General features: G+C 69.9%; 49 protein-coding genes, 1 tRNA gene and 1 riboswitch (1 of these 51 only partly in view). Of the genes, 13 read left to right on the forward strand and 37 right to left on the reverse strand.

Annotated features, from left to right (window positions below):
• Positions 1-441: 441 nt before the first annotated feature.
• Positions 442-2,439: a BCCT family transporter gene (locus ACEXHE_RS08325; protein WP_374785455.1), complete on the forward strand. Its 1,998-nt coding sequence runs from the start codon at positions 442-444 to the stop codon at positions 2,437-2,439.
• Here ACEXHE_RS08325 and ACEXHE_RS08330 read toward each other — a convergent pair.
• The 8 genes from ACEXHE_RS08330 to dnaK all read right to left on the reverse strand — a co-directional run bounded on the left by ACEXHE_RS08330 (position 2,344) and on the right by dnaK (position 10,252).
• On the reverse strand, positions 2,344-3,633 hold the full coding sequence (locus tag ACEXHE_RS08330) for an aminoglycoside phosphotransferase family protein (RefSeq protein WP_374785456.1): 1,290 nt from the start codon (positions 3,631-3,633) through the stop codon (positions 2,344-2,346). The genes ACEXHE_RS08325 and ACEXHE_RS08330 overlap by 96 nt on opposite strands.
• Before the next feature lie 64 nt (positions 3,634-3,697).
• On the reverse strand, positions 3,698-4,072 hold the full coding sequence (locus ACEXHE_RS08335) for a hypothetical protein (RefSeq protein WP_091695857.1): 375 nt from the start codon (positions 4,070-4,072) through the stop codon (positions 3,698-3,700).
• A gap of 140 nt (positions 4,073-4,212) precedes the next feature.
• Positions 4,213-4,596 carry an ABC transporter permease gene (locus ACEXHE_RS08340; protein WP_374785457.1) on the reverse strand — a complete coding sequence of 128 codons (384 nt, stop codon included), beginning with the start codon at positions 4,594-4,596 and terminating at the stop codon, positions 4,213-4,215.
• Between the two features lie 95 nt (positions 4,597-4,691).
• The gene (locus ACEXHE_RS08345) at positions 4,692-5,882 is read right to left on the reverse strand and encodes an alpha/beta hydrolase (protein ID WP_374785458.1); all 1,191 of its coding nucleotides are present in this window, start codon (positions 5,880-5,882) and stop codon (positions 4,692-4,694) included.
• 2 nt (positions 5,883-5,884) lie between these two features.
• Positions 5,885-6,337 (reverse strand): MerR family transcriptional regulator, encoded by a 453-nt coding sequence (locus tag ACEXHE_RS08350; protein WP_374785627.1) that lies wholly within the window; start codon positions 6,335-6,337, stop codon positions 5,885-5,887.
• Positions 6,338-6,444: 107 nt separating this feature from the next.
• The gene (locus ACEXHE_RS08355) at positions 6,445-7,449 is read right to left on the reverse strand and encodes a DnaJ C-terminal domain-containing protein (RefSeq protein ID WP_091695850.1); all 1,005 of its coding nucleotides are present in this window, start codon (positions 7,447-7,449) and stop codon (positions 6,445-6,447) included.
• Positions 7,450-7,514: 65 nt separating this feature from the next.
• On the reverse strand, positions 7,515-8,252 hold the full coding sequence (locus ACEXHE_RS08360) for a nucleotide exchange factor GrpE (protein ID WP_091695848.1): 738 nt from the start codon (positions 8,250-8,252) through the stop codon (positions 7,515-7,517).
• A gap of 128 nt (positions 8,253-8,380) precedes the next feature.
• Positions 8,381-10,252: a molecular chaperone DnaK gene (gene dnaK, locus ACEXHE_RS08365; protein WP_374785459.1), complete on the reverse strand. Its 1,872-nt coding sequence runs from the start codon at positions 10,250-10,252 to the stop codon at positions 8,381-8,383.
• 348 nt (positions 10,253-10,600) lie between these two features.
• Here dnaK and ACEXHE_RS08370 point away from each other — a divergent pair, with 348 nt between their 5' ends.
• Complete coding sequence (locus ACEXHE_RS08370; protein ID WP_374785460.1) at positions 10,601-11,230, forward strand: Dps family protein; 630 nt, start codon at positions 10,601-10,603, stop codon at positions 11,228-11,230.
• 199 nt (positions 11,231-11,429) lie between these two features.
• Here ACEXHE_RS08370 and ACEXHE_RS08375 read toward each other — a convergent pair whose 3' ends face one another.
• Positions 11,430-14,006: an MMPL family transporter gene (locus ACEXHE_RS08375; RefSeq protein ID WP_374785461.1), complete on the reverse strand. Its 2,577-nt coding sequence runs from the start codon at positions 14,004-14,006 to the stop codon at positions 11,430-11,432.
• A 121-nt stretch (positions 14,007-14,127) separates the two neighbouring features.
• On the opposite strand from ACEXHE_RS08375, the gene ACEXHE_RS08380 reads away from it, so the two are divergent.
• Both ACEXHE_RS08380 and ACEXHE_RS08385 read left to right on the forward strand, forming a co-directional pair.
• Entirely contained in the window at positions 14,128-14,703 is a 576-nt protein-coding gene (locus ACEXHE_RS08380; RefSeq protein ID WP_374785462.1) for a MarR family winged helix-turn-helix transcriptional regulator, read from the forward strand.
• On the forward strand, positions 14,700-16,856 hold the full coding sequence (locus ACEXHE_RS08385; protein ID WP_374785463.1) for a chorismate-binding protein: 2,157 nt from the start codon (positions 14,700-14,702) through the stop codon (positions 16,854-16,856). Before ACEXHE_RS08380 ends, ACEXHE_RS08385 begins: the two co-directional genes overlap by 4 nt.
• Positions 16,857-17,026: 170 nt before the next feature.
• Here ACEXHE_RS08385 and cls read toward each other — a convergent pair whose 3' ends face one another.
• Together cls and ACEXHE_RS08395 are read right to left on the reverse strand one after the other, a co-directional pair.
• A complete protein-coding gene (gene cls, locus ACEXHE_RS08390) occupies positions 17,027-18,526 on the reverse strand; it encodes a cardiolipin synthase (RefSeq protein WP_374785464.1) in 1,500 nt (499 codons plus the stop codon).
• Positions 18,526-19,146 (reverse strand): TetR/AcrR family transcriptional regulator, encoded by a 621-nt coding sequence (locus ACEXHE_RS08395; protein ID WP_374785465.1) that lies wholly within the window; start codon positions 19,144-19,146, stop codon positions 18,526-18,528. Before ACEXHE_RS08395 ends, cls begins: the two co-directional genes overlap by 1 nt.
• 185 nt (positions 19,147-19,331) lie before the next feature.
• Here ACEXHE_RS08395 and ACEXHE_RS08400 point away from each other — a divergent pair, with 185 nt between their 5' ends.
• The 3 genes from ACEXHE_RS08400 (at position 19,332) to ACEXHE_RS08410 (ending at position 25,251) form a co-directional block, all read left to right on the forward strand.
• Positions 19,332-22,199, forward strand: a complete 2,868-nt coding sequence (locus ACEXHE_RS08400; protein ID WP_374785466.1) for an MMPL family transporter — start codon at positions 19,332-19,334, stop codon at positions 22,197-22,199.
• Between the two features lie 583 nt (positions 22,200-22,782).
• Positions 22,783-24,087, forward strand: coding sequence for an MFS transporter (locus ACEXHE_RS08405; RefSeq protein ID WP_374785467.1), 1,305 nt, complete (start codon positions 22,783-22,785; stop codon positions 24,085-24,087).
• Between the two features lie 141 nt (positions 24,088-24,228).
• Positions 24,229-25,251, forward strand: coding sequence for an aminotransferase class IV (locus ACEXHE_RS08410; RefSeq protein ID WP_374785628.1), 1,023 nt, complete (start codon positions 24,229-24,231; stop codon positions 25,249-25,251).
• Between the two features lie 15 nt (positions 25,252-25,266).
• Here the strand turns inward: ACEXHE_RS08410 and ACEXHE_RS08415 are convergent, their stop codons facing one another.
• Genes ACEXHE_RS08415 through ACEXHE_RS08425 form a run of 3 tightly spaced genes read right to left on the reverse strand, consistent with a single transcriptional unit; the run spans position 25,267 to position 28,451 of the window.
• Positions 25,267-26,088, reverse strand: coding sequence for an energy-coupling factor transporter transmembrane component T family protein (locus ACEXHE_RS08415; protein WP_374785629.1), 822 nt, complete (start codon positions 26,086-26,088; stop codon positions 25,267-25,269).
• Positions 26,089-26,111: 23 nt separating this feature from the next.
• Positions 26,112-27,782 (reverse strand): ABC transporter ATP-binding protein, encoded by a 1,671-nt coding sequence (locus ACEXHE_RS08420; RefSeq protein ID WP_374785468.1) that lies wholly within the window; start codon positions 27,780-27,782, stop codon positions 26,112-26,114.
• A gap of 3 nt (positions 27,783-27,785) precedes the next feature.
• Positions 27,786-28,451: an ECF transporter S component gene (locus ACEXHE_RS08425; protein WP_091695829.1), complete on the reverse strand. Its 666-nt coding sequence runs from the start codon at positions 28,449-28,451 to the stop codon at positions 27,786-27,788.
• A 55-nt stretch (positions 28,452-28,506) separates the two neighbouring features.
• Positions 28,507-28,611, reverse strand: a riboswitch (TPP riboswitch).
• Positions 28,612-28,730: 119 nt separating this feature from the next.
• On the opposite strand from ACEXHE_RS08425, the gene ACEXHE_RS08430 reads away from it, so the two are divergent.
• On the forward strand, positions 28,731-29,018 hold the full coding sequence (locus ACEXHE_RS08430) for a DUF4235 domain-containing protein (RefSeq protein ID WP_374785469.1): 288 nt from the start codon (positions 28,731-28,733) through the stop codon (positions 29,016-29,018).
• 72 nt (positions 29,019-29,090) lie between these two features.
• Here the strand turns inward: ACEXHE_RS08430 and mnhG are convergent, their stop codons facing one another.
• From mnhG to dcd, 8 genes are all read right to left on the reverse strand, one after another.
• A complete protein-coding gene (gene mnhG / locus ACEXHE_RS08435) occupies positions 29,091-29,531 on the reverse strand; it encodes a monovalent cation/H(+) antiporter subunit G (RefSeq protein WP_091695825.1) in 441 nt (146 codons plus the stop codon).
• Positions 29,531-29,809, reverse strand: coding sequence for a monovalent cation/H+ antiporter complex subunit F (locus ACEXHE_RS08440; RefSeq protein ID WP_091695823.1), 279 nt, complete (start codon positions 29,807-29,809; stop codon positions 29,531-29,533). Before ACEXHE_RS08440 ends, mnhG begins: the two co-directional genes overlap by 1 nt.
• Positions 29,806-30,450 (reverse strand): Na+/H+ antiporter subunit E, encoded by a 645-nt coding sequence (locus ACEXHE_RS08445; RefSeq protein WP_091695821.1) that lies wholly within the window; start codon positions 30,448-30,450, stop codon positions 29,806-29,808. Before ACEXHE_RS08445 ends, ACEXHE_RS08440 begins: the two co-directional genes overlap by 4 nt.
• Positions 30,447-32,222, reverse strand: a complete 1,776-nt coding sequence (locus tag ACEXHE_RS08450) for a Na+/H+ antiporter subunit D (RefSeq protein WP_374785630.1) — start codon at positions 32,220-32,222, stop codon at positions 30,447-30,449. Before ACEXHE_RS08450 ends, ACEXHE_RS08445 begins: the two co-directional genes overlap by 4 nt.
• A gap of 2 nt (positions 32,223-32,224) precedes the next feature.
• Positions 32,225-32,896 (reverse strand): Na(+)/H(+) antiporter subunit C, encoded by a 672-nt coding sequence (locus tag ACEXHE_RS08455; RefSeq protein ID WP_091695816.1) that lies wholly within the window; start codon positions 32,894-32,896, stop codon positions 32,225-32,227.
• The gene (locus tag ACEXHE_RS08460; protein ID WP_374785470.1) at positions 32,893-36,018 is read right to left on the reverse strand and encodes a Na+/H+ antiporter subunit A; all 3,126 of its coding nucleotides are present in this window, start codon (positions 36,016-36,018) and stop codon (positions 32,893-32,895) included. The genes ACEXHE_RS08455 and ACEXHE_RS08460 overlap by 4 nt, the downstream gene beginning before the upstream one ends.
• 201 nt (positions 36,019-36,219) lie before the next feature.
• Entirely contained in the window at positions 36,220-37,653 is a 1,434-nt protein-coding gene (locus ACEXHE_RS08465) for an MFS transporter (protein WP_374785471.1), read from the reverse strand.
• 67 nt (positions 37,654-37,720) lie between these two features.
• Positions 37,721-38,302, reverse strand: coding sequence for a dCTP deaminase (dcd, locus tag ACEXHE_RS08470; protein WP_091695810.1), 582 nt, complete (start codon positions 38,300-38,302; stop codon positions 37,721-37,723).
• 132 nt (positions 38,303-38,434) lie between these two features.
• Between dcd and ACEXHE_RS08475 the strand changes: the two genes are divergently transcribed.
• From ACEXHE_RS08475 to ACEXHE_RS08495, 5 genes are all read left to right on the forward strand, one after another.
• Entirely contained in the window at positions 38,435-39,859 is a 1,425-nt protein-coding gene (locus ACEXHE_RS08475) for a D-alanyl-D-alanine carboxypeptidase family protein (RefSeq protein ID WP_374785472.1), read from the forward strand.
• Positions 39,860-39,981: 122 nt separating this feature from the next.
• Positions 39,982-40,052 (forward strand) — tRNA-Gly (locus tag ACEXHE_RS08480).
• 28 nt (positions 40,053-40,080) lie between these two features.
• Complete coding sequence (locus ACEXHE_RS08485; RefSeq protein ID WP_356967205.1) at positions 40,081-41,085, forward strand: AEC family transporter; 1,005 nt, start codon at positions 40,081-40,083, stop codon at positions 41,083-41,085.
• A gap of 35 nt (positions 41,086-41,120) precedes the next feature.
• Positions 41,121-42,899, forward strand: coding sequence for a helicase HerA-like domain-containing protein (locus ACEXHE_RS08490; RefSeq protein ID WP_374785473.1), 1,779 nt, complete (start codon positions 41,121-41,123; stop codon positions 42,897-42,899).
• A 7-nt stretch (positions 42,900-42,906) separates the two neighbouring features.
• Positions 42,907-44,022 carry a hypothetical protein gene (locus tag ACEXHE_RS08495; protein WP_374785474.1) on the forward strand — a complete coding sequence of 372 codons (1,116 nt, stop codon included), beginning with the start codon at positions 42,907-42,909 and terminating at the stop codon, positions 44,020-44,022.
• A 19-nt stretch (positions 44,023-44,041) separates the two neighbouring features.
• Here ACEXHE_RS08495 and ACEXHE_RS08500 read toward each other — a convergent pair whose 3' ends face one another.
• The 15 genes from ACEXHE_RS08500 to ACEXHE_RS08570 form a co-directional block, all read right to left on the reverse strand.
• Positions 44,042-44,518: a flavodoxin domain-containing protein gene (locus tag ACEXHE_RS08500; RefSeq protein WP_374785475.1), complete on the reverse strand. Its 477-nt coding sequence runs from the start codon at positions 44,516-44,518 to the stop codon at positions 44,042-44,044.
• Positions 44,519-44,594: 76 nt separating this feature from the next.
• On the reverse strand, positions 44,595-46,766 hold the full coding sequence (locus ACEXHE_RS08505) for an NHL domain-containing thioredoxin family protein (protein ID WP_374785476.1): 2,172 nt from the start codon (positions 46,764-46,766) through the stop codon (positions 44,595-44,597).
• A gap of 228 nt (positions 46,767-46,994) precedes the next feature.
• Positions 46,995-47,252: a DUF6480 family protein gene (locus tag ACEXHE_RS08510; RefSeq protein ID WP_091696060.1), complete on the reverse strand. Its 258-nt coding sequence runs from the start codon at positions 47,250-47,252 to the stop codon at positions 46,995-46,997.
• A gap of 60 nt (positions 47,253-47,312) precedes the next feature.
• Positions 47,313-48,215 (reverse strand): hypothetical protein, encoded by a 903-nt coding sequence (locus ACEXHE_RS08515; protein ID WP_374785477.1) that lies wholly within the window; start codon positions 48,213-48,215, stop codon positions 47,313-47,315.
• Positions 48,212-50,461 carry a cytochrome c oxidase assembly protein gene (locus tag ACEXHE_RS08520; RefSeq protein WP_374785478.1) on the reverse strand — a complete coding sequence of 750 codons (2,250 nt, stop codon included), beginning with the start codon at positions 50,459-50,461 and terminating at the stop codon, positions 48,212-48,214. Before ACEXHE_RS08520 ends, ACEXHE_RS08515 begins: the two co-directional genes overlap by 4 nt.
• Positions 50,462-50,504: 43 nt before the next feature.
• Positions 50,505-51,911 carry a Dyp-type peroxidase gene (locus ACEXHE_RS08525; protein ID WP_374785479.1) on the reverse strand — a complete coding sequence of 469 codons (1,407 nt, stop codon included), beginning with the start codon at positions 51,909-51,911 and terminating at the stop codon, positions 50,505-50,507.
• Complete coding sequence (locus ACEXHE_RS08530) at positions 51,898-52,545, reverse strand: copper chaperone PCu(A)C (RefSeq protein ID WP_374785480.1); 648 nt, start codon at positions 52,543-52,545, stop codon at positions 51,898-51,900. The genes ACEXHE_RS08525 and ACEXHE_RS08530 overlap by 14 nt, the downstream gene beginning before the upstream one ends.
• Positions 52,546-52,687: 142 nt before the next feature.
• On the reverse strand, positions 52,688-53,389 hold the full coding sequence (locus tag ACEXHE_RS08535; protein ID WP_374785481.1) for a copper resistance protein CopC: 702 nt from the start codon (positions 53,387-53,389) through the stop codon (positions 52,688-52,690).
• 60 nt (positions 53,390-53,449) lie between these two features.
• Positions 53,450-54,082 (reverse strand): hypothetical protein, encoded by a 633-nt coding sequence (locus ACEXHE_RS08540; RefSeq protein ID WP_356967223.1) that lies wholly within the window; start codon positions 54,080-54,082, stop codon positions 53,450-53,452.
• A 160-nt stretch (positions 54,083-54,242) separates the two neighbouring features.
• Positions 54,243-54,527 (reverse strand): HU family DNA-binding protein, encoded by a 285-nt coding sequence (locus ACEXHE_RS08545; RefSeq protein WP_091695787.1) that lies wholly within the window; start codon positions 54,525-54,527, stop codon positions 54,243-54,245.
• A 303-nt stretch (positions 54,528-54,830) separates the two neighbouring features.
• Positions 54,831-55,136, reverse strand: a complete 306-nt coding sequence (gene rpsN, locus ACEXHE_RS08550) for a 30S ribosomal protein S14 (protein ID WP_091695785.1) — start codon at positions 55,134-55,136, stop codon at positions 54,831-54,833.
• A 3-nt stretch (positions 55,137-55,139) separates the two neighbouring features.
• A complete protein-coding gene (gene rpmG / locus ACEXHE_RS08555) occupies positions 55,140-55,307 on the reverse strand; it encodes a 50S ribosomal protein L33 (protein ID WP_091695783.1) in 168 nt (55 codons plus the stop codon).
• Position 55,308: 1 nt separating this feature from the next.
• Entirely contained in the window at positions 55,309-55,545 is a 237-nt protein-coding gene (gene rpmB, locus ACEXHE_RS08560) for a 50S ribosomal protein L28 (protein WP_091695781.1), read from the reverse strand.
• Positions 55,546-55,927: 382 nt separating this feature from the next.
• Complete coding sequence (locus ACEXHE_RS08565) at positions 55,928-56,500, reverse strand: MarR family winged helix-turn-helix transcriptional regulator (protein WP_374785482.1); 573 nt, start codon at positions 56,498-56,500, stop codon at positions 55,928-55,930.
• Positions 56,501-56,571: 71 nt separating this feature from the next.
• Positions 56,572-57,279 carry the 3' portion of an ABC transporter permease gene (locus tag ACEXHE_RS08570; RefSeq protein ID WP_374785483.1) on the reverse strand. The gene runs 180 nt beyond the window's last position, so the window shows 708 of its 888 coding nt (coding positions 181-888); the start codon falls outside the window, past its right edge; the stop codon is at positions 56,572-56,574.

Below are 57,279 nucleotides of genomic sequence, written 5' to 3' on the forward strand. Positions count from 1 at the left end.
TCTCGTCCACGGTGACTGCCATCCGATCCACCTCCTCCCCGGTGACTCACTGCCGATCTCCCAAGAACCCCGCCGTCCTCGTACATGTATTCGACCACGCGGCACGGACACGATAAGGACCACATCACGGGAACGGGGAGAAGAACATCCAACCGGTCACCTGTGCAGGACAGGGCACCCTGCAGCCCGGCGCATCCCCAGCCGCCCCCACCCATCACCCCCACCCGCGCTGGAACCCAGCCGGCCGTCGTCGGGAATCTGTGGCCTCCCCCACCCCGCAACCCCGTGAGAATGGCCACGGAACCGGCCTCAGGCTTTGCCCTGGCCCCCGGAACTGGGAATACTGGACCGTTGAACCACCCACCACCAGCCCGTCCGGGCCGTGTGCGCGCGCCCTGAGGCGGATGAACACCGGGCCGGGACCTCACCGGAAGGGACCTCGTGTCCTCCACTCCTGCATCCCGCACCGAGTCCACCGAGAGCTCGCCGCAGGGCTCGACGGCAGCCACTCAGAGCACGCCCGAATACCCGCATGACATCCACCCCGGCCTGGTCCCGGGCATCAGCGTGGAGGAGTCCCGGCACCGCTTCGGCCTGGACAAGATCGTCTTCGGCATCACCGCCGTGCTGATCGTCGCGTTCGTGACGTGGGGCGTGTCCAACCCGGCCTCCGTCGGTGAGGTCTCCTCCACGGCGTTCGGCTGGGCGATGACCAACATGGGCTGGCTGCTCAACGCGGCGGCGATCGTGTCCCTGGGCGTGATGGTCTACATCGGCTTCAGCCGGTTCGGACGGATCCGTCTGGGCAAGGACGACGAACAGCCCGAGTTCTCCCGGTTCTCCTGGGTGGCCATGATGTTCGGTGCGGGCATCGGCGTGGGCATCTTCTTCTTCGGACCCTCCGAGCCGCTCTCGCACTACCTCTCTCCCCCGCCGCACACCGTGGAGGCCGGCTCCACGCCGGCGCTGCACATGGCGATGGCGCAGTCGCACTACCACTGGGGTCTGCACGCCTGGGCCATGTACGCCCTGGTCGGCGGCTCGATCGCGTACGCCTCCTACCGTCGTGGCCGCGTCCCGCTGCTCAGCTCGGTGTTCCGCACCCTGTTCGGCCAGCGCCAGACCGAGGGCTTCGCCGGTCGCCTGGTGGACATCTTCGCCATCATCGCCACCCTGTTCGGCACCGCCGCCTCCCTGGGCCTGGCCGCCATCCAGATCGGTCAGGGCGTGGAGATCATCTCCGACGCCGGACCGCTGGGCAACCGGGGCCTGATCATCATCCTGGCCATCCTCACCGCGGCGTTCATCATCAGCGCGGTCTCCGGTGTGGCCCGCGGCATCCGGTACCTCTCCACCACGAACATCGTGCTGACCCTGGGCCTGATCCTGTTCGTGTTCATCGCCGGACCCACCCTGTTCCTGTTGAACCTGATCCCCTCCGGCGTGATGGAGTACGCGGACGAGTTCTTCTCGATGATGGGCAAGTCCCTGTCCTGGGGTGCCGGGACCGTGGAGTTCCAGTCCTGGTGGACCGCGTTCTACTGGGCCTGGTGGATCGCCTGGACCCCGTTCGTGGGCATCTTCCTGGCCCGCATCTCCCGCGGCCGCACCCTGCGCGAGTTCGTGCTGGTGGTCATGGCCGTCCCCACCGCCATCCTGATCTTCGCCTTCACCGTGCTGGGCGGCGCCGCGATCTGGATGAACCGTCAGGGCGTGCCCGGCACCGAGGGCGAGGCCACCGCTGAGTCGCTGCTGTTCACGGTGTTCGAGAACCTGCCGCTGGCCCAGTTCACCCCGTTCGTGGTGATCGTGGTGCTCTCCATCTTCTTCATCACCTCCGCCGACTCCGCCTCCGTGGTCATGGGCACTCTGTCCTCCAAGGGCGATCCCTCCCCGAAGAAGCTCGTGGTGGTCTTCTGGGGTCTGTGCATGATGGGCATCGCCGTGGTGATGCTGCTGACCGGCGGCGAGACCGCGCTCACCGGACTGCAGAACCTGACCATCCTGATCGCCCTGCCCTTCGCCATCATCCTGCTGCTGATGGCGGTGGCGTTCCTGAAGGACCTGCGCACCGACCCGGCCGCGATCCGCAATGACTACGCCGAGTCCGCCGTGCAGAACGCGGTCCGCCGCGGCATCGAGAAGCACGGGGACGACTTCGAGCTCGCCGTCCAGCAGGCCCCTGAGGGTCGTGGCGCCGGCGCGGACTTCGACTCCACCGCGGAGGAGGTCACGGAGTGGTACCAGCGCACCGACGAGGAGGGCCAGCCGGTCGACTATGACTATGAGACCGGCACCTACGCGGACGGTTGGACCCCGGACACCGAGTCCGGCGCGGAGTCGTCAGAGACAGACCAGGCATTTCCCGACGACGGCCGGTCCGGTCCCGCAGACGTCGCACCCGGGCGTGTGCCCGGGGATCAGGCCCCGCGGGCCTGAGGTCAGGCGGCCTGGCGGGCTCGCCAGGTCCAGGATCGAGCCAGGTCCAGGCGGGCCAACGCCGTCGCCGGTTCGGCACCGGAGACCAGGCTGAGCAGGACACCGGCCACCCGGGTGCGGAAGGCACCCGGGTGCACGGTCTGTTCGAAGGCCTGTGCCCAGGTGTCGGCCACCTCGGCCCCGCGGGGGTAGTGCTGCGGGGAGAAAGTCCTGAAGCACGGCCAGGTGAGCCACCATGCATGCCAGGTCGTCCTCCCGGCGGCCGGGACCCACGGTGTCTACATCGATCAGCCGCTGGGGACGCCCGTCCGCACAGAACACATTGGCCTCGTAGAAGTCTCCGTGGGTGGGGACGAGCGGGCCCACTGGCAGCCGCTCGGCCAGGTCCTGGATCTCCTGGGCGATCGCACGGATCTCCTCGGCGCACTGGGGCAGCGTGGTGGCCGCACTCGCACCGTGCAGGTCCACCCGGTCCGTCCAGGAAGGCCGGGCGGGGAACTCGAGTGCCTCGGTGGGCAGCCGGTCCAAGAGGGCCAGGGCATCGGCCGGGTTCGGGCGGACGTCGGTCTCCCCGAGCTGCCAGGCGGCAAGCGCCACGGCCAGGGTCTCCCCGGGGACCTCGGCGGTGACCAGGACTCCCGGGACGGGGGTGGCCACCACGTCCGGGCCCAGGCCAGAGAGCAGCTCATGACGCCGGAACAGCGCCTCGGCGCGGTCAGGGCGGACCACTTTGGTGAAGAAGGTCTCGCCGGCCTGCCGGGTGCGCAGGACAGCCCGTCTCAGGGGGCGGTAGACGAGCATCTCGGTGGTCTCGGCGTGCTCCCCGGCGAGCGCCTGCGGATCGGGCGGCGTGGGCAGCCAGCTGCTGATCACCCCCGCGGTGCAGGCCTCGGCCAGCCCTGTCAGCAGGGGGTCCGACGGGTGGCGCCAGACCCGCACGGTGGTCTCTCCGGCCTGCACCTCTGCAGCTGAAGGCACCTGTGCGGTGGTGGCCACCAGGTAGTCCTGCTCTTCCTGTCCCGGCAGCCCGTAGTGGACGTCGTACCCCACGGACGTCTCGGCACCGGGGCGGTCATGCACCTGGTCCACCACGCAGCGGAACCCGGGGACAGCACCGCCGGGTAGTCCCGTCAGCGCCGTCTTCAGCAACGTCGCGGCCTCTGGTCCGGTCAGCAGTTCGAGGGGGTTGCTCATGAGTTCACTCCATCAAAGTTCGACCCCCAGCGTCACCGGGCACCGGGGGTCGATGGGGTGGGGGTCAGTCAGCCGAGGGAGCCGACGGTGCGGAGGCCGCGGACGCCGGGCTGGCCGGGCTCGTGGCTGAGACCGGCGACTTCGGGCTGATGGGGCTCTGCGTGGACACGGGAGTCACGGGAGAGACAACCGACTTGGCGGAAACCACGGACACTGCGGTGGGCGCCGAAGTGGCCGAGACGGTCTGGACTGTGCTCTGCTGAGTGGCCTTCACGGCTGCGGGACTGGCAGTCGGGCTCGCAGCGGGAGCGGAGACCGAGGCGGACAGGGTGCTCGGCTGCTGGACGCTGTCGGCCGACGCCGCGACTCCGAAACCGCCCAGGGCCAGCAGGCCCACCGCGCCGGTCACGATCCACTTGGTGCTCTTCGTCGTCGTCATTGTCCTGCTCCTCATGGCCGCTGGTGTTCTTCTGATGACCCCTACTTCACCAGTCGGAGGTGAGCTGTCCGTGAGACCAGGATGAGGGCCTTCTCATCTTCCGCTGATCCCAGCGCACCCGCCGATTCTGGCTGCCAGTGTCACTGACGCAGGGCGTCGGCCACGGGCAGTCTGGTGGCCTTCCACGCGGGGAACACTGACCCGAGGACGGTGGTGGCGGCAGATGCCGCCAAGCCGACCACAAGTGCCTCCCAGGGTACGGACGGGGCGGTCACCGGCGAGTGCTCAGGCAACCAGTGCGGCACACCCCAGTAGATGGCCGCCAAGCAGATGGCTGTGGCCACGGCGGCCACCCACACGGCCAGGATCGGCGACGAACCGATCACCTGGACGAACGTGTGGATGCGACGGGCACCCAGTGCTCGCCGGATGACCAGCTCGCGTTCGCGTTCAGCGAGTGAGGCGAGCCCGATGTTCAGCAGCCCCAAGGCAGATACGGCCAACGAGGTGATGGCCCCTCCCACGAAGACCGTCTGGAGCGTGGCCAGGTTGTCCTGGAGCTCGCCGACCTCATCGACACGTTGGAGTGGCTCAGGAAGCTCGGACAGACCCGCGCCTGTCAGACCAGCCCGGTGGTCGCCCGGGCGATCCGGTAGAGGGAGGCCGAGCCCGGGTCCCGGTAGCCGTGGCCGCGGTGCAGGAACCCGCCCTCAGGCAGGTGCCGGGAGGTGTTGTGCCCCACCACGCCGGCCAGGTTCAGGGCCTCGTCGGCCAGCACGGGCAGACGGGTGTAGTGCTTCCACGGCTTGCGCCCGGACAGCCGGAAGCCGATTGCCGAGAGCCAGTCGGTGTCGGAGAGTGCGAAGAACACCTTCTCCGCCGGCAGACCCATGGCCTCCGGGTCCTCAGCCAGGTCCCGCGGCAGGCCCACCGGGCCAGAGACCACCAGGGCATCCACCTGGCGTGGCGGGATCCCCCGGTTCAGGATCTGCAGCCCCCGCGCGGCCACCAGCGTCCCGTAGGAGTGCGACTCCACCGCGGTGTGAGCCTGCGGCAGACAGCCCCGCCCCACGGCGTCGAACCAGCCGTGCAGGTGCTGAGCCAGACGGGCACCACCCTGCAGCGCAGCGGCACCGGAGAGCACGCCCCACGGCCCCGGCGGCGCATAGCCCAGCCAGGTCACCACGCACGGACTCGGCGCCCCGGCCTCGCGCTGAGAGACGCACAGCTGTGCGGCCTCCCGCGCGGTCCCCCACATGGCGGTGTGCACGAACACGCCCATCCCTGAGACCTGCCAGGTGATGTGGCTGGCCTGGTCAGGATTCCCGACGGCGACCACGGCCGTGGGCGGGCGGGTGGCGGTTCCCAGGTCATAGGCCAGCAGGATGCGTTCGGGATAGGACCGGTCCATCGAGTCCCGGCGCAGGGCATGGACGATCCCGTCCAGCGCGGACTTCTGCCGGGGTCCCAGCTCCTCGCGGCGGTCCATGTCCTCACGGAGCCGGGCCAGCGTGGCCGCTCGCTCCTGGCGATCCCAGATGTCCCGGCGGGAGACCTGCTCCACGTGCGGGGAGGAGGGTGCGCCTGGCAGGTGCTCGGCCACGGCGTGCGCGGCTCCGATCACCCCGCTGACAGCACCGTTGACGGAGACCATGACGGCATCAGCAGCCACCCCGACCACGGGGCTGAGCCGATCCTTGAGGCCGATCGCGGTCTCTGCGGCACGCTCGCGCAGCCGCGCGGCCCAGCCGGGGTGGCGCTGTTCGGTGCCCTGAGGAGTCGAGTGCCCTGCCGACTGCCCGGAGGGCACGGTCAGTCCTGTCCGTCGGCAGTCCGGCGGGAGCGACGCCCGGCCACGCCCAGCGGTGAGGTGCCCGCGGTCAGCGCGGCAGCCGGCCACCGCCGGACCGGTGATGTCCTGCGTGCCCGCGTCCCGTCGTCGGGCTGGGTCCTGTTCCGGGAGCCGAAGGTGGTGGTGACGTCTCCCGCGGCGCCGGCGGTGAAGACCCGCTCGTAGCGGGCGTAGGTGTGGAAGGCCTGGATCTGGCCAGCCAGCTCGGTGATGGTGCCCCGGAGTTGCTCGACCTCACGCTCGAGCTGGACGATCCGGCGGATCCCCTCCAGGGATACCCCGTCCCGGCTCAGGCGCTGGATGGTGCGCAGCTGGTCCACGTCCTGGCGGGAGTAGCGGCGCTGGCGGCCGCCCTGACGCTGCGGGACCACCAGGCCCAGACGGTCGTACTGGCGCAGGGTCTGGGGGTGCATGTCCGCCAGCTCGGCGGCCACCGAGATGACGTAGATGGGCGCACTCCACTCGCCCCGGCGGTCACGACGACCGCGGGACGAGCGGGTGCTGGGGTCGGGCAGGGGGGTCACAGCCGGGCCTTGTCCGCCAGTCCTGCCCTCGGGTTGTGACCGGCCGAGGCGGCGGCGTAGGCCTCCACGGCGGCGCGAGCATCGTCGGACAGGCTCGAGGGAACAGCGATCTCCAGCTCGACCAGCAGGTCACCGGTCTCCTTGGCGGTCTTCACCCCGCGGCCCTTCACCCGCAGAACCTTGCCGGAACCGGTTCCCGCGGGGACCTTGACCTTGACGTTCCCGTCCAGGGTGGGGACCTCCACGGTGGCGCCCAGTGCAGCCTCATCGAACGTGACCGGCACGTGGATGCGCAGGTTCATGCCCTCTCGATGGAAGAATGGGTGATCCTTGACCTTGACCGTGACGAGCAGATCGCCCGGCCCGGCCGATCCGGGAGCGCCCTTGCCCTTGGCCCGGACCTTCTGGCCATCCTTGATCCCGGCCGGGACTCGGACCTCGATGACATCCCCGTCCGGTTCACGCAGCGAGACTGTGGTCCCGCGTATGGCACCGGCGAAGGAGATGGTGGTGGTGGCGGTGCGATCTGCGCCCTTGGTGGGTGCACCGTAACCGCTCCGGCCGCCGCCGAAACCGCCTCCCCCACCGAAACCGCCGCCGAACAGATCGGCGAACTCCGGGGGCAGATCGTTCGTGGAATAGCTGGTCCGGCCACGGCCACCACCGCCGCCGGGGTTGAACAGCCCGCCGAAGATGTCCTCGAAGCCACCGCCTCCGGAGCCTGCACCAGCCCCGGCGCCGCCGGGTGCCTGGAAGCGGGCACCTGAGCCCATCGCTCGGATGGCGTCGTACTGCTGACGGTCCTCCGGGTCGGAGAGCACCGCATTGGCCTCGGTGATCTCCTTGAACTTCTTCTCCGCTGCGGCGTCACCGGGGTTCTGGTCCGGATGGTACTTGCGGGCCAGCTTGCGGTAGGCCTTCTTGATGTCGGCTTCCGAGGCGTCCTTGGAGACACCCAGGGTGGCGTAGAAGTCCTTGTCCACCCAGTCCTGCGAGGCCATGGCGCCTCCTTCCTGTTACCTCTGACGTTTGCTGTCTGCTGTGCTGCTGCAGGGGCGGCTGATGGTCAGCCCTTGCCGGCGGAGACCATCACCTGGGCGGCGCGCAGCACACGCTCGCCCCGTACGTAGCCGTTGCGGAAGACCTGCACGATGTGCTCGGCGGGGACCTCCTCGCTGGGCTGACGCAGCATGGCCTCGTGCTGGGCGGGGTTGAACTCCTGCCCGGCCAGGGACTCCTGGTCCTGTCGCTCCAGGCCGAAACCGGCCAGGATCTGGTCCAGCTTGGCCGCGATCGAGGCCATGGGTCCCTCGGTGAGGTCACCGGCGGCCCGGGCGGCGTCCAGATCGTCCAGGACCGGCAGCAGCGCGGTCAGCATGGACTGGATGGCGGTGTCCCTGGCGACGTTGCGGTCCCGGTCCACGCGGCGCTTGTAGTTCACGAACTCGGCCTGCAGGCGCCGCAGGTCGGTGCGCAGCTCCTCCTCGCGGGCGGAGCCGGCGCCAGCCTCAGCGTCGCTGACCGTCCCGGCCAGGGCGGCCTCCTCCTCGGAGAGCCCTTCAGCGTCGGCGGCGTCACGCAGGATCTGCTCGGCCTGTGACACGGCGTCCTCGCCCTGGTCAGCTGCGCCGGCGGACTCTGCGCCCTTCGCGTCCTGCGGGGACCCCTCGGTGCCCTGGTCTGTGGACGGTGCGGTGCCGCCGTCGCGCACTTTGCCGGTGTCCGGGTCGATCCGGCGTTTGTCTTGGAAGCTCACCGGCTCCTGCTCGTTCTGGTGCTCGTCCTCGTTGCCGTGATGCGGCATGTGTCTCACTCCTGGTCTGTGTGGTGGGTGCGGACGGGGTGTGGACCGGTGCTCCGAGGCCGGCCGACCCTGCCGTCAGGGCAGGACCGGCCGGCCCGGAACCGGTCAGATGCGGTGGAGCATCGGGGTCACTTCTTGTCCCCGGGCTCCTCCTCGTCCACGACCTCGGCGTCCACGATGTCCTCGTCGGCGGAGGCATCCGCACCTGATGCGCTGGCCTGGTCAGCGCCCTCTGCACCGGCGTCAGCCGCCTGGGAGGCGTACAGGGCCTCGCCGATCTTGACCTGGGAGGTCTGCAGCTTCTCGAACGCGGCCTGGACCTCGTCGTCGTTGTCCTGCTTCTCCAGGGCGGCCTTCAGGGCGTCGACGTCGGCCTGGACCTCGGTCTTGACCGAGTCGTCCAGCTTGTCCGCGTTGTCCTTGAGCAGCTTGTCCACGGAGTAGGCGGACTGCTCGGCGGCGTTGCGCTGCTCGGCGGCCTCGCGGCGCTTCTTGTCCTCCTCGGCGTGAGCCTCGGCGTCCTTGACCATGCGGTCGATGTCCTCATCCGAGAGCGAGGTGCCGCCGGTGATGGTCATGGACTGCTCCACACCGGTGCCCTTGTCCTTGGCGGAGACGTGCACGATGCCGTTGGCGTCGATGTCGAAGGTGACCTCGACCTGCGGCATGCCGCGCGGAGCCGGAGCGATGCCGGTCAGCTCGAAGGTCCCCAGCGGCTTGTTGTCCCGGGTGAACTCGCGCTCGCCCTGGAAGACCTGGATGGACACCGAGGGCTGGTTGTCCTCAGCGGTGGTGAAGGTCTCGGACCGCTTGGTGGGGATGGCCGTGTTGCGCTCGATCAGCTTGGTCATCACACCACCCTTGGTCTCGATGCCCAGGGACAGCGGGGTGACGTCGATCAGCAGCACATCCTTGCGCTCGCCCTTGAGGACACCGGCCTGCAGAGCAGCACCCACGGCCACGACCTCATCCGGGTTCACGCCCTTGTTCGGCTCCTTGCCGGCCAGCTCCTTGACCAGCTCGGCCACGGCCGGCATACGGGTGGAACCGCCCACCAGGACCACGTGGTCAATCTCGGAGACGCTGACACCGGCCTCCTTGATGACGTCCTGGAACGGCTTGCGGGTGCGCTCGAGCAGGTCGTTGGTCATCTCCTGGAACTTGGCGCGAGACAGGTGCTCGTCCAGGTGCACCGGGCCCTCCGCGGTGACGGAGAGGTACTGCAGGGAGATGTTGGTGGAGGTCGCGGAGGACAGCTCCTTCTTGGCCTGCTCGGCAGCCTCCTTCAGACGCTGCAGGGCGATCTTGTCCTTGGAGAGGTCAGCGCCCTTGGACTTGGCCTGCTGGAGCAGCCAGTCCACGATCCGCTGGTCCCAGTCGTCGCCGCCCAGGCGGTTGTCACCGGCAGTGGCGCGGACCTGGATGGTGGAGAAGGCGTCCTCGTCCTTGCCCACCTCGAGCAGGGAGACGTCGAACGTGCCGCCACCGAGGTCGAAGACCAGGATGAGCTCGTCCTCCTTGCCCTTCTCCAGGCCGTAGGCCAGAGCGGCCGCGGTGGGCTCGTTGATGATGCGCATCACGTTCAGACCGGCGATCTCACCGGCCTCCTTGGTGGCCTGGCGCTCGGCGTCGTTGAAGTACGCGGGCACGGTGATCACCGCGTCGGTGACCTTCTCGCCCAGGTAGTCCTCGGCGTCGTGCTTGAGCTTCATCAGGGTACGGGCGGAGATCTCCTGAGCGGTGTACTCCTTCCCATCGATCTCCACCTTCCAGTCCGTGCCCATGTGGCGCTTGACGGAAGCCAGGGTGCGCTCCGGGTTGTTCACGGCCTGGCGCTTGGCGATCTCGCCGACCAGGACCTCTCCGGACTTGGAGAAGGCGACCACCGACGGGGTGGTGCGGGAGCCTTCAGCGTTGGCGATGACCACCGGCTCGCCGCCCTCCAGGACGGAGACGACGGAGTTGGTGGTACCGAGGTCGATTCCCACTGCACGGGACATGCGCGGTTCCTTTCATCAGGACTACAGGTCTGTTGCTGGTACGAAGCCAGTCACGCCCTTGAGCGTTCGACACTCAAGGTGCCACGTCCGCCCCGCCGCTGTCAATCAGACTTGAGTGGCGCGGACTCAACTTCGTTCACCGGGTACAACCGGGCATCCCGCGGATTCATTCCCGGGCCCGGGGATCCGCGCTCGAACTGCTCGCGCACGGCGAACGCCAGTGGCGAACAACGCTGGCCCTGAGGGACCCCCGGTGCTTGGATGAGGGCAACGGCACGTCCACCCCGGCGTGCCCTGTTCCGCCCCGGACCTCCGGGCGGACCTCAGACGAGCAGGAAGGTGTCATCCATGGCAGCCAAGAAGACCAAGAGCTCCACGACGACGAAGAAGTCGACCGCACGCAAGTCCGCCGTCACCACCAGCAAGCCGGCCAACTACACGGTGCCCGGGCTGGACCTGAAGGACGGTCACCACGTGGCTGACATCCTCCAGGAGCGCCTGCACGCCCTGAACGACCTGCAGCTGACCCTCAAGCACGCCCACTGGAACGTGGTGGGCCGCTCCTTCATCGGTGTCCACGAGATGCTGGACCCCCAGATCGAGGTCGTGCGCGGGTTCGTGGACGTGGTGGCCGAGCGCATCGCCACCCTAGGAGTCTCCCCCCAGGGCACTCCGGGCTCGATCGTGGCCGACCGCACCTGGGATGACTATTCCCTGGGCCGCGCCGGCACCCAGGAGCACCTGGCCGCCCTGGACCAGGTCTACGACGGCGTGGTCTCCGACCACCGGGACGCCATCGAGGAGGTCGGCGAGCTGGACCCGGTGTCCGAGGACATGCTGATCGGCCAGGTCGCCGAGCTGGAGCTGTTCCAGTGGTTCATGCGCTCCTTCCTCACCGACGCCGACGGCACCCTGGCCACCGGCGAGGCCAGCACCGAGCTGGGCGCGGCCAGCAAGGCCGCCGCCAAGAAGGCCTGACGCCTCCTCCGCTGCGCCACCGTCACGACGACGGCCCCTCACCTTTCCTGCGAAAGGTGGGGGGCCGTCGTCGTACCGGGCCTGTGCCGTGCCCGAGGGCGCTCGATTGTCGCGAAGCTGTCGGAATGATGGCGCTCAGGGCGCCTCAGAGCGACAGCTTCGTGACAATTCGCTCAACTCAGCCCACCTCAGCTCGGACTCAGACGTTCTGCAGCTCGCGGCGCTGCTCGGCGTCCAAGTCCTCACTGGCGAACTGCCGCGGCTCCTCCGCACGCGAGAGCTTGGAGGGCCACCAGACCTTCGGTCCGATGTCGTAGGTCAGCGCCGGGACCACCAGCGAGCGCACCAGGAAGGTGTCCAGCAGCACGCCGAAGGCCACGATGAACGCCAGCTGCAGCATGAACATCAGCGGGATCACGGCCAGCGCCGCGAAGGTCGCCGCCAGCACGATCCCCGCCGAGGTGATCACCCCGCCGGTCACCGTCAGCGCGTGCAGCACGCCCGGGCGGGTGCCGATCTGCACGGCCTCCTGGCGGGCGCGCGTCATCAGGAAGATGGTGTAGTCCACGCCCAGCGCCACCAGGAACACGAACCCGTACAGCGGCACGGACGGATCCGCCCCCGGGAACTGGAACAGGTGGTTGAACACCAGGGCGGAGATGCCCATGGCGGTGCCGAAGCTGACCACGGTGGCCAGCACCAGCAGCACCGGGGCGAGCACCGAGCGCAGCAGGATCATCAGGATGCCCAGCACCACCAGGAGCACGAGCGGGATGATCAGGCGCAGATCGGCCTGGGCGGTGGTGTTGGAGTCCAGCGCGGTGGCGGTGGTGCCGCCCACCAGGATGGAGTCGTCGATCCCGTGCAGGGTCTGACGCAGCTCCACCACGGTCTGCTCGGCCTCGGCGGAGTCGGCCTGGTCCTCCAGCGTGGCCTGCAGGTAGACCTTGCCGTCCACCTCCTGGGGCTCCAGGGTGGGGATGTCCTCCATGGAGATTCCCGACGGCGGCCCGGCACCTTCCGCAGGAGCCCCACCGTCTCCACCGGTCACCCCGGCAGGAGGTCCGGCACCCTCGGCGGGAGCGCCCTGGCCGGCCTCGGCGGCGGCACGCGCCTCCTCCTGCAGCTGCTCGATCGCCTTCGGGTCCGGGGTGCCGGCGGGGGCACCGCCCTCGGCGGTCAGGTAGGCGCTGGCCACGCCGTCGGTCTCCTCGACCGCGGCCAGGACTTCGTCGGCACGCTCAGCGGGGGCGACCACCGTGGCGGGGGCACCGGTGCCGGCGTCGAAGTGCTCGGCGATCAGCTCCTGTCCGGACTTGGCGTCGGACTCGCCCAGCAGCACATCGGTCTGGGCCACGCCGCTGGCCTGCAGCTGCGTGATGCCCACCGCGCCGGCCAGCAGCACGGCGGCGGTGATGGTCCAGACGGCGCGGGGCCGGCGAGCCACCAGCGCGCCGATCTTGGTCCACACGCCGTGGTCCTGCTCCAGTCCGGCGATCTTCCGGCCGTCGGCGAACTCGGGCTGGGTGTAGGTCTTGCCCTTCTTGGTGCGGGACTTGCCCGGACGCGGGATAGAGGGCCAGAACGCCGCGCGGCGCGCCACGTAGAGCAGTGCGGGCAGGAAGGTCAGCGAGGACAGCCAGGCCAGCACGATCCCGGTCGCGGCGATCGGGCCGAGCGAACGGTTCGAGTTCAGGTCGGAGAAGAGCAGGCACAGCAGGGCGACCGCCACGGTGGCCGCCGAGGCGGTGATCGCCTCGAACGAGCCCTTCCAGGCATGGCGCAGAGCATCCCAGACGCCCTCGCGGACCATGAGCTCCTCGCGGTACCGCGCCACCATCAGCAGCGAGTAGTCCGTGGCGGCGCCGATCACCAGGATGGACAGGATGCCCTGGGACTGACCGTTGAGCGCGATCCACTCCCACTTGGCCATCCAGTAGACCACCAGCACGGCCACGCAGAGCGCGCCCACCGAGTTCAGCAGCACCAGGATGGGCAGCAGCGCGGAGCGGTAGACCAGCACCAGGATCACGAACACCACGGACAGGGCCACGATTAGCAGGATGCCGTCGATCCCGGCGAACGCCCCGGCGAGGTCGGCGGCCAGGCCTGCAGGTCCGGCCACGTGCACGGACTCGGCGTCCAGCGCGGCCACGTCGCCGGCGGAGGCGGTCACCACCTCACGCAGGGACTCGACCGTGTCCTCCGGGGAGGCGTTCTCGGCGTCCAGCAGCAGGATGTACTCCACGGCCTGCTCGTCTTCAGAGACCTGCGGGCCGATCAGCTGGTCCACGCCCTCCACGCCGGTCAGCTCCTCACCGAAGGCGGAGAGCTGCTCGGTGACGGCGTCATCGTCCTCGGCCAGCGTCTGCCCGTCGGCGGCGCGGGCCACCACGATCGCGGGGATCTGCTCGGACTCGGTGAACCTGCTCACCCAGTCCCCGGCCTGCGTGGACTCGGCAGAGGCCGGCAGGAAGGTGGACTGGTCATTGGAGGAGACCTCGCTGAGGTTGCCGAAGGTCGGTCCGCCCACAGCGGAGCCGGCCAGCCAGGCCAGCACCAGCACGACGGCGGCCACCACCCGGAGCGCGATGCCTCGCCCACGCTGGGGTCGGGAGGTTCCGGAGGATGTGCCGGCGCCAGAGTCGTTGCGGGCGCTGCGGTCAGCGTCGGCGGTGGCCACGCTGGAGCCGGAGGTCTCCGGGATGCCGCTGTCCGGAGTGGAGGGATCGCCAGGGGCGCGATGGCGCCCAGAACCAGAGGAGGGTGGGGTCATGCTGGACATCCTACGGTAATCCCTCGATGATCGAGATAGTTCCGTCGGAGAGATCCCTCACCGTCTCCGCCACAGGCTGAGCAGTAGAATCAGCCGTTGACCCACGGCAGAAGGAGGCGCAGTGACCCGCGAGAGCGCCGTTCACCCTGCCCCCCATGCCCCCCATGCCCCCCAGGGCCCACCGTCTGCCGCAGCCCCGTCCCCGCGCGACGTCAGCGCGTTCCGGCTGATCCAGGCCCTGCGCCGCTATTCCGAGTCCGCCGACCGCGCCACGGACATGGCCGGCAGCGTGGGCGGCCATCACCGCACCGATCTGCGAGCGCTCACGGTGCTGATGCAGCGTCACGCCGAGGGACTGGAGACCACCCCCACGGACCTGGCCCGGCTCCTGCACCTGACCTCGGCCTCCACCACCGCGCTCGTGGACCGCCTGGTGGCCAATGGCCATGCCGAACGCGAGCGCTCCAGCACGGACCGCCGCCGGGTGCTGGTCCGGCACACCGACTCGGCCACCCAGGACGGCCGGGCCATCTTCGCCCCGTTGGCCCAGCACCTGATGCGCCACCTCTCCGAGTTCACCGAGCAGGAGATGCAGACCGCCGCAGCCGTCCTGGAAGCCGCCACCGCCGGCATGCTGGACGCCGAAGAGCAGATCCGCGGGACCGAACCGCCCCGCGCGGAGCCGAGCACCCGGTGAACCGGCCCCTCCCGATGCTGCTGGGCATCGACGGACGCTCCGGCGCGGGCAAGACCTCCCTGGCCCTGGAACTGGCCGCCCTGCTGCGTCCCCATCTCAGCATCTCGGTGTTCCATCTGGACTCGATCTACCCCGGCTGGGACGGGCTGTCCCACACCGTCGAGGAGCTCGCCGACCTCATCCTCGAGCCCCTCGCCCAGGGCCGCACCGCACACTGGAGGTGGTGGGACTGGACCACCGACCAGCCGGGCCGTGCCGCCAGCACCGAACCGGCCGACGTCGTGATCATCGAAGGCGTGGGCGCCGGGAACCGGAGCGCCCGCACCCTGCTGGACACCGTGGTGTGGGTGGAGCTGGACCAGACCGAGCGCCGGCGCCGGGCGCTGGACCGGGACGGGGAGACCTTCGAGCGGCACTGGGAGCAGTGGGCGCGGCAGGAGCGGGCCTACCTGGCGCAGGACCCGGTGGCCGAGGAGGCTGAACTGATCCTGCGGGTCGGTGAGCAGACCCCGCACGCCCCTCCCGCCGCCGCACAGGTGCTGGAGGCGCTGCGGCTGCTGCCCGCGTGGGAGCCCGCACTGCGCCTGGTGCCCGGCTCACCGCAGCGCCGGCACTCCTGGCGCACAGTGCATCTCGAGGGCTCGTCCACCACCGTCCAGGAGCTCTTCGCCGCCGCGGGCGGGCCGGACGCCGAGCTGGCCGTGCTGCTGGAGAGTTCCGACCACGCCGTCACCCCGGATCCGCACCGCAGCGGGCATTCGATCTTCGGGCTGGGTTCGGCCTCGGCGGGCCCGGTGATGCAGCACCGGGACGGCGCGACCACGGTGCGCCAGGGCGCGGTCACCGTCCGCCGCGAGCAGGGCTTCTTCAGCTGGCTGGCCTCGGCCTGGCCCACGCCCCGGATTCCCGACGACGCCGCTTCCTCCCCCACGGGCGTCCCCTTCCAGCCGGGCTGGCTGGGCTGGATGGGCCATGAGGTCAAACGCGAGACCGGTTCCCCGGACGGGGCCGCCACCGGCCGTGCCGCACGCGATCTGCCGGACGCGCTGTTCTTCCAGCCGGATCGCGGCGGGGTGCTGGACCACCGCACCGGCACCGTCTGTCTGTTCTGGTCTGCCGAGGACCGCGCAGGCGAGGCCTGGGCGGAGAAGGTGCTGGCCGTCGTCGGGACGGAGGTGGAGCCGAGCACTGCGGAGGGTGAGAAGATCGCCGGGCCCATGTTCCGACTGCGCGACGAGCGCGCGAGCTACCTGGGGACGGTGCGCGCGGCGCAGGAGCAGATCCGGCAGGGCAACTCCTATGAGGTGTGTTTGACCACGCAGCTGCAGGCCGAGCTGTTCGGTGATGTGAGGTTCGACGGGTGGTCGGTGTACCGCCGGCTGGTGGCGGCGAACCCGGCGCCGTTCACGCTGTACGCACGCGTGCGGCTGGAGGGCTCGGGTGTGACCGGTGCTGGGGCCGACGGGCTGGACGCCGAGGTGGTCTCGAGCAGCCCGGAGCGGTTCCTGCGGATCGGGGCGGATGGGACCCTGGTGACCGAGCCGATCAAGGGCACCCGGCCGCGCGGGGCGGACCCGGAGACGGATGCGGCGCTGGCGCGGGAGCTGGCCGAGTCCGTGAAGGACCGCGCCGAGAACATCATGATCACGGATCTGGCCCGCAACGACCTCTCCCGGTTCGCCGTGCCCGGGACCCTGGCCACCACGCGACTGTGCGCCATCGAGTCCTACCCCACCGTGCACCAGATGGTGTCCACGGTGACTGCCCGGCTGCAGCCCGGGGTGCCGCGCGCCGACGCCGTCGCTGCCGCGTTCCCGCCCGGCTCGATGACCGGGGCACCGAAGATCTCCACCATGGACATCCTCGAGGAGCTGGAGTCGGGACCGCGCGGTGTCTACTCCGGCGTGGCGGGGTACCTGTCTGCGGACGGGGCGGCCGACCTGAACGTGCTGATCCGCACGTTGGTGGTGGTGCACGGGGTGGGACGTGAGGACAGGGGCGGGAACCCGGACGGCGGGGAACCGGCCACCCGGCTCTCGCTCGGGGTCGGCGGGGCGATCACCTCGGACTCGGTCCCGGAGGAGGAGTGGGACGAGGTGCGCACCAAGGCCCGCGGCGTGCTGGGCGTGCTGGGGTCCGACTTCCCGGAGTGATCTGAGCCAACCCGGACAGATCGGGGCTGATCAGTGCATCCACCCCCTTCCCGGGACACGCTGACCCCCGCGAACACCTCCAGATGTCCCGAGAAGGGGGTGAGGAGCCGAGAACCGTCCGCTCCGAGGCTCACCAACCCCCACCAACCCCTACACGCTTCACCCTGCACCTACTGCAGGGCGGAGGTCAGCCGGAACACGTTGTCCAGCCAGCGGTGCGAGCGGGGCCGGGCCAGCCACTCGTCCAGGGTGAGCTCCTCGGAGACCTGCCGGTACTGCTCCACCACCTCGGTGAGTGCGTCCACGGACTCGGCACCCACCAGCATGACCGAGACTTCCATGTTCAACGAGAACGAGCGCATGTCCATGTTGGAGGAGCCGAACACGGCCACGTCGTCGTCCACGGTGAACAGCTTGGAGTGCAGCACATCCGGGTCCGGGTAGCGGTGGATCCGCACGCCGGAGCGCAGCAGAGCCTCATAGTAGGACTGCTGGGCGTGCTGCACCATGAACTGATCGGCCTTGCGGCACACGAACAGCTCCACCTCCACGCCCCGCTGCGCCGCCGTGGTGATCGCGTAGAGCATGGAGTCGTCCGGGACCAGGTAGGGGCTGACCACGGTGAGGCGGTGCTTGGCGGCGTAGAAGAGGTGGTTGAACAGGCGCAGGTTGTTCTCGGTGACGAATCCGGGGCCGGAGGGGATGACCTGGGCGATCGTGCCCTCGGTGCGCCGGTACTCCTCGTCCGTGGGCATGCGCAGCTCTCCGAGCAGGTGGCGCCCGGTCTCGGCGAACCAGTCGGTGGCGAACACCACGTCCAGGGAGGTGACGGTCACGCCGGTCACCCGGGCCATCAGGTCCACCCACTCGCGTCCCATGGCGTGCGCGGAGCGGCGCTTGTACCCGGGCTCGATCAAGTTCTGCGAGCCGGTGTAGCCGATCTCCCCGTCGATCACCAGGATCTTGCGGTGGTTGCGCAGGTCAGGGCGCTGGTACTGACCCCGCAGCGGCCGCACCGGCATGGTCACATGGAACTCGATCCCGGCCTCGCGCAGGCGCCGTTTGAGCGAGAAGTACCCGGTGACGCGCAACGTGGCGATGTGGTCAAACAGCACCCGCACCTTCACTCCGCGAGCCTGCGCGCGCTCCAGGGCCTGGAGTACCTCGGAGACGTAGCCCTGCCGGTCCTTGGGGTCCTCGGAGAAGATGTAGAAGATCAGGTTGACGTACTTCTGGGCGCCGTCGATGTCCTGGGCCATCCGGTGCAGCGACTGGCGGTAGTCCGTGAGGAACTCGAAGTGGCTGCCGTCCAGCATGGGGAACCCGGTGAGGTGACGGGTCAGCGCGGCGGCCGAGCGCACGTACTCCGGGGCGTGGCCCACCTCGTTGGGAAGCTCAAGGTGCTCGGTGGCCTCGCGCAGCTCCTCGTTGACGGCTTCCTGCCGGGACCGGCGCTGCCCGCCCAGGCGGAAGGAGCCGACCAACAGGAACAGCACCAGCCCGGGCAGGGGCAGGAAGAAGATGATGAGCAGCCAGGCCATGGCTGTGGCGGGGCGCCGGTTGCCGGGGACGATGCCCAGCAGCAGCAGACGGATGGCCACGTCGGCGATCCACATCAGGATGGTGATCCACTGCGGGAAGTTGCCGAACTCGGCGAGGGGCCAGAGCATCAGTCCAGCCTACTGGTCTGCGGCGCCACCAGATCCAGCAGCTGGTGCATCCACCGCTGCTCCAGCGGGTCGCCGAGCATGATGTGCAGCAGCACGCTGGCCCCCACGGTGTCCGCCAGGAAGCCGGGATCCGAGGGCAGGGCACCGGGCCGGCGCTGCGCCTCGAGCACGAACCGCTCGCGCAGCCCCTCCTGGATGGGTTCGATCAGCGCGGCGTTGATGGCCGCGGCGGTCTCCGAGGCGGAGGCCAGGGCCGCCAGCAGGGCCCGGACGAGTCGTGAGGTGTCCCCGAGCTCCACGGCGCCGAAGATCTGCTCGAGCCAGGCCCGCACATCGGCACGCAGGTCCCCCGTGTCCTCAGGTCCCTCCACGGGCGTGGGCAGGTGTCCGTCGGCGATCGCCTCCACCACCACATCGGCCTTGGAGCCCCACCAGCGGTAGACGGTCTGCTTGGCCACTCCGGCCTCAGCGGCGATCCCCTCCACGGTGAGGTGCTCGAATCCGCCCTCCACCATCAGCCGCGCGGCAGCGGTGAGCACCTTCAGTCGTGAGGCCTCACTGCGCGGCCGTCCGCGGCGCGCGGGCTCCTCAGCGGGGTCCGGGCTCTGCTCAGCGCTCACCGAAGGCTCCTTCAGACAGGTCTGCCCGGGGAGACGAGTGTGACCCAGGGCGCATTTTGAATACGAGACGTTGCGTCTACTATAGATCAGGGCGCAGGTACGACGGCGGCTCCGTCGCCGTCTCTGTCGACCTCACCTGAACTTTCCCTCACCATCCTCCCCGGACCCGAAGGAGTGGCCTGCTCATGGCCGAACTGCTCTATCGCCTCGGCTTCTCATCCTCAAAGAAGCCGTGGGCCGCGATCGTCGCGTGGATCGTGGCACTGGCCCTGTCGGTGGGCGCCTTCCTGGCGTTCTCCGGCACGCTGACCACGTCCATCACCATCCCGGGCACCCCCACCACGGAGGTGACCGACCGCCTGCAGAAGGAGTTCCCGGAGGCGGCCAACGGCTCCGGCCAGGTGGTGTTCCGCAGCGAGTCCGGCGGCGAGCTCACGCAGGACCAGCGCACCGAGATCGCTGATCTGCTCACTGAGGTGGAGGGCCTCTCCGGTGTGGACTCGGTGGTGGACCCCTTCGCCACCGACCAGATGATCGAGGACCAGCGCCAGGAGCTGGAGGACGGCAAGGCCCAACTGGCGGACGGTCAGGCCCAGATCGAGGACGGCCGGGCCCAGATCGCCGAGGCCGAGGAGCAGCTCCAGGCCTCCGAGGACCAGTTGAACTCCGGCCAGGAGCAGCTGGACGCCGGTCAGGCGCAGCTCGACGAAGCTCGCGCCCAGGCCGAGGCCGCCGGAGCACCTGCTGCCATGCTGGGTCAGCTCAATGCCCAGCAGCAGCAGCTCGACGCACAGCAGGCCCAGCTGGACCAGGGACGTGCGCAGCTCGAGCAGGGGCGCGCTCAGTTGGAGGAGCAGAAGGCCGAGTTCGAGCAGGGCGTGGCCGAGGCCGAGTCCGGCACGCAGGACTTGGAGCGCGGCGAGTCGCTGTTGACCCTTACCGAGGACTTCCGCAGCGTCTCCGAGGACGGAAGCGCCGCCGTCGGGACCATCGTCTTCACCACCCCCATGCTGGACGTGGACGCCGCTGACCAGACTGCAGTGGTGGACACCCTGAACGGGGCCGAGATCGAGGGCGTGGAGGTGCTGCCCACGCAGGGCCTGTCCCAGAGCATCCCGAGCATCGTGGGCCCAGCCGAGGTGATCGGGCTGGTCGTGGCCGGCATCGTGCTGCTGATCATGCTGGGCACCTTCGTGGCCGCCGGCCTGCCGATTCTGACCGCGCTGATCGGCGTGGGCATCGGCGCCACCGCCACCCTGGCGTTCTCCGGCGTGGTGGAGATGCTCTCCGTGACCCCGGTGCTGGGCATCATGCTCGGCCTGGCCGTGGGCATCGACTACGCGCTGTTCATCATCAACCGCCACCGCCGCCAGCTCAAGGACGGCATGCCCCTGCACGAGTCGATCGGCCTGGCCAACGGCACCTCCGGCAATGCCGTGGTGTTCGCGGGCCTGACGGTGATCATCGCGCTGGCCGCCCTGAACGTCACCGGCATCCCGTTCCTGGGCCTGATGGGCACCGTGGGCGCGGTCTGCGTGGCCGTGGCCGTGCTGATCGCCACCACGCTGACCCCGGCCCTGCTGGGCCTGGCCGGGCACCGTGTGCTGAGCCGGAAGGAGCGCTCGGCCCTGGCCGCGGCACATCCGCAGGCAGGTCTTCCCGACGACGGCTCCCTCGCCTCCCGCTCCACCCAGGCCTCCGGTGCCCTCACCGGTGCAGGTGCGGCGGCCACGGCCGAGGAGGCCGAGCTGGTGGAGCGTGGACTGCGTCAGCAGGAGCAGGCTGGTCGCGAGTCCGCCGGGTCCGCCACCCTGGCCACCGATGCCGGCCGCTCCGCTGCCGCTTCGGTGCGGGATGAGTCCGGTTCGAAGCCGGCCTCCCGTCAGCCGATGTCCACCGCCCGTGCAGTGCTGACCTCGGTGCTGGCGATCGGCATCCTCGTGGTGCTGGCCATCCCGTTCTTCTCCATGCGCCTGGGCCTGCCGGACGGCGGCTCGGAGCCGGTGGAGTCCGCCGCGCACCAGTCCTACATGACCATCGGCGAGGAGTTCGGCGAGGGCCGCAACGGTCCGCTCGTGGTCACCGCAGACCTGCCCTCCGGTCTCGACGAGGGCGAGGTCATGGACCAGCAGATCGCCGTGGGCGAGCAGCTGGCCAGCATGGACCACGTGGTCTCCGCCGTGCCTGCCGCCGTCAACGAGGACCAGTCCGTGATGATGTTCCAGGTGATTCCGGAAGAGGGCCCCAACGCCGTCTCCACCGAGGACCTGGTCAAGACCCTGCGCGGCACCGACGCCGCCGGCGAGGCCTCCAACCTGTCCGTGGCCGGCATGACCTCCGGGTTCATCGACGTCTCGGACAAGCTCTCCGATGCCCTGCCGCTCTACCTGGGGGTCGTCGTCGGGCTGTCCCTGATCATCATGGTCCTGGTGTTTCGCTCCATCCTGGTGCCGGTGATCGCCACCGGCGGGTTCATCCTCTCGGTGTTCGCCGCCATGGGCGGCGTGGTGGCCATCTACCAGTGGGGCTGGCTCTCGGACGTGTTCGGGGTGCACGACCCGGGCGCGATCCTGTCCTTCCTGCCCACCATCATGATCGGCGTGCTGTTCGGCCTGGCCATGGACTATCAGCTGTTCGTGGCCTCCGGGATGCGGGAGGCGTATGCGCACGGCTCCCGGGCACGCGTGGCCGTGGTGGAGGGCCTGCACGCAGGACGGTCCGTGGTCACGGCGGCGGCGATCATCATGATCTCCGTGTTCGGCGGGTTCATCTTCGCCGAGTCGGCGATGATCCGTCCGATCGGCTTCGGCCTGGCGTTCGGCGTGCTGGTGGACGCCTTCCTGGTCCGCCTGCTGCTGATGCCGGCCCTGATGCACCTCTTCGGCGATGCCGCCTGGTGGCTGCCGAAGTGGCTGGACAAGATCATGCCGAACGTGGACGTGGAGGGCTCGGCCCTGGAGCGCAGCCACAGCTTCGAGCACGTGGGCGACCACGAGGGTGCGGACACGGCGGCCGAGCAGCCGGCCCCGTCCGGACGCCACGCCGCCCACTGACCCTGGCGGTGGGAGCACGCTGGGCAGCTGTCCAGCTGAAGCGCTGACCAACTCAAGACACAGAGCGGGCCGACGGTGATCCACCGTCGGCCCGCTCTGCTGTCCGGAACGTTCCGGCCGGTCAGCTCCCGGACTGGTCTTTGGTGAAGCGCTCCCAGGCGGACTGCCGGGTCACCTCCAGCGCCTGACCGATTCCCGAGCCTCTGCCCACCGCACACCGCAGATACTCGCCACCGTCCTGGGCGTTCAACGGACCCTGGTCGTCGGGATCATGCCGATCAGGGCACTGCTCGCCGGCGTGGTGGGTGCCGCTATGGGCACTCCGGCCACCACGCGGCCCTGGGTGGGCTGCGCTGCCGCGGCCCTGATCCCCTGGCTCCGGCGCAGCCGCTAGGCTCAGTGCAGGTCGACGACATCGACCGACTGCCCAGCGCATCTCCTCCACCTCAGGACCAGGACGTGTTCTTCAGAGCCCGCAGCGACTCCAACTGAGTCATCTGACGCCCCACGGCCCTGCACGCCGATGTGCACGGGTCAGCGTCGACATGCTCTGATTCCGTCCACAGCTGTCCTGAGGTGACTCATGTCTTCCTTTCCATCCGCCCCTGTCCCCCGCGCGCCCGACGAACCTGGCAATCGACCACGTCGCGGCCTGCCGTTGCTCCTCTCCAATGCCGTCGATGCGTCAGGACGCCAGGGTGCGGATCTGGCTCTGGACGTCTTGGCCGTCACCATCTTGGGGGCCACCGCGGCCCAGATGGGCCTGCTCAATGCCCTGGGAACGCTGGCCTTCCTGGTGCTCGGCATTCCCATCGGCGTCCTGGTCGACCGCTCTCCCACCACTCGTCTGATCCTGAGCGCCGGTCTCACGCGTGCCGGGTTGCTTTCCACCGTGGTCCTTGCCGGATTACTGGATGCGCTGTCTTTGCCCCATCTCTACGTGGTCGCCGCCCTGGCGGGCACCGCTGGGGTGGTGACCGAGACCGCGCAGACCGCCGTCGCCCCTCGCGCGGTCGGAACGGACACGGTCGCTTCCCTGGTGGCACGCCTGCAGTCAGCCGAGTCGGTGATCGGACTGGTGGTCCCCGCAGCCGCGGGCGCGCTCGTCGCCGTCCTGGGCGCAAGCCCCACCCTGGGCCTGTCCACGGCCTTCATAGCACTCGGCGCCGTCATCGTGCTGAAGCTGACGGTTCTCCCGCCGGTTCAGATGCACCAGACGGACCAGGACTCTCGCGACGAGGCCGCCACACCTGCACGTGCATTCAGACGCTTCTTCGGTGAGGCGCGCGAGGGCTGGACCACGCTGCGTGAGATCCGCCCCCTGTGGCGCACGACGTGGGGTGTCATGGCCATCAACCTCGGCCTGGCCTCCTACTCCGCCATCGAGGTGGTGCTGATCCTCCGAGTGCTGGACCTGGGGCCCGCGGTCTTCGGCGCCCTCGTCACGGCTGGAGCGCTGGGCGGACTGACCGGCTCACTCGTGGCAGTGCCCTCGGGGACCCGGCTCGGAGTTCCGGCCGTGCTCAGAGCGTCAGTCTTGATGCTGCCTCCCGTTGCTGCCCTGACACTGGTAGCCCTGGCCGATCCAGGTCGAGCGGTCCTCTGGCTGGGTGCCGGCACCTTCCTGTGGGGCATGGTGATGGTGACGTACAACGTGCTGCTCGCTGGCCTGGCCGCCGAGCTCACACCGGGCGCTCTGATGGGGCGGGTCTCAGCCACTCGGCGGACCCTGTCCATGGGAGTGGTGCCCCTAGGAAGCATCGGCGGCGGCCTCCTGGCCGACCAGGCGGGAAGCGCCCCGGCAGTGATCGCGTGGGTTGCACTCAACGCGGTGGGGGCGGTTCTGATCCTCACGGCCCTGTCCCGTCCACGGGCGGCTGAACACTAGGCTGAGACCATGTTCTCTCGCCGTCTCGTCAAGCCCGTTCAGCCTGACCAGCTCCTGCCGCGCCTTCAGCAGGCGCCCACGGAGCACACCGCCCCCACCACGCAGTCCTTCGTGCCGGAGGCGGGCGGCTCCGTGCTGGTCATGCTCACCCCTGACCGGGCGTCCGGCGCCGTCACCGCGCAGGTCAAGGATCCCCGGCTGCCGGCGTTGACTGTGACCGACCAGGGCGTCACGCGCGGCGACGGCATCTTCGAGACCATGATGGCCACCCCCGGCCAGGGTCAGGACGGCGCTGGGTTCCACCTGCGCAAGTCCGCCGCCCACCTGGCCCGGCTCGCCGCTTCCGCCGAGGCCACCCAGATCCCGGTCCCGTCCGAGCAGGACTGGCGTGACGGGATCGCCGCGGGGTTGGAGGCCTTCGCCGCCGGCAATCCTGGCCGGGCCGCCGTCGTGAAGCTGGTGGCCACCCGCGGGCCGGAGGCCGCTCCGGGAGGCGGCCACTATGGAGGAGGGCTCGATGCCGGCGGGCTGGATCCCAGCACGCCGCCTGGTCCCGCGCGGGTGGAGCAGCTGACGGGCACCTACTGGGCACTGGTCTCGCCGGTGTCCGAGGCCTCGAGCCATGCCCGTGACGCCGGACTGAAGGTGCTGCTGCTGGACCGCGGATATGAGTCCGGCGTGCAGGAGCGGGCGCCGTGGCTGTTGCTGGGCGCCAAGACGCTGAGCTATGCGGTGAACATGGCCGCCATGCGTCACGCCAAGTCCCAGGGAGCGGATGATGTCATCTTCACCTCCTCGGACGGCAAGGTTTTGGAGGGCCCCACCTCCACCGTGCTGATGGCCCGGCGCGTGCCGCGAGCGGGCGGCACCCAAGGCGTGGAGCTGATCACCCCGTTGCGGCGCAACGGCATCCTGCCCGGCACCAGCCAGGGCGTGATCTTCGCCGCGGCCGAGCGCGCCGGCTGGGAGCTGGGCTACGGGCCGCTGGTGCCGGACGACCTGATGGACGCGGACGGACTGTGGCTGGTGTCCTCGGTCCGACTCGTGGCCCCGGTGACCCACCTGGACGGAGTGGAGCTGACCGTGGACCACGAACTCACCGAGCAGCTCTCCGCGTTCCTCGCCGAGGACCTGGACCCGGGCTCGCACGGCCCCGTGGACTGAGCGGAGACCGCTGGGTCAGGCCCAGATTAGGTTCCAGGAGCCCGTGGCCACGGAGAGTCCGGCGGCCAGGACGGCGAGCGCGATCCCGCCCAGGATCACCCAGGCGTCCAGGGCGGTGAACCGGGACTCCCGTGCCCAGGTCCGCTCCCCTGCCCCGAATCCGCGGGCCTCCATGGTCACGGCGAGCCGGGTGGCACGGCGGATGGCCTGCACCAGCAGCGCGAACGCCTGCCCCAGCCAGGACCCGGTCCGGTGGAACAGGTTGCCGTCCGTCCCCACCCCGCGGGCCCGCCGGGCGTAGCCCACGGTCCGCCACTCCTCGGTCAGCACGGCCAGCAGCCGGAACGCTGCCAGGGAGCCCAGCACGAACCGCGCCGGCAGCTTGGCCTTCTGGGAGAGGGCGTCGGCCAGGTCGGTGGGGTCGGTGGTGATGAACACCATCACGCCCGGCAGGGCCACCGCCAGAATGCGCAGGCCCGTGGCCAGGCCGGCCATGACCGACCCTTCGGAGAGCGTCACCGGTCCGGCCGCGACCAGCGTGGCACCGGAGTCCTCCCCCACCAGGGCGGTCCCCCAGGCGGAGACCAGAGCGGCCAGCACCAGGATCCAGGCTCGGCGCAGGAACTCCAGCGGACGGATCCCGGACACCGGCAGCAGCGCCACCGCGGCCAGCAGCACGATCCCGGAGGACACCCAGTCCATGGACGCCACCAGCACACCCGTGACCGGCAACAGCGCCAGCAGCTTGGCCAGCGGATTGGCCCGCTCCAGCAGGGACGCCCGCTGGGGGCGGGACGGCGCGGCGGGGTCGAACGGCACACCCTGGTCCGAGGGCATGGCCCCGGCAGGGAACACGGCGGTCATCTCAGCGCCACCACCCTCGCGTCCAGCACGTCGATGAAGTCCCGATCGTGCGTCACCGCCACCACGGATCTCCCTTCAGCCACCAGCCGCCGCAGCAGCCCGGTCAGCACCGCCCAGGTGTTCGCGTCCTGCCCGAAGGTGGGCTCGTCCAGGAACACCAGGTCCGGCCCGGCGGCCAGGACGGTGGCCACCGAGAGCCGCCGCTTCTCCCCGCCGGAGAGGGTGAACGGGTTCATCTCCCCCAGGTGGGTCAGCCCCAGCAGCTCCAGCAGGTCATCGGCCATCTGCTCGGCCTCCTCGTCGGTGAACAGGCGCTCCCCGGACCGCGGATCCCGTGCGTGCTGCGGCCCGTAGAGGATCTCCTTGCGCACGGTGGTGGTCACGAACTGGTGCTCCGGCTCCTGGAACACCGTCCCCACGCGGCTGACCAGATCGGCGGCCTTCCACCGGAACGGGTCATCCGGCAGATCCGCTCCCCGCGGGCCCTTCAGGGCGGCCCCAGCGGCCAGCGTCCCGGCATGCACGGGGATCAGCCCGGCCAGGGACAGCAGCAGCGTGGACTTCCCTGCCCCATTGGGACCGGTCACCACGACGGCGCTGCCTCCGTCCAGCTCCACGTCCAGGTCGGTCTGCGCGGGGGCGGGCGGCGCGGAGAAGCGTCGACGCCAGCCGGGCGTGCGCGGCTCACGGGAGACGGACAGCCCGGTCCCGGTGAGCAGCACGGCGCTGCTCGATGCGTCGGAGACCGACGATGAGCCGGGGTCGTGCTCGTCAGAGTGCTCCACCACGCGGCGCAGGGCACGGGACTCCAGCTCCACGGGTTCGGGCACATACCCTGGGACCCAGATCCCGGCCGCGGCCAGCTCGTCCCGCACGGGCCCGGGGGCCAGCAGCTCCGCGGGGGCGGCATCATGGCTGATCCCGCCGGCCGGCTCCAACACCAGCATCCGGTCCACGTGCTCGGCCCAGACGTCCAGCCGGTGCTCCACCACCACCAGGGTGGCCCCGGTGCGCTCGACCAGTCGCATCACGGCGTCCCGCACCTCCAGCACTCCCTCGGGGTCGAGGTTGGCGGTGGGCTCATCCAGCAGGACCAGCGGCGGGCGCATGGCCAGGATCCCGGCCAGGGCCATCCGCTGCTTCTGTCCGCCGGAGAGCCGGGAGGTGTCCCGGTCCAGGGTGATGCCCTCCTCCGGGCCGAGGCCGACCTCCTGCAGGGCGCCCCGCACACGGTCCCAGATCTCCGCCCGGGGCACGCACAGGTTCTCCGCCCCGAACGCCACGTCATCTCCCACGCGGGAGAGGATCACCTGAGACTCCGGGTCCTGCTGGACCAGTCCGGCCACCCCGCGCTGCTGACCAGCGGGGATGTCCTCGATCAGCAGCGTCCCGGTCTGCTCGGACTCCTCGTCCCCACCGTCCAGCACCCCGGCCAGGGCATGCAGCACGGTGGACTTGCCCGCACCGGAGGGACCCACCAGCAGCACGCGCTGCCCGGCGGGGATGTCCATCTCCAGTCCGTCCACCGCCGGACGGTCCCGCCCGGCGTGCTTCCAGCCCCATCCCTGGGCCTGCACCCGCGCCCCGCGCGGAACCGCCGCCGGGGCGCAGTGGTGAGGGGCCGTCGTCGGGAAGCCGGGGGTCTGTTCGGCACCGATGATGGCCACCGATCAGACCACAGGTTCCTGATGTGCCCGGCGCGAGGCCAGGGCGGAGAGGGCACCGGTGGCGGCCAGTCCGCGCGTGGCCAGCCAGGAGAGCAGGCCGGCGATGATCACGCCCGAGACAGCCATGAACGCCACGTAGATCAGCTTCCACTCGAAGGTGTACTCGGGGAACCAGTTGAAGATCAGGGCGTCGTTGATGCCGCCCAGGATGCCGGTCAGCAGACCCGCCAGCAGGGCGACGGGCAGGGTGAAGCGGCGGTAGAGGAACAGCAGCAGGATGATCTCCGCGCCCAGGCCCTGGACGAATCCGGAGGCCAGCACCGTCAGGCCGAACTGGGAGCCCAGCAGGGCCGAGACCGCGGCGGCGACCATCTCGGTGAACAGAGCCGCACCGGGCTTGCGGATCAGCAGCCCGCCCAGGACCGCGGGGAACAGCCACATCCCGGCGACCAGGCCGGAGGAGGGCGGGAAGGCCACGAACAGTCCGCCGATGCCGGCGTAGGCCAGGTTCCAGGCCCAGAAGATCACGCCGCAGGCCACGGCGACGACGGCCGCGACCACGATGTCCACCACGCGCCAGGAGCGCTGGGCCGGGCGGGCGGTGGTGCTGGTGGTTGTGGTGCTCGTGGGCGACGCGGTGCGGTCGCGGGGTGCGCTCGGTGCGCTCATGGTGGTCCTCCTCAGGATCAAGGAGGGGATGGGCTGGTCACCGGTGCGGTGACAGCTCAGTGAGAACTCGACTTCCTCCACCGGTCCTAACCGGGTCAGGTTCGAGGGTCTGCGCCGGGCGCACTCTCAGCGCCGGTGTGGCGCTCCCCTGTCGTTGTCCAGACAGCATAGGCCACCGGACCGGTCTGGGCGATCCGGATGACGACACAGCACGGTGACCCGGCGGTAGGCTGATCCTCGGACAAGGCACGTGCCCACGACCAGCCAGGAGGACACCCCATGAACAACGTTCTGCAGAAGCTCATCGCCACCGGCATCACCATCGGCGGCGGCATCATCGGTACCAAGCTGGTGGAGTTCGGCTGGAAGGCCATCACCGGCCACGACGCCCCCAAGGACCTGGACGACACCGAGGCCAACATGTGGAGTGCGATCACCTTCGCCACCATCTCGGCAGGCATCTCCGCGATGATCCGCGTGGCCTCCAAGCGCGGCGCGGCCTCGGCCATGGACAAGCTGGCCGCTCAGTCCAACTCGGCCAAGCGGCTGGGCCGCGGCGAGGTCTGATCCGCACCGCACCCACCAGGTGCCGGACCCACAGGGTCCACGACTCAGGGCCAGCCCGGCTCAGAGAGTCTCTCAGTAGCCGTCGTTGCGGTCCTGCCGCGGCACGGACTGCTGGTCTGAGGCCTTCTCCGCGGGCTGGCCTTCGTCGTCCTGACGGGTGACCACATCGGACAGCTCATCCACGTAGAGCAGGTCCCTGTTCAGGTGCTTGGTGCGGTAGCTGGCCCGTCCCACCAGGTGGGCGGACACCGGGGCGGTGAGCATCTGCAGCACCCAGGCCAGCAGCAGCACCGGGATCCACACCCAGGCGCGCCAGGCGAAGGCCAGCGCCAGCAGCATCAGCAGCAGGCCGAGCACCTGGGGCTTGGTGCCCGCATGCATTCGGCTCAGCTGATCCGGGAAGCGCAGCAGGCCGATGCCGGCGATGGTGGACAGGCTCGCGCCGAGGATCAGCAGCACGGCGGCGATGCTGTCGGTCAGGACCACCCAGGCATTCGAGTCGAGCTCAAGCATCAGCTGGTCTCCTTCCGACGGTCAGCCACGAAGCGGGACACCGTCACCGAACCCACGAAGCCGATCACCGAGGCCACCACCACGAACACGATGTTGCTGGTGTGGTGGTTCAGTGCCATCTCCACGCACAGGGCGGAGGAGACGATGATCAACAGCACGTCGGTGGCGACCACGCGGTCCAGGATGGACGGTCCCTTGGCGATCCGATAGATGGCTCCGGCCGCTCCGGCGGTGAGCAGCACCAGGCATACCACGGCGGCGATCTGCATCAGGCTCATGCGGACTCCTCCTCGGTTTGCCGATTCCGCCGGGTGTCTGCGCCGCGCTCGCCCTCACGCACCAGCTCCAGGTCCTCCCGGGAGCCGATGGCCCGGATGATGGCGGCCTCGGTGGCCAGCGCCTCCTCGCGGAAGTGCTCGACCTCCTCCTCGTTGGTCACGTCCAGGCAGTGCAGGTACAGGGTGGAGGAGGGCCGGTCCACGTCGATCACCAGGGACCCGGGGATCAGGGCCAGTGCGTGCCCGGTGAGGGTGACGATCAGGTCGTCATGGGAGCGCAGGTGCACCGCCACCACGGAGTTGACGATCTTCGGTCCCAGCGAGATGGCATCCCAGGCCACGGCGATCGAGGCGGTGATGATCCGGCCGATGAACCGGGCGGTGAACACCAGCACGTACCAGAGGTTGATCCGACCGCTGAACTTCACCCGGGGAAGTCGGTAGAACCAGAGGATCACCAGCGAGTAGAGCGCGCCCATCAGGAGCACCCCGGGACTGAAGTCCTGCCAGAGTGCACCCCAGACCAGGGCCAGCCCGATCAGCAGGGGCCACTGGCTCCAGACGGACAGGCGCTCGTCCTCGCTGTCCTGATCCTGGTGGGCGGAGGCCTCCGCCGCGGTAGGACGTGTCTGGTCGGTCATGGCTGCACCCCCTCGTCGGTGTCGTTCTCGGTGTCCACCGGTTCACCGGAGCTGTCATCGTCTCCGCCAGACTCGCCGGGACGCGTGCCGGTGTCCTGGCCGTCGCTGTCCACGGGAGCTTCCAGGCCCTGGCCGTTGCCCGGGCCCACGCTGCCGTCGTCGGTCCGGTTGATGCCCTGCTCGTCCAGAAGCTCCAGATCGCGTTCGGCCTTGGCGGCGGCCTCCGGGCCGAGGACGGCCTCGATGTACGGGGTGCGGGCCAGCATGTCCCGGGCGGCCTGGTCCGAGAGGTTGTAGAGCGGTCCGGCGACGACCGTGAATGCCACGCCCAAGGACACCAGACCGACGGTGGGAACCAGCATGCCGGCCGCGACCCGGCGGCGGCCGGTGCGCTCCTCCCGGTCCTGATTGGCGGCGTTGGTCAGCTTGGCCGGAGGGTGCTCGACGTCCTCCACCTTGCGCCAGAACGCGCGCGCCCAGACGCGGACCATGACCAGCAGGGTCAGCAGGGAGGTCAGCACGGAGGCTCCCACCAGCACCCAGGCCAGCGGGGTGCCCAGGCCCACGCCGGCGGTCATCAGGCCGATCTTGCCCAAGAAGCCGGAGAACGGCGGGATGCCCGCCAGGTTCATGGCCGGGATGAAGAACAGGACCGCGATGATCGGGGAGACGCGCGCCAGGCCGCCGAGCCGGTCCATGTTGGCGGTGCCGGCCCGCTGTTCGATCAGTCCGGTCACCAGGAACAGTGAGGTCTGCACGGTGATGTGGTGGACCACATAGAAGACGGTGGCGCCCAACCCCAGCACCGAGGAGACCGCCAGACCGAAGATCATGAAGCCGATGTGCGAGACCAGGGTGAAGGAGAGCACACGTTTGATGTCGTTCTGCGCCAGCGCACCCAGGATGCCCACGATCATCGTCAGGGCGGCGACCACCATGAGCAGGTTGTTCACCCGGTCCCCCGGGAAGAGCAGGGTCTCGGTCCGGACGATCGCGTACACACCGACCTTGGTCAGCAGTCCGGCGAACACGGCGGTGACCGGCGCCGGCGCGGTGGGGTAGGAGTCCGGCAGCCAGAACGAGAGCGGGAAGACCGCCGCCTTGATGCCGAAGCCGACCAGCAGCATCAGGTGCAGCACCATCTGCAGGTCCGGGTCCAGATCGGCCAGCTTGACGGCCAGGTCAGCCATGTTCACGGTGCCGGTGGCGCCGTAGATCATGGCGATGGCGATCAGGAAGATGACCGAGGAGATCACCGAGACCACCACGTACGTCACACCCGCGCGAACACGCGGACCGGTGCCGCCCAGCGTGAGCAGCACATAGGACGCGGTCAGCAGGATCTCGAAGCCGACGTAGAGGTTGAACAGGTCGCCGGCCAGGAACGCGTTGGAGACACCGGCCACCAGGATCAGGTAGGTGGGGTGGAAGATCGAGACGGGCCCGCCCTGGTCGGTGTCCGTCACGCCCTGGGCGGAGGCGTAGACCAGCACCGCCAGCACGATGGCCGAGGAGACCACCAGCATCAGCGCAGAGAACCGGTCCACAACCATCGAGATGCCCCACGGGGACTCCCAGCCGCCGATGAACACGGCGGTGGCCCCGGTGTCCCAGGTGTCGGCCAGCAGCAGGCACTCCAGGATCAGCGTCACGGTCATGGTGACCACGGTGACGGTGATCTGCACGCGCGGTTTGCGCACCATCATGAAGGCGGCAGCCGCACCCAGGATGGGCAGCAGCACCGCCAGCGGCGCCAGGGAGACGAGGTTCATGGTCACGTCCGGTCTCCCTTCTGGTCGTCGGTGGTGTCATAGCCGGGCCCGCTCACACCGTGGACTCCCGGACGGGCCCCGGGGCTGCCGGGCCGTTCGTCCTCCTCGGGGTGATGGTCGTCGTCGTGCCCCTCCTCCTGCCGGCCGGGCCGGGAGGTGACGGACACGGTGCCATCGGCTTGGTGTTTGACAGTCAGGGCGCCGGTGGCCGGGTTCAGGGCCGTGGCGTGCTCGTAGTCGGCGTTGGGGTCCTCGTCCTCGTCCAGGAACTCGGAGGTCTCCTCCTGCAGCTCGGCGTCATCCTCGGCGTCGAAGGAGGGCTGCTCGGCGACCTTGACGTCCTCGGTGTCCACCTGGACCTCGTCGCGGCGGCCCAGCTTCCAGGAGCGGTAGATCATGCCGAGCATGAAGGCCGTGACGGCGAAGGAGATGACGATGGCCGTCAGGGTCAGCGCCTGCGGCAGCGGATCCGAGTACTCGGAGGGGTCCACCCCGTCCACCACGATCGGGGGCCGGCCGGGAGGGCCGGACATGACCAGGATCAGCACATTGGTGGCATTGGTGATCAGCATCATCCCCAGCAGCACACGGGTCAGGGTGCGCTCCAGGAGCAGATAGATCCCTCCGGCGTACATCACGCCCATCACGAGCAGCAGCAGGAAGTTCACGGTCATGACTGGGACCTCCCGGCGGTCTCGCTGGAGACGGCGCCCTGAGGCTTGCTGGAGGCCCGACGACGACGGTCGGCTTCAGCGCGGGCGCTGGCATCGGCTTCGGAGCGGCGGTCGACCTCGGAGCCCAACGAGCGCAGGACGTCGATCACCAGGCCGATGACCACCAGGTAGACGCCGATGTCGAAGATGGTCGCGCTGACCAGCTTCACGTCACCCAGGATGGGCAGCCAGAACTCGACGATGGCGGACTGGAAGACCTGTCCTCCGAAGAACAGCGGGGCCACTCCGGACAGGGCGGCGACCGCCAGGCCGGAGCCCAGCAGCACGCCGGCCGGGATCGGCATGGCCTGCTCCAGCTCGTACCGGCCACCTGCCAGATAGCGGATGGCCAGGGCCAGACCGGCCAGCAGGCCGCCGGCGAAGCCTCCACCGGGGGTGTTGTGTCCGGCCAGCAGCAGGTAGAGCGAGAGCAGGATGATCACGTGGAACAGCAGTCGGGTGATGACCTCGAAGATGATCGAGCGACGCTCGGGCGCCAGGGTGCGGCCGGCCACCAGCCACTGGTCCCGGTCCACGATGGCAAACCGGCGCACGGTCTCCAGTTCCTCGGGCTCCAGGGGGCCGTCAGCGGTGTAGCGCCCGACCGAGCCGGTCTTGACCTCAGTCAGCTCACGGCGGCGACGATCGCGCTGCTGGATGAAGATCAGCGAAGCCACACCGGTGGCGGCAGCGGCCAGCACAGTGAGCTCACCGAAGGTGTCCCAGGCACGGATGTCCACCAGGAGCACGTTGACGATGTTGGTGCCCCCTCCGCCCTCGTAGGCCATCTCCGCCATGTCCAGGGAGATCGGGGCGGCCACGCGGGAGCTCAGCGCCGTGGCGCCGACCCAGATCATGACCAGGCCGAAGGCGACGCCGAGCAGGGCACGGGCCCACCGGTAGTCCTGGCGGTTGCGGGTGTACCACCCCGCGGGCAGCACCCGCAGACCCAGCACCAGCGCCACCAGCACGATGGACTCCACCAGCAGTTGGGTCAGGGCCAGATCCGGTGCGCCGGCCAGGGCGAAGATCCCGGCCAGGCCGTAGCCGACCACGGAGATCAGCAGCACCGCCATGAAGCGCTTGCGGGCGCGGATGGCGGCGATCACCGCGACCATCATGGCGATGCCGATCACCAGCTGACCGCCGTGCTGGGCCCAGACCCAGTCGGCCGAGAAGGCCACCTGGGTCAGCGGAATGGTGTCCCCGTCCTTCTCCTGGGGGAAGAGCAGGGCGATCAGCGGGGCCAGGACGGCCACCGAGAGGATGATGAACAGGTAGAAGCCCAGGGAGCCTCGCTGGGTGCGTCCGGTCACCCACACGGCGACGTCGTCCACGCGGCGCAGGATGGTCCGGTAGCCGCGCTGGGCGTCCAGCCAGCCGGGGACTGCGGCCTGGAACTGGGCGACCGGGTTCTTGGCCCAGAACAGGACCAGGCCGAGGACGATGATGGCCATCGACAGGCCCAGCACCGGGGTCAGACCGTGCCAGATGGCCAGGTAGAGCGGCTTGTCCGCGTCCGGCAGCGGTGCCGCAGAGGCAGCGAAGGAGTCCAGCAGGGGCGCGACCAGACCGGGCACGAAGGCCAGCAGGATGCCGGCCACAGCCAGCACGATCGACGGGCTGAGCTGCCCGGCACTGACCGGGGTGTGGAAGGCGGTGTCCTGGACCGCGCGGATGCCCTGATCGGTCTCCACCCGCTTGGTGGCGAAGGCACCCCACATGAACCGTGCGGTGTAGGCCACGGTCAGGACCGAGCCCAGGGCCACGCCGATCAGCGGAAGCCAGGCCCACAGGCTCATCCAGACATCTCCACCGGCACCGTGCTCACCCCAGAGCACCAGCGAGTCCAGGACGGACTCCTTGGCCACGAAGCCCAGCAGCGGCGGCAGTCCAGCCATCGAAGCAGAGCAGAGCAGGGCGGTGAGGAAGAGCCAGCGGTGGGTGCGGTGCAGCCCGGAGAGCTTGGCCAGATCACGGGTGCCGGTCTCGTGGTCGATCACGCCGACGATCATGAACAGCGGCGCCTTGAACAGGGAGTGGGCCAGCAGCATGGCCAGTCCGGCCATGGCCGCATCCCGGTTGCCCAGACCGTTGGCCAGCAGCAGGAAGCCCAGCTGGGAGACGGTGCCGTAGGCCAGGATCAGTTTGATGTCGGTCTGCCGCAGGGCCCGCCAGCCACCGACGAGCATGGTCCAGAGGCCGATGGCGATCACGATGACCTGCCAGGTGCCTGACTCGGCGAAGCCGGGGGCCATCCGGGCCACCAGGTAGATGCCGGCCTTGACCATGGCGGCAGCGTGCAGATAGGCCGAGACCGGCGTGGGGGCGGCCATGGCGGCAGGCAGCCAGAAGTGGAAGGGCACCTGGGCGGACTTGGTCAGTGCCCCGATCAGCACCAGGACCAGGGCCCACTCCATGAACGCACCGGCGCGCTCTCCCGTGAGCAGGTCCGGTCCGGCGGCCACGATCTGGGAGAGGCGGTAGGTGCCGGCCGCCTGGCCCAGCATGATCAGGCCCACCAGCATGGCCAATCCGCCGAAGGTGGTGACGATCAGCGCCTGGATGGCCGAGCGACGGGCGAAGATGCGGTGACCGGCGTAGCCGATCAGCAGGAAGGAGAGCACCGAGGTGATCTCCCAGAACGTGTAGAGGATCATCAGGTCATCGGTGGTGACCAGACCCCACATGGCGCCAGCGAAGGCCAGCAACTGGGCGCCGAAGGTGGCGTTGCGCGGCTCGTGGTGGATGAAGTACCGGGCACAGTAGGCCAGCACCAGGGCGCCCACGCCGAGCACAATCAGTCCCATGAAGGCCGAGAGCGCATCCAGCCGGAAGGTCAGGGAGATGCCCAGGTCCGGGATCCACGCGAAGGACTCGACCAGTCCTGCACTCTCCTGGGGCGCGGCACCGGAGTTGACCCGATGCTGGGCCTCGATGACAGCCGGGAGCTGGAACAGCAGCCACACGAACCCTGCAGCGGGAACCGCGGCCAGGACATAGAATCCGTTGCGCTCAGTCCGGCGGAAGATCAGCGGTGCCACCAGTGCCACGGCGAAGAGCGCGATGAGCACAGTCAGCACAGGGCGTCCTCCGAACGTTGCGGGTCGTGGGGGGCTCGTGCCAGTCTAGCGGCCACGCCCGACCGCGTGGACCGAAGCCCTCAGATCAGGGCCCACTTCCGCATTCTGCGAAATGGTCGCATCCGGCCATCGAGTGTGCACGTCAGAGCGAGGCGCCGCGCGGCCCGTGCGCTGCCCGTGCGCTGACCGGGCAGTCACCGGTCAGTCGCCGGGCACCTGCTCCGGCTGCGGATCGCGCACCCACAGGAGCAGCAGCAGGCCCAGGAACATGACCACCAGAATGGCCGGGACCATGAACCGCGCGTCCCCGGTCAGCGCCACGGCGATCGAGATCAGCGCCGGGGCCAGGAAGGACACCGCACGCCCCGTGGTGGCGTAGAGCCCGTACAGCTCCCCCGCCCGTTCGGGAGTGCTCAGCCGCCCCAGGAAGGACCGCGCCGAGGACTGCACCGGCCCCACGAAGAAGCACAGGGTCAACCCGAAGATCCAGAACGCGGTGGTGCCGTCCAAGAAGAAGACGATGCCGCCGGTGACGATCAGCCCCACCAGGGATGCCAAGATCACCCGCTTGGGCCCCACGCGGTCGTCGATCCAGCCGCCCAGGAAAGACCCGACCGCCGCCACCACATTGGCCACGATCCCGAAGATCAGCACATCCCCCTGCGCCACCCCGTACACGGTCACGCCCAGGATGGCGCCGTAGGTGAAGATCGCCCCGACCCCGTCCCGGAACACGGCCTGAGCCACCAGGAACCAGAAGGTGTTGCGGTCGGTGCGCCACAGGCCCCTGATGGTGCGCCACAGCCGCCGGTAGGACTCGAGGATGCTGACCTGCCTGCCGTCCCCGACGGCACGGTTCTCCGGCACGGTGAAGAACACCGGCAGCGCGAAGATCAGGAACCAGACGGCCGCGAAGACCGCCACCACCCGGACGTTCAGGGCCTCGTCCTCGGTGATGCCGAACCAGTGGGTGTCCCCGCCGATGAACCCCACGTAGAGGATGAGCAGCAGGAAGATCCCGCCCGCGTAGCCGGCGCCCCAGCCGATCCCGGAGATCCGTCCGATGGTCTGCTTGGTGGAGATCTGCAGGAGCATGGCGTTGTAGTTCACATTGGCGAACTCGAAGATCACATTGCCTGCGGCCAGCAGCACCACGCCCAGCAGCAGGTAGGACTCCTGCGGCTTGACGAAGAAGCACATCGCGGTGAGCACCAGCACCACACCCGTGTAGATCCCCAGCCACAGCTTGCGCCGTCCTCCGGCATCCGCCCGCTGGCCGATCACCGGGGCGGTCAGGGCGATGATCACGCCGCCGATCGCGTTCGCCGCAGTGAGCCACTGAGTGCCGCGGTCATCCGGTCCGAAGGCACCGGAGGCCAGGTAGGTGCCGAACACGAACGTGACCATCACGGCGTTGAAGGACGCCGAGCCCCAGTCCCACAGCGCCCACGCGGTCACGTGCTTCCGGTTCACCCGGCGCCGTTCAGGACCCTTCGCGCGGTCCGCCCTCTCTCCCAGCCCCGCTGGGAGGTTCCCGACGACGGCCGGGTGCGTGGCGTCGTCGGGCAGGCTTTCCGAGGGGGTCAGGTCAGCACGGGACGGGTCCGCTGAGCTGTGGGGGCGCGAGGGGCTCATGCCGGGCATGCTACTGGGACCAGGGCACCCACAGGTGAACTGGGTCACCGTCAGCGGGGTGAGTCGGTCAGGAGGAGATGTCCGTGCGGTGGAAGTTCAGGTGCGAGCGGGAGGCCGTGGGGCCGCGCTGGCCCTGGTACCGGTTGCTGTAGGGACCGGATCCATAGGAGTGCTCGGCCGGCGAGGTGAGCCGGAAGAAGCAGAGCTGGCCGATCTTGGACCCGGGCCAGAGCTTGATCGGCAGGGTGGCCATGTTGGACAGCTCCAGGGTCACGTGGCCGGAGAAGCCGGGGTCGATGAACCCGGCGGTGGAGTGCGTGAGCAGGCCCAGCCGCCCCAGGGAGGACTTGCCCTCCAGTCGGGCGGCGATGTCCTCCGGCAGGGTGACCTGCTCGTAGGTGGCGCCGAGGACGAACTCTCCGGGGTGCAGGATGAACGGCTCGTCCGGGGCCACCTCCACCAGTCGCGTCAGCTCCTCCTGCGGTTCGGCAGGGTCGATGTGCGCGTAGCGGTGGTTGTCGAACAGCCGGAAGTAGCGGTCCAGCCGCACGTCCACGCTGGCGGGCTGGACCATGGAGCGGTCCAGCGGGTCCAGCTGCACGCGGCCGGAGTCCAGTTCGGCCCTGATGTCGCGGTCGGAGAGAAGCACGGCACCACGCTAGCCGAATCGTTATGGGATGCGTGCGGTCGTGACTTGTCGGCTCCCCCGCGCAGGCCGAGACTGAGAGTGCCCGGGGAGTGCCTCCGCCTCTCGGCCTCAGGGGGAAGCAGAGGAACCGCCATGACCGAACAGCACGCAGCACGGCGTCCGCACCGGACCCTGCGCCGGGTCATCACCGCCCTGATGGCGGCGGCCTTGACGCTGACCATGGCCGGACCGGCACCCGGAGCACTCCCATCCGTCCCGGTCCAGACCGCGCTGATCAATCGGACCGCGTCCAGCCTCACGGTCCTGGTGAACAAGACCTACCCGCTGAGCCCGCTGACCTACGTGCCGGCACAGCTCACCACGGTGGACGGATTCCAGATGCGCCCGGAGACCGCCACCGCCTGGTCCCGGCTGAAGAAGGACGCCGCCGCCCGCGGGTACAGCCTGCGGATGGTCAGCGCGTACCGGTCCTACAGCTATCAGCGCGACCTCTACCACCGCTACGTCCAGCAGTACGGGCAGGCCTACGCAGACCGGATCTCCGCACGGCCGGGCCATTCGGAGCACCAGACGGGCCTGGCGATCGACATCGGGCTCTCCTCCGGCTCCTGTCAGCTGACCTCCTGCTTCGGGGACACCGCCGCCGGGAAGTGGGTGGCCGCCAACGCCTGGCGGTACGGGCTGATCCTGCGCTACCCGCAGGGCACCGAGTCCATCACCGGCTACATGTACGAGCCCTGGCATTTCCGCTACGTCGGTCCGTCCCTGGCCGCGGAGCTGAAGACCCGGAGCATCACCCTGCTCGAGCGGTACTACGACGGCCGGAACCCCTCCGTCACCACCGATGCCAGCCTGGCGTACGCGATCGCGGGCCAGGGGGCCACCCGGAACGCCACCTTCCGCGGCGGGTACCGCGGTGCCCGGTCGATCCCCCTGGGCGTGCCCTCGGACGTGGTGGCGGGGTTCACCGCGGACTGGGACGTGGACGGGCTGCAGGACGTGCTGATGCAGCGCCGCGACGGAACACTGGTGCTGCGGCTGGGCCGGCGGGGCGGCGGCTTCGGCGGTGGCGTGGTGGTGGCGCGTGGCCTGACCGGGCGTCAGCTGACGGTGGGTCGTTGGGCCTTCGAGGGCCGTGATCGTCTGATCAGCGTGAGCTCCACCGGGACGGTCTATCGCCACACGCACTCCACCGGTCCGGTGACCGGCTCCACCGTGATCGGACGAGTGGCCGCGCCGCGCGAGGTCTTCCTGGCCCGGTTGGACGGCAACTCCTCCATGGACCTGGGCGTCGTGGACCGCAACGGCACGCTGCGCGCCTACCCGAGCAGCAGCACGCGGACCCTGACCGGCACCTCACGGGTGATGGCCACCGGATGGAACTCGTCCACAGCCCTGCACGTGGTCCAGGGATTCGACGGACCCGGCACGCAGACACTGTTGGCACGCCGTCCCAGCAACGGACTGCTGCACGCCCGCACGCTCTCCTCCACCGGCACCCTCGGTGCCGAGCGTGGCCTGGTCCAGGGCCTGGCCTCGGCGCTCATCTTCCGCTAGGGGCACCGGCCGGGGATTCCCGACGACGACGCCTGACGTCGTCGGGATCTCTCGCCATCCGCTGACCTCGCCGCGTCAGAGGAGTCGACGACGTCCGAAACTGGTATATGGTGGAGGGCGCTGCGGGTGTAGCTCAATGGTAGAGCGCCAGCTTCCCAAGCTGGATACGCGGGTTCGATTCCCGTCACCCGCTCTCTTCATGCCCGGATGCGGAGGTGGCCATGCTCGAGGTGCTCTCCGGATTCACCGTGGTCTGGGTGATCATCCTGGTCGGATACATCACCGGCCGGACCGGTGTCCTGGGCCCGCACGCCCAGATGGTCCTCTCCCGCACGGCGTTCTTCGTGGCCAGCCCCGCCCTGCTGTTCGACACCCTCAGCGCCGCCGACGTCCGCGCCGTGCTCGGGCCCCAGCTCTGGGTGGCCACCCTCTCCGCGTTCCTGGTGGCCCTGCTGTACCTGGCGCTGGCCCGGCTGGTCCTGGCCCGCCGGACCGGGTCGGAGACCGTGATCGGGGCATTGAGCTCCTCCATGGTGAACTCGGCGAACCTGGGCATCCCGATCGCCGCCTACGTGCTGGGCGATGCCGCCCTGGCCGCCCCCGTGCTGATCTTCCAGCTGGCCATCTACACCCCGATCTACGTGGCGGCCATGGACACCCTGACAGCACGCGAGGCGCGTCTGCCCGCAGTGACCGGCGCTGAGCATGAAGCCGGTCAGCGCACGGTCCGGGTGCGAGCGCGCAGCCGGTGGGTGGCGTTCTGGCGGCAGCTGGGCGCGGTGGCCCGCAACCCCATGGTGATCGGCTCCGTGGCCGGACTGGTCTTCTCCGCCACGGGCTGGTCGCTGCCGGGTCCGGTGGCCGAGTCGATCCACCTGATCGGCGGGGCGTCGATCCCCGCCATGCTGCTGGCCTTCGGCATGTCCCTGGTGGGGGCGAGGCCGCTGGAGAAGTCCTCCGGCCGTCGTCGGGATGTGGCGGTGGCCTCGGTGCTGAAGCTGCTGGTCCACCCGGCGCTGGCCTATGTGCTGGCGGCGTTCGTGTTCGGGCTGGAGGGCCGGGACCTGCTGATCGCGGTGGTGCTGGGCTCGCTGCCCACCGCGCAGAACGTCTTCGTGGCCGCCTCGCGGTACGAGTCCGGCACCACCGTGGCCAAGGACACCATCCTCGTCACCACCGTGGTGGCCATCCCGGCGATGATCGCCGTCGCGCTGCTGCTGGCCTGACCCCGGCCGGCCCGCAGAACTCCTACACTGCTGACATGGCCGATCAGAACGCTGCTCCCACCTCCGCCGCCGACTCCGCACTGCTGACCACGCTGCGGGAGGGGTACTCCTTCACCGAGCCCGCCATCACCCTGGGCGCGGCGATCACCGAGGACACCGTCCACGCGGACGTCCCGGTACGTCTGCCGCTGGGCATGATGAACCGCCACGGACTGGTGGCCGGCGCCACGGGAACCGGCAAGACGGTGACCCTGCAGGTGATGGCCGAGCAGCTCTCCCAGGCCGGGGTCCCGGTGTTCCTGGCGGACATCAAGGGCGACCTCTCCGGACTGGCCACCGCCGCCACCCCGAACGAGAAGCTGACCGCACGCACCGAGCAGACCGGCATGCCCTGGGAGGCCACCGCCTACCCGGTGGAGTTCCTGGCGCTCGGCGGGGACGGCACCGGCATTCCTGTCCGGGCCACCGTGGACTCCTTCGGCCCGCTGCTGCTCTCCCGGGTGATGGACCTGAACGACACCCAGGAGTCCAGCCTGCAGCTGATGTTCCACTGGGCCGACGAGCGCGAGCTGCCCCTGGACGACCTCAAGGACCTGCGCGCCGTGGTCATGCACCTGACCTCGGACGAGGGCAAGGAGGACCTGAAGGGCCTCGGCGGGGTGGCCAAGTCCACCGCCAACGTCATCCTGCGCGAGATCACCGCACTGCAGGCCGGCGGCATGGACCGCTTCTTCGGCGTGCCGGAGTTCGAGACCGCCGAGCTGCTGCGCCAGGCCCCGGACGGGCGCGGGGTCATCTCCTGCCTGGAGCTGCCCACCCTGCAGCAGAAGCCGGTGCTGTTCTCCACCTTCATGATCTGGCTGCTCGCCGACCTCTTCGCCGAGCTCCCGGAGGTGGGGGACGCGGAGAAGCCCAAGCTGGTCTTCTTCCTGGACGAGGCACACCTGCTCTTCAAGGATGCGTCCAAGGCGTTCCTGCAGACCATCACCACCACGGTCCGACTGATCCGCTCCAAGGGCGTGGGCATCTTCTTCGTCACCCAGACCCCGCAGGACGTCCCGGCGGATGTGCTGGGCCAGCTGGCCAACCGCGTCCAGCACGCCCTGCGTGCCTTCACCCCGGATGACGCCAAGGCCCTGAAGAAGACCGTGTCCACCTTCCCGCACACCGACTACGACCTCGAGAAGGTCCTGACCTCCGCCGGCACCGGTGAGGCCGTGGTGACGGTGATGGACGAGGACGGCTCTCCCACCCCGGTGGCACTGACCCGCATGTGGTCCCCTCAGTCGGTGATGGGCCCCTCCGAGCCGTCCGTGATGGACGGGATCGTCCAGGGCTCCGCGCTGTTCGCGCCCTACGGGACCGAGCAGGACCGCGTCTCCGCGGCGGAGCGGCTGGCAGGAGTTCCCGACGGCGGCGCACCGGCAGGTGCCCCCGCGCCGGCGGGCACGGTGAGCACCGGCGGATCGGTGGGGGCTCAGCAGCCCGGAGCGGGACAGTCCCAGGCGGACATCGACGCCGAGGCACGGCGGATCGAGGCCGAGATCCTGGGGCACGAGATCCCCTCGGCGCCGGCCCCGCGTCAGACGGCAGATCCTGCCCCGCAGGCCGAGCGTCCTGCGGCACGTCAGAAGGCGGATCCCGCCCCCCAGGCCGAGCGCCCCGCACCGCGGAAGAAGGCCGAGCCGAACCCGGCGGCGGACATCGCCAAGGACATCGCCACCGCCGCGGCCACCGCGTTCGGACGGCAGGTGGTGCGCTCGATCTTCGGCACCAAGCGCCGCGGCCGCCGCACGGGCGGCCTGTTCGGCTGATCCCCGCATGAGCGAGGCTCCCCGTCGGTCCCACCGCCGCTCACCGCTGCCCCTGGTGCTCGGTGGGCTCGGTGCGGTGCTGGTGGGGGCGGCCGGGGCGGCGGGCATCAGCTGGGCGAACCATGAGGTCCGCTCCCCCACCGCACCCGTGGAGCAGTACCTGGAGGCGCTCCAGGACGGGGACGGGGCTGCGGCGCTGGGCCTGTCCGGCGCTGCCCTGCCGGAGGGCACCGAGGCCGGGACCCAGCTGCTGGACGGTGAGCCGCTGGCCGCAGCGGTCGCGGACCTGCAGGACCTGGAGGTCCAGGACGCCGGCCACGCCACCGGCGCCGTCACGGGCTCGACCGCGCCCGCCCCTGACACCGAACGACGGCAGATCGAGGTGACGGGAACCGCCGGCGGCACCCCGTTCCGCACCGTGTTCACGGTGAGCCATCAGGGCCGGGACTGGCTCTTCTTCGACCGCTGGGCCATGGATCCTCTCCGGCTGCCCACCGTGACGGTGGAGCCTCGCGGCCTGACCACGGATGTGGGCGCTGCGGGATCCACTCAGGACACGGACGACGATCCCCTCTCCGCCACCCTGAACGGGGCACACCTGCCCTTGACCGGGGCGGACGGCTCCCTGGTGGCCCCACGCCTGGCGGTCTTCCCGCCGGCGCACCTGCAGACCCGGTTCCAGAGCAGCCACCTGGCGTCCGAGCCGGCCCAGCTGACCGTGGCGCGGGCCGGACAGGATGAGGTGCTCCCGTTGACGGTGACCGCCACGGAGCTGGCCGTCGAACGGGTGCAGGAACAGGTGGAGCAGTACCTGGACCAGTGCACCGAGCAGCAGGTCCTGCACCCCACCGGCTGTCCGCTGGACTACCAGTCGGCCCAGCGCGTGGAGCCCTCCTCGATCCGGTGGGAGATGGTCCAGATGCCGCAGTTCGCGCAGGCTCAGCTGATCTCAGCCGGACCCCTCACCGAGGCCACTCTGGAGGGCACGGCACGGATCACCGTCACGGAGAGGGACCTGATGACCGGGGCGCAGCAGCGCGTGCAGGAGGATCTGCCGGTGACCTTCACGGGCACCGTGCTGGTGACCCCTGAGTCGGTGCGGTTCACCCCTGAGGTGAGGTGACGCCGTCGGGAAGGGCCGTTCAGCTGGCGCCGCGGTGGGCCAGGGACTTGCCCCAGGCCTCGATGGCGGACCAGTCACGGAAGTCGCCGTACTGTCCCTTGGCCATCCGGATCTGCAGCTTCTCCAGGAGACCCAGCTTCTCCTCCACCAGGGCGCCCCGGAAGTAGCCGATCTCCTTGGGGTGGTAGGACTCCAGGACCAGCCGCAGCTTCGGGTCCAGCTCAGGCCCGCCACCGGAGGCCAGGATGAACAGGGGCTTGCCGGTCAGCTCAGCCCGGTTCGCATCCAGGAACTTCTTGCCCTCCGAGTCCAGGCTGCCGCGGTAGACGGGCAGGGCGACCAGCACGGCGTTGGCGCCCTGGACCCACTTCTGGGCGTGCGCCGGGTCCTGGACCTCCACGCCCACGCCCTTGTTCTTCCGCAGGACCTCCGCCACGCGCTCGGCGATCTCGCGGGTGGATCCGTGCTGGGATGAGGCAACGACGAGGGTGGTCATCAGGACAGCCGCCTTCGGGTCGGGGTGCGTGTGGTCAGTGGTGCGGCGCGACCAGCAGGCCCACCGGCACTCGTTGTCAGTGTATCCCGCGCAGGTCCAGGTCCAACCGGGTCTCCGGAGTGACGCCGCCGTCAGCCGCCGCATCCTCGCCGTGGACCGTGACCGGAATGCCCCAGTCCTGCTGGTACAGGTGGCAGGCGGCATGGTCCGGGATGGGCTGGCCGGGTTCGCCGTCGCAGGAGGCCGCACGAGCGGTGATGTGCAGGACACCCTCAGGGATCTCCGGGTTGATCCGCAGGGTGCGGGCCAGACCGGTGGAGGTCCCGGCCCCGTCCAGCAGCAGCTCCTCCGGGGAGGCGGAGATCTTCAGCTGCGTGGGGTCACCCCAGCGGTCATCCAGCTTCTGCCCGGTGGGGGCGGCGAAGGCCACGGTCAGCTCCAGGTCTCCAGCGGACACCGGCGTGCGTGGACGCTGGGTCTGCTGGGCGCCCTCATCCACCTGCAGGAACTCCTCCGGCACGGAGAGCCGCACCAGCTGGTGGGCGTTGGTCTCCACCACCACGATGCTCGCCGCGGCACCGTCCGGACCCGGCTCCACCAGGATGTCCGAGGGCTCCTTCAGCCCCCGCGCCACGGTGGACACGTTGGCCGGGGTGGGACGCCCGTCCGCGGCCACCCCCTCCGGGGCGTACCGGCGGATGGCTCCGTTGTAGGTGTCCGCCACCAGCACGGAGCCGTCCGGCAGGGCGGTCACCCCCAGCGGGTGCTGCAGCCGCGCCTGATCCGGCGCGCCGTCCCGGAAGCCGAAGTCGAACAGGCCGGTCCCGACGACGGAGCGCACCTGGCGCTGGACGTCACCTGCCGCCGCGGCCGAGTCGGTAGAGCGCGCCGGGGTGATGGCCCGCAGGGCGGAGGTCTCGGAGTCGGCCACCCAGACGGTGCCGTCAGCAGACTCAGCCAGACCCGAGGACTGGGCGAACCAGGCCGCGTCTGCCGGACCGTCCAGCAGTCCCTCGAGGCCGGTTCCGGCGTACACGGCGAGGTCACCGGTGCGCGGGTCGAAGGAGAAGAGCTGATGGGTGCCGGCCATGGCGATCACCAGGGTGTCCTCTGCGGTGGACCACAGCACGTCCCACGGGCTGGACAGCGAGGTCTGCAGCGGATCGGAGCCGAAGGGCGCCAGGGAGACGGTCACCCCGTCCTGTCCTGCTGACGATCTGGCGGCGGACTCTGCCTCGGCGGAGAGCTCGGCGTCGGTGGCATCCGCCGCGTGGGTGGAACGGTGCGCGGCCTTGGCCAGCTCGGAGTCGATCAGCCGCTGCACGCCGTTGCCGGCCAGGGTGGTCACGGTGCCGTCGGACAGCCGGACCCCACGCAGGCGGTGGTTGACCGAATCCGCGACGATCACGTCATAGCCGACCTGCTCCGCCACCTCGACGGGCAGCAGGGACAGACCCTGAGGCTCGTTGAACAGCGCGGCCTCGGGGCCGCCGTCGTGATGTCCCTTCGTCCCCTCGCCGCCGGACTCACCGGCGCCGCCGATGGTGCGCAGGACGGTGCTCAGGTCCGTGGCGATCTCCACGAGCCGGTGGTGGCCGGTGTCTGCCACCAGGAACGAGCCGGTCTCGGTGCCGCGCTCGCCCAGGGCGATGGCCTTGCCGGGGAACTTGAGGTCGCGGGCCACGGGCTCGGGCGGGACGTAGGGGCCGGAGCCTCGGTGCAGGGTGCCCTTGGCCTCATGCTCGGCGGCCAGCTCCTCCACCAGGGAGGTCAGGCCGGCCACGTGGCCCTCACCGGAGAGGTGCGCGGCGATGTACCCCTCCGGGTCCACCACCACCAGCGTGGGCCAGGCCCGGGCGGAGTACGCCTGCCAGGTGGTCAGGTTCGGGTCGTCCAGGACGGGGTGCTGGATGTCGTAGCGCTCCACGGCGGCAGCCAGCGCATCCGGGTCGGCCTCATGCTCGAACTTCGGGGAGTGCACGCCCACGGTGACCAGGACGTCATGGAAGCGCTCCTCCAGGGGACGCAGCTCGTCCAGCACGTGGAGGCAGTTGATGCAGCAGAAGGTCCAGAAGTCCAGGATGACGATCTTGCCGCGCAGGTCCTCGAGGGTGACCTGCTGGTCCCCGGTGTTGAGCCAGCCGCGTCCGATCAGCTCGGAGGCGCGGACCCGGCTGGTGGCACGGGGGGCTGGTGCGGCGGGGTTAGTGCGGTCGGTGTTCTGGGACGTTGCGGCTGCATCTGTCATGTCCACCATTGTCCCGGATCCGGGCAGTCCGTGTGTCCGTGCGGCCTCATGAGGACACACGCGGGGTGGGATGTCGGGCCGGTGGGGCCGGCGGGCGAAACGGCGTCGTCTCTGCGACATGTCGTACCGGCAGTCGGTACGACATGTCGCAGAGGGGACGCAGAACCGTCGGGGGACCCCGGTCAGGGCCAGCAATTCGGCCTGCCCGGTCCGGCCCGCCCCGGACCGTCAGTGGTGGCGGTCGTCCTGCTCGGTGTTCTGGTCCATGCTCATCTGGTCCTCGGCGGGCGGGGTCTCCCCCGGAGGCACGCCGCCGCCGGGCTCCAGGCCCGTGACGTTGCCCTCCTCCGGGTCCGGGTTGGCCGAGCGGGCGGCGGTCTCCGCGTCCTGGCGGATCTGCTGCTCCGTCTCGCCGGTGCCGGTGTTGGCGTCCAGCTCCGGGTCCCTGGTCTGGTCTGCATGTCCGATGTCGGGGTTCTCAGTCATGGGCCCATGCTTCCAGCCGGACCGGGCGCTCGTGAAGTCCTCCGCTTCCGGCACCGGGGACTAGAGCTCGGCCAGCGCGGCGTCCAGCATGGCCTGCGCCATGGCGGTGAACTCGGCATCGGCCACCTGGCTGGACCCGATGAACGAGACCATCACCGCATGTTCGCCCTGCCGACCCACCAGCACCTGGGCGGTGGCCGGGGCACCGTCCCCACTGACCGGGCTGCGCGTCCACAGCAGGGCCGACTCCACGGCCTGCGAGGTCTCCGCCTCCGGCACCGAGCTGTCCAGCTCGAACGTGGACACCCCGCCCTCGCCGGAGAACGTGCCGTCCACGGTGAAGCTCAGCTCGCCGCAGTCCTGCACCAGTCGGTCCACATTCTGCACGTGCTGGTCCACCACGCCGATGTCCTCCAGCGCGGCGACCTCCACGGTCCCGGTCCCCCGGAAGGTCGCCGAACCCACGTCGATCCGCGAGGCCGCACTGCCCGGGGCCAGCAGCGGGGACCAGTCCACGGCCGTCAGCGCCGACTTGCACTCGGCCGGGTCCACGCGGGTGCCGGTGGTGTTGGACTGCCGCAGCCGCACGTCCTCGCGCAGACCGGACACCTGCTCCTCGGTGGCCACGGCCTGCTCGGTGAAGCCGAAGCTGGCCGCGCGTTCCGCCGCTGCCGCTGCCGCACGCTGGTCCGGACGGTCAGCCTCAGCGCCCTCAGCGGCTTCGCCGTCCTCTCCCGACGACGTCCCCTCGCCCTCCGCAGGCGCGCTGGGCTGGGAGGTGCCGGAGCCGACGTCGGGATGGCCTGCCGGGGTGGAGGCCGAGGTGGCATCCTCCGGCGACTCGTACGCACCGCACCCGGCCAGCAGACCGGCGGTCAGCGACAGCACAGCCAGGGGAGCGAGGGGAGCCAGACCGGCCAGCGGCCGACGACGGGACGGGACAGCGGAAGCAGGGCGGGTCACGGGCGGGGTCCTTCGGTCTCGTCGTCACCGAGGCGGGCGTACATGGCGTTCCACGCCTTCAGCTCTGCCTCGTCGTTCAGGTCGGCCTTGCGGTCCAGCCGCTTGGTCTCCTTCTGGTCGTTGCGCCACCACTGGTAGGCCGCGATCACCGCCATGATCACCGTGGGCACCTCGCCGATCCCCCACATGATGGCGCCGCCGATCTGCTGGTCGGCGATCGCTGAGGGGCCCCAGTCCCGGCCCATGGAGCCGAACCAGGAGGCCTGCAGCAGGGAGTCGGACCCGGTCATGGCCACGCCGATGAACGCGTGGAAGGCCATGGTGGCCAGCAGCAGGACCAGACGCAGCGGGTACATGGTGCGCCGCGGCAGCGGGTCGATCCCCACCATCACCGAGGCGAACAGGAACCCGGTGAGCAGGAAGTGCACGTTCATGAACTCGTGGCCCACGTGCTCGTTCAGGGCAAAGCCGAACACCGGGGTGTAGTAGAAGATCAGGATCGAGCCGGCGAAGTTCATCCCCGCCACCACCGGGTGGGTGATGAACCGTCCCCACCAGGAGTGCACGATCCACAGGATCCACTCGCGCGGGCCCCGGGTGCCGTCCGAGCGGGCGGGCAGGGCGCGCAGGGCCAGGGTGATCGGGGCGCCCAGCACCAGGAACAGCGGGGAGATCATGGTCAGGGTCATGTGCGCCACCATGTGCGCGCTGAACAGCACCTGACCGTAGACGGCCGGCGCACCGGAGGTGACCCAGAACAGCACGATCAGGCCCAGGGTCCAGGAGACCGTGCGCAGGATGGGCCAGGAGTCCCCGCGCTGCCGCAGGCGGATGGTGGAACGGATGTACCAGGCCAGCAGAAAGACGATGATCGCCACCCAGAGCCAGTCCGGCCGCCACACGGTCAGCCAGCGCTCGGGCGTGAGCTCCGGCGGGAGATCGTAGCCGGTGAGGATGCGCGCCGGGGAGGCGTCCGGGGCCAGCTCCTCCGGGACCGGGGGCGAGGTGCGGCCCAGCACGGTGGCCAGGCCCAGGATCGCGCCCATCAGCACCGCCTCCACAGCGATCAGCTGCCACAGCAGTCGCCGCGCGGCCGCCGGAGGCTGCTCGGTGCCGGTGGCCAGGCGCGGGATGATCCAGAGCCGGTGCATCAGGCCGATCGCGCCCAGCAGCAGTGTGCCCACGAACTTGGCGAGCACGATCAGCCCGTAGGGGCTGGTCAGCTGCTCCCACTGGTCCATGCGGATGCCGGCGTTGACTACGCCGGAGATCGCCACGGTGGCCAGTCCCAGCCCGGCCAGCAGCGAGTAGCGCGAGACCACCGTGTGGATCAGCGGCTCCGGTCCCTGGCGGTGCGCCGAGCCCCGGCCCGTGGCACCGTCCGGACCGGTCAGCTGCCCTGAGATCAGCGCGAGCACCAGCAGGCCTCCGATCCACACCACCACGCCGAGCAGGTGCAGGCCGATCGAGTTCACCGCCGCGTTGTGGTCATCCCCGGAGGCCGAGTGGCCGATCAGCGCCAGCGGGACGATCCCCACCATGCCCAGCAGTGCGGTCCAGGCCAGACCGGTCACCGAGCGCACCGCGATCACCAGGGAGGTCACCACGGCGGCGATCACCGTCACCCAGAACCAGGCCTGACCCACCGAGATCGACTCGATGTACCCCACCAGTCCGGAGGTGAATCCCGGGCCCGGGTCCAGCGGCATGCCCGCCAGGTCCGAGTAGCTCAGCACCACCATGGCCAGTGCCGCCACCGTCCAGACGGCGGCGGCCACCGCGGCCACGCGCATCAGCAGCGCGAACGCCGGATGCTCCGGAGCTGCGACCTCATCGGCCCGCTGCTGCTCGCGGTCCTTGGCCGTCCGGCCTCGGCCGGCCCGCCCCCCGGCGGCGTGCGGCGGCAGGATCCCCACGGCAAAGACCAGTGCGGCCAGGGTCACCGGCATCGCGATGTTGTGCACCAGCTTGGCCAGGGGCAGACCCCACCGGGTGACCGAGCCCGGGTCCGAGAGCTCCCGGACCGCGGTGATCCCGGTCAGGCTCGCCGCGATCGCCAGGGCCACGGCGGCTGCCACGGCCACCCCGATCCACACCCAGCGGGGCACTGCGGCCACGGTCCCGACGACGTCACGCCCCCGGGGCGCACCGGAGCCACGCCCCGAGGGGGTCTGCTGGGCAGACCAGGGTGCTGGGGTCGAGTCACGGCGGGGTCGGGTGGAGCGGGGGGAAGGCACGAGGTCCATTCTCTCAGGGTTCGAGGGGGCGGTGTGTGGGCGGGCTGCGGGGTCAGGTGCTGAAGAGTCCCTCCCCCACGTAGCCGCCCTCCTGGCAGCCCGGGGGGATGGCGAACACGGCCGAGCCCACCGGGACGGTCCACAGGTTCAGGTGGTCGGACTCGGCCAGCCGCCGCTGGACGGGCAGGTACTGCTGGTCCACATCGCACTGGTAGGCGGCGAACAGCAGTCCCGAGTCCGAGACCGAGTCCGCACCGGAGGGCCCGTCGTCGTAGTTGTAGGCCCGGCGGAGCATGGACTGCTCCGGGATGTCCGTGCGGGAACGGCGCAGGTGGGAGATGTCCGAGATCACCGGGAACCCACGCTCGTTCACGGCCTCCAGGTCCGGCTCGTCGTGCTCCTCCCTGCCGGTCAGCGGGGCTCCGGTGTTCAGCCCCCTCCCGATCACCTGCTCCTTGGCCGGCCGGTCCAGCTCGTCCCAGGTGTCCAGCTGCATGGCGATCCGCCGCAGCACCAGGGAGGTGCCGCCCTCCAGCCACGGCGTCAGCGGCAGCGGCCCCTCCCCCTGGCCCCACACCACCCGATCCAGGTGCGCGGTGTCCGGGGAGGGATTCGAGGTGCCGTCCACCTGGCCGAACAGGTTGCGCATGGTGGTCCCGCCGGGGTGGGATCCGCGCGCGGAGCGGAACCCGGTCTGCACCCAGCGCAGCGTGGTGAACGCCCGGGTGTCCTTGAGCAGCATCCGCCGGGCGTGCGCCAGGGAGACGGGGTCGTCGCCGCAGAGCTGCAGCAGCAGGTCTCCGTGGCTGTACTCGTCCTGCAGCCGGTCGATCTCGAACGCCGGCAGCGGCCGCAGCCAGTCCGGCATCCGGGCAGGGTCCACGCGCCGGACCAGTTCCGGCCCGAACCCGAACGTCACGGTCAGCCGGGCCGGCGCGGCGGCCAGCTCCGGTTCGGTGTCCGCCAGGGTCGCCCGGCCCTGCGTGAGCCGGGCGGCGTCGTCCGTGAGCAGGCGCAGCATCCGCTGGATCCGCTCACGGTCCGCGTCCGGCTTCAGGTCCAGCGCCAGGAACACGGCGTGCGTCTGCGCCGGGGTGTCCACACCGGCCTGCCGTGGGCCGTAGAAGGGCACGGTGTCCGTCCCCACCGGCGAGCTCACGGCCACGCGCCCGGCCTCGCCTCCCGGCTCGGCCCAGGTGGGATTCCCGACGTCGGCCCCCGCGGCGGGTGCCCCGGCCTCACTCGGTCCGCTGGTCGCCTGCCCCGAGGCGGGGACGCTGGTTCCTGCAGTGGTGGATCCGGAGCCGTGCCCGGCCACGTAGCCCAGAGCGGTGCCGATCATGCCGCCGCCCAGCAGACCGGTCCCCAGGACGAAGGCTCGCCGGCAGGTGGTCCGCGGCTCGGGGTCCTGGACCGGTGCCGGGCCGGTGGACTCGGGATGGGGGTCAGTGGTCGCCATGGCCGTCCTCGTCCGCGTCACCTGACTCAGCCTCGGACTCATCGGGGTCGTCCGCCTCGTAGACCTCGTTGGCCCCGGCGTACTCCTTGGCCACGGCCTCCAGCGGCAGCGTGGTGCCGTCGGCGAACTCGAGGGTGACCAACACCTGCTGGCCCGGCTCGATGGGCTCGGTCAGCTGCATCAGCATGATGTGGTCACCGCCGGGGACCAGCTCCAGGCTCTGACCCGGCTCGATCATGAAACCGCCCTCCTTCTCCTGCATCAGGGTGGAGCCGGTGCCGTCGTCGGCGGTCTCATGCAGTTCGGCCCGCTGGGCGGCCTCGCTCTGGGCGCCGACCAGGTGCAGCTGCCGGTCGGAGTCATTGACGATGACCCCGAAGACGCCGGTCATGTGCTCGTCCGTGGCCTTGGCCCAGGGGTCCGTCACCGAGATCTGCCCGGAGGGAACCGTGGTGCTGGCACTGGAGGTTCCGGTGGCGCCACCGTCGGCGGGCGCGGGGTCGGAGGCGGCGCTGCAGCCAGTCAGCAGCAGGGCGGTCACGCCGGCTCCAGCGCTCAGGGCCCTCAGGCGCCGGGACAGCGCGGTCCGGGTCGGCTGGGTGTTCTGGGGGCTCTGGGTGTTCTGGATGTTCATCAGGGGAGTCCTCGTCGTTGAGGCGCGGCAGCGCGCGCAGAGAAGAAAGCAGGATCAGGAAAGGTGTGCGGATGCGGCCCGAGGGCACGCAGAGAAGGATGCGGCCGATGCCGCATCTCAACAGGGGAACGTCAGGTGCCGGTCAGCCCAGGTTCTTGGCCTTGCGGGCGGCCACCACCAGGCCCAGCACCACCACGGCGACGCCGCCGAAGCCCACGGCCCAGACCCACGCCGGCAGCGGAGCCGACTCCTGCGAGGAGTCCTCCACCACGGTGTCCTCGGCCGGCGCCGTCTCGCCAGCGCCAGGCGCAGTGCTCTCGGCACCGGACGGAGCCGTCGCCGTGCCCTGGTCCTGGGTGGGCTCAGTGCCGGCTGGCGAGGACGGGGAAGCGCCAGCGGCCAGCACGCCGCAGCCGTCAGCCGGTGCACCGGTCTCCGGCCCGTTCGGGTCCTGCACGGTGAAGGTGTACTGCTTCTCCTCCGAGTGACCGTCCGAGTAGACCACGCGGTAGGAGACGTCGTAGTCGCCGTTGGGCATGCCGTCGCAGAGGGCGGCGCTGAGGGTCGGCCCGGTGACGGTGGCCGCTCCGTCCTGCCACTGGTGGCCGTCCTGGTCCCGCACCTGGACGAGATTCTGGATGCCCTGTCCGGTGATCAGGTTGCCGGAGAAGCTCAGCAGCAGCTCCTCAGGAGCGGTCTGCAGGGTGGCGCCGTCGCCGGGCTCGGCGGAGAGCAGCTGGTCGTGGGCCAGGGCCGGAGCGGCGGCCCAGAGCCCGCTGGCGAGCAGTCCGGTGGCTGCGGCGGCGGCCAGCAGGCGGCGGGGGTGAGGGTGGTGCCGTGTCATGGTGTCCTTCGGGGCGCGGGGTCAGACCGGCGCGCCGGGTCGAGTGTCAGCGTCGAGGGGTCAGGGTGCCAACGACCACGACGGCGGACCCCGCCACTGCAGCCCTGTCACCACGTCCCGGAACGGCTGCAGGATCGGAGGGCGATGCCAGGCCGCGCGGCCCTGGCCGAAGACGGAGGGCAGGACCACGGGCACCAGTGTCAGGACAGGGCGGCGCAGCAGCACCCACTCCGCGGCGGTCAGAACCGCCTGCTCGCCCTGACGCAGCAGCAGCACGGTGACCACCGCGGCGACCAGATGCGCGGCCGCCATGGACACGCCGACCTCGGACACAGGCAGGGGCTCGGCAGCGGCCACGGTGAGGTGCTGCACGTGATGCTCATGCCCGGGTGCGGTCCCGGTCTGGATCGGTGCGGCCCCGGGTCCCAGGGAGTACAGGCCGTGGAACAGGCCCTGGCTGAGCAGGACCCCCGCGGAGAGCCGGGTCCACGAGAGCATCCGACCGGCCAGCGCGGTGCAGAGCGGGCCGGCCAAGGCCAGGGTGAGGATGAAGACCAGAGATGAGGGGGTGTCGTCGTGATGGCCTGGGCCGGCCAGCGTATGGGACCCGGCGGCCACCAGGGTGGCGATCAGGGCGGCGCCCCAGCCGCGCGCGAGGCGGCCGGGCCCGGAGCCGAGGTGAGGACGCGGCACGGGGTCCTCCTCTGGCTCTGACGGGCGTGCGGTGCTGATCCAGCAGTCTACGGGAGTTCTACATGACGTAGAAGTCAGCACCTCGAGTCAGGCGGCACGTGCCCAGAGACGGATCAGGGCGCCCCACCGGTGGTGGAGCGCCCTGAGGCCGATCTGAGGATCACTTGCCGGTGGCGGCAGCCTTCAGCTTGGAGCCAGCGGAGATCTTGACCGAGTGGCCGGCCGGGATCTGGATGGTCTCACCGGTCTGGGGGTTGCGGCCGGTGCGAGCGGCACGGTCGGTGCGCTCCACAGACAGCCAGCCCGGGATGGTGACCTTCTCGCCCTTGGAGATCTGAGAGGTGAACACCTCGAAGACGGCATCGAGAACGCCGTTGACGGCGGCCTGCGAGTTGCCGGACTTCTCTGCGACGGCGGCGACAAGTTCACTGCGGTTCATAGCCATAGGTCCTCCTGGACTGGATGGTTGTTTCCATGGGCCCGAGGGGTTCTCTCCGGGCTTCCGTCTCGCAAACTACCACCCAGAGCGCCGGGACGCGCGGTTTCAAGCCGATATTCCGCGGATTCTGGCGTTCTTCCACGGTTTTTCGCGGTCAGCGTCCCCTCTGGCCGCCCGGAGAGGCCACCTGCGAGGAGGCTGACAACGTCCCATGTGGGAGCGGAAACGCCTCGGGGCGGCCCGCTCGACTCCCGCAGGAATCGACGGCGGACCGCCCCGAGGACTGGACAGCGTCAGCTGATCAGCGGATCACCAGGAGGACTTGGTGACGCCGGGCAGCTCGCCGCGGTGGGCCATGTCACGCAGGCGCACGCGGGAGATGCCGAACTTCTGGAAGGTGCCGCGCGGACGGCCGTCGATGGCGTCGCGGTTGCGCACGCGCACCGGGGAGGCGTTGCGGGGCAGCTTCTGCAGACCCACGCGAGCGGCCTCGCGGGCCTCGTCAGAGGCGTTGGGGTCCACCAGGGTCTTCTTGAGCTCGAGACGCTTCTCCGCGTAGCGGGCGACGATGACCTTGCGCTCTTCGTTCTTGGCGATCTTGGACTTCTTGGCCATGTCTCAGCGCTCCTCTCGGAATTCGACGTGCTTGCGGACGACCGGATCGTACTTCTTCAGCACGATGCGGTCGGGGTCGTTCCGGCGGTTCTTGCGGGTCACGTAGGTGTACCCGGTGCCGGCGGTCGACTTCAGCTTGATGATGGGACGTACGTCCTTGTCCTTGGCCATGTCAGAGCTTCACTCCCTTGGCGATGAGATCGGCGACCACGGCGTCGATGCCACGGACATCGATGGTCTTGATGCCCTTGGCCGACAGCGTCAGGGTGACGTTGCGGCGCAGGGACGGGACCCAGTAGGTCTTCTTCTGGATGTTGGGGTCGAACCGACGCTTGGTGCGACGGTGCGAGTGGGAGATGCTGTGGCCGAAGTTCGGCCCAGCCCCGGTTACCTGGCAGTGAGCTGCCATGATCACTCCTCGTTGCAAGTAGTAGTAAAAGTACGGGCGGAACCCGCTGGTGGACGTGCAGTGCCGCCTGCTCAGATGAACCGAGCCTGCGGCGGTCGCGCGTCCAGGAGCCCCGCCACCAGTTGTGACACCGCGCTCTTACTGCGACTTTCCGAAGGTGTACCAGGCTGGGTGAGAACCAACCGAAGTGCCCTTGATCGCTGGGGAAGACGGTGAGCCCTGAGCCGACCGCACAGTGTGGACCGCACGGTGATGGTTCAGGATCCGGTTTACGGGAAGCACGTTGTTTTCCGACGCTCCTCCGTCACCTGCACTCGGCAGGGCACAGAGAAGCCCAACGTGGCTTAGCGCCGTCCTATCCTACGACGTTCCACCGACTCGTTCAATTCGAGTCAGGCTCCTGGCGCTGGGGGCAGACCTCGGTGAGCGCCGGGTCACGGAACACCCAGTGGTCCGGCTTGAGATGGCCGATCAGCTTGCCGCCGATCCGACCGATGTCCTCCAGGTCCCGGGCGTCCAGCACGTCCAGCAGCCGGCGGCGGACACTGCGCACGTGCACCGGCGCCAGACGGATGACCTCCTGCATCCCCACCTCGGTCATCTGAGCCAGGGTGACACGGGCATCCACCGGAGAGGTGCTGCGCTGGATCCATCCGCGCTTCTCCAGCTTGCGCGCCGCGTGGGAGAGCCGGGAGAGCGAGGAGTTCGTCCTACTGGCCAGCTCGCTCATGGGCAGCGGATCCCCGTGCTCGGAGAGCATGGCCAGCACCTGATACTCGAAGATGCTGACGGCGCCGTGGTCCTGCAGGTCCGCCTCCAGCGCTGGCATCAGCTGCATGTGGGTGGCCACCATGGAGAGCCAGGCGCGCCGTTCCACCGGATCCAGCCACCGCACCTCAGGGGCGTCCGTTCCCGCTGCCTGATCTGTTAGATCGTCTACCGGTCCCTCATCCATGGGGACCAGTATTCCATCAGGGCGCCGTGATAAGGGAAGACGTGGACCGAGACTTTCGCCGCATTCGTGCCTCAGCGCGCAGACATCAGTCGCCGACGCCGCTGCCAGGACACGATCTGCATCACCACGACCACCAGCAGTGCGATGAGGAACATCGCTGAACCGATGACATTGGCCTCCGCGGGAATGCCTCTGGCCGCCGCCACGTAGACGAACTTGGGGAAGGTCTCCAAGGTGCCGGAGTTGAAGTTGGTGATGATGAAGTCATCGAAGCTCATGGCGAAGGAGAGCAGACCGGCGGCCAGGATCCCCGGGACCAACTGGGGCAGGGTCACCCGGAGGAACACCTGGAACGGGGATCCGTACAGGTCCCGGCCGGCCTCCTCCAGCCGGTGGTCCAGGGTGGCCACGCGCGACCGGATGGTCACCACCACGAAGGCCATGCAGAACATCACATGGGCCAGCACCACGCTCCAGAAGCCCAACTGCATGCCCACGTTGAGGAACAAAGCGAGCAGGGAGGCGCCCAGGACCACCTCGGGGGTGGCCAGCGGCAGGAAGATCAGGAACCCGGCCGCGTCCCGGAACCGGAAGGCGTACCGCGCCAGCCCGTAGGCCAGCAGGGTGCCCAGCACCAGGGCGATCGCCGTGGCGGTCAGTCCGATCTTCAGTGAGCTCTGGACCGCCTCGCACACGCCGGGGGCGCCGCAGGGGTTCTGCCAGTTCTCCCAGCTGAATCCGCGCCAGGTCAGGTTGGTGCGGGCCGGCTCGTTGAACGA

It is taken from the genome of Micrococcus sp. IITD107 (genome assembly GCF_041927415.1).
Taxonomy (GTDB): Bacteria; Actinomycetota; Actinomycetes; order Actinomycetales; family Micrococcaceae; genus Citricoccus; species Citricoccus terreus.

Bases quoted from the DNA above. Each gene is read 5' to 3' on its own strand.
- rpmB (WP_091695781.1), bottom strand. From the start codon at position 55,545: ATGGCAGCTCACTGCCAGGTAACCGGGGCTGGGCCGAACTTCGGCCAC.
- ACEXHE_RS08430 (WP_374785469.1), top strand. From the start codon at position 28,731: ATGAACAACGTTCTGCAGAAGCTCATCGCCACCGGCATCACCATCGGC.
- ACEXHE_RS08450 (WP_374785630.1), bottom strand. From the start codon at position 32,222: ATGAACCTCGTCTCCCTGGCGCCGCTGGCGGTGCTGCTGCCCATCCTG.
- ACEXHE_RS08440 (WP_091695823.1), bottom strand. From the start codon at position 29,809: ATGAGCCTGATGCAGATCGCCGCCGTGGTATGCCTGGTGCTGCTCACC.
- rpsN (WP_091695785.1), bottom strand. From the start codon at position 55,136: ATGGCCAAGAAGTCCAAGATCGCCAAGAACGAAGAGCGCAAGGTCATC.
- ACEXHE_RS08360 (WP_091695848.1), bottom strand. From the start codon at position 8,252: ATGCCGCATCACGGCAACGAGGACGAGCACCAGAACGAGCAGGAGCCG.
- ACEXHE_RS08500 (WP_374785475.1), bottom strand. From the start codon at position 44,518: ATGACCACCCTCGTCGTTGCCTCATCCCAGCACGGATCCACCCGCGAG.
- ACEXHE_RS08415 (WP_374785629.1), bottom strand. From the start codon at position 26,088: ATGCCCTCGGACCAGGGTGTGCCGTTCGACCCCGCCGCGCCGTCCCGC.
- ACEXHE_RS08525 (WP_374785479.1), bottom strand. From the start codon at position 51,911: ATGGCGACCACTGACCCCCATCCCGAGTCCACCGGCCCGGCACCGGTC.
- ACEXHE_RS08400 (WP_374785466.1), top strand. From the start codon at position 19,332: ATGGCCGAACTGCTCTATCGCCTCGGCTTCTCATCCTCAAAGAAGCCG.
- ACEXHE_RS08425 (WP_091695829.1), bottom strand. From the start codon at position 28,451: ATGAGCGCACCGAGCGCACCCCGCGACCGCACCGCGTCGCCCACGAGC.
- ACEXHE_RS08535 (WP_374785481.1), bottom strand. From the start codon at position 53,389: ATGACACGGCACCACCCTCACCCCCGCCGCCTGCTGGCCGCCGCCGCA.
- ACEXHE_RS08485 (WP_356967205.1), top strand. From the start codon at position 40,081: ATGCTCGAGGTGCTCTCCGGATTCACCGTGGTCTGGGTGATCATCCTG.
- ACEXHE_RS08490 (WP_374785473.1), top strand. From the start codon at position 41,121: ATGGCCGATCAGAACGCTGCTCCCACCTCCGCCGCCGACTCCGCACTG.
- ACEXHE_RS08355 (WP_091695850.1), bottom strand. From the start codon at position 7,449: ATGGCCTCGCAGGACTGGGTGGACAAGGACTTCTACGCCACCCTGGGT.
- ACEXHE_RS08330 (WP_374785456.1), bottom strand. From the start codon at position 3,633: ATGAGCAACCCCCTCGAACTGCTGACCGGACCAGAGGCCGCGACGTTG.
- mnhG (WP_091695825.1), bottom strand. From the start codon at position 29,531: ATGCTTGAGCTCGACTCGAATGCCTGGGTGGTCCTGACCGACAGCATC.
- rpmG (WP_091695783.1), bottom strand. From the start codon at position 55,307: ATGGCCAAGGACAAGGACGTACGTCCCATCATCAAGCTGAAGTCGACC.
- ACEXHE_RS08545 (WP_091695787.1), bottom strand. From the start codon at position 54,527: ATGGCTATGAACCGCAGTGAACTTGTCGCCGCCGTCGCAGAGAAGTCC.
- ACEXHE_RS08350 (WP_374785627.1), bottom strand. From the start codon at position 6,337: ATGCACCCCCAGACCCTGCGCCAGTACGACCGTCTGGGCCTGGTGGTC.
- ACEXHE_RS08405 (WP_374785467.1), top strand. From the start codon at position 22,783: ATGTCTTCCTTTCCATCCGCCCCTGTCCCCCGCGCGCCCGACGAACCT.
- ACEXHE_RS08505 (WP_374785476.1), bottom strand. From the start codon at position 46,766: ATGACAGATGCAGCCGCAACGTCCCAGAACACCGACCGCACTAACCCC.
- ACEXHE_RS08520 (WP_374785478.1), bottom strand. From the start codon at position 50,461: ATGGACCTCGTGCCTTCCCCCCGCTCCACCCGACCCCGCCGTGACTCG.
- ACEXHE_RS08455 (WP_091695816.1), bottom strand. From the start codon at position 32,896: ATGACCGTGAACTTCCTGCTGCTGCTCGTGATGGGCGTGATGTACGCC.
- ACEXHE_RS08530 (WP_374785480.1), bottom strand. From the start codon at position 52,545: ATGAACATCCAGAACACCCAGAGCCCCCAGAACACCCAGCCGACCCGG.
- ACEXHE_RS08335 (WP_091695857.1), bottom strand. From the start codon at position 4,072: ATGACGACGACGAAGAGCACCAAGTGGATCGTGACCGGCGCGGTGGGC.
- ACEXHE_RS08495 (WP_374785474.1), top strand. From the start codon at position 42,907: ATGAGCGAGGCTCCCCGTCGGTCCCACCGCCGCTCACCGCTGCCCCTG.
- ACEXHE_RS08375 (WP_374785461.1), bottom strand. From the start codon at position 14,006: ATGACCCCACCCTCCTCTGGTTCTGGGCGCCATCGCGCCCCTGGCGAT.
- ACEXHE_RS08510 (WP_091696060.1), bottom strand. From the start codon at position 47,252: ATGACTGAGAACCCCGACATCGGACATGCAGACCAGACCAGGGACCCG.
- dnaK (WP_374785459.1), bottom strand. From the start codon at position 10,252: ATGTCCCGTGCAGTGGGAATCGACCTCGGTACCACCAACTCCGTCGTC.
- ACEXHE_RS08410 (WP_374785628.1), top strand. From the start codon at position 24,229: ATGCTCACCCCTGACCGGGCGTCCGGCGCCGTCACCGCGCAGGTCAAG.
- ACEXHE_RS08465 (WP_374785471.1), bottom strand. From the start codon at position 37,653: ATGAGCCCCTCGCGCCCCCACAGCTCAGCGGACCCGTCCCGTGCTGAC.
- ACEXHE_RS08475 (WP_374785472.1), top strand. From the start codon at position 38,435: ATGACCGAACAGCACGCAGCACGGCGTCCGCACCGGACCCTGCGCCGG.
- ACEXHE_RS08445 (WP_091695821.1), bottom strand. From the start codon at position 30,450: ATGACCGACCAGACACGTCCTACCGCGGCGGAGGCCTCCGCCCACCAG.
- ACEXHE_RS08370 (WP_374785460.1), top strand. From the start codon at position 10,601: ATGGCAGCCAAGAAGACCAAGAGCTCCACGACGACGAAGAAGTCGACC.
- cls (WP_374785464.1), bottom strand. From the start codon at position 18,526: ATGCTCTGGCCCCTCGCCGAGTTCGGCAACTTCCCGCAGTGGATCACC.
- ACEXHE_RS08565 (WP_374785482.1), bottom strand. From the start codon at position 56,500: ATGGATGAGGGACCGGTAGACGATCTAACAGATCAGGCAGCGGGAACG.